This is a genomic window from Streptomyces sp. NPDC057438, from assembly GCF_042802995.1.
Lineage (GTDB): Bacteria > Actinomycetota > Actinomycetes > Streptomycetales > Streptomycetaceae > Streptomyces.
The window spans coordinates 1-40,812 of sequence record NZ_JBHVDD010000088.1; the positions used below are offsets into that span (position 1 = coordinate 1).

Here is a 40,812-nt window from a genome sequence, read left to right on the forward strand (position 1 = left end):
CGCGCGGTCGACGCTCGCGGGCGCCGGTGCGGTGAGGCGCTCGGCGGCCTGCGGGCGCGGGGTGCGGCGCCGGAGGAACCAGGCGGCGGCCGGCTCGGTGTAGCGCGCGGTGAGCGGGCCGAGGACGACCAGGATGAGGACGTAGGCGGTGGCCAGCGGGCCGAGCGAGGGTTCGATGCCGGCGGTGACGGCGAGGCCGGCGATCACGATGGAGAACTCGCCGCGGGCGACCAGTGTGCCGCCCGCCCGCCAGCGGCCCTTCGTCCCCACGCCCGCCCGCTTCGCCGCCCAGTGGCCGGTGGCGATCTTCGTGGCCGCGGTGACGACGGCCAGCGCCAGCGCGGGCAGAAGCACCGGCGGGATGCTGGCGGGGTCGGTGTGCAGGCCGAAGAAGACGAAGAACACGGCCGCGAACAGGTCCCGCAGCGGCGCGAGCAGACCGTGCGCGCCCTCGGCGACCTCACCGGAGAGCGCGATGCCCACGAGGAACGCGCCGACGGCGGCCGACACCTGCAGTTGCTGGGCGACTCCGGCGACCAGCAGCGTCAGACCGAGTACGACGAGCAGCAGCTTCTCGGGGTCGTCACTGGAGACGAAGCGGGAGATGTGCCGCCCGTAGCGGACGGCGACGAGGAGGACGAGCCCGGCGACCGAGAGGGCGATCGCCAGCGTGGCACTGCCGGCGGCGAGGCTCGTGCCGGCGACCAGCGCCGTGAGGATCGGCAGGTAGACGGCCATGGAGAGGTCTTCCAGGACCAGGATGCTGAGGATGACCGGGGTCTCCCGGTTGCCGAGGCGTCCGAGGTCGCCGAGCACCTTGGCGATGACGCCGGAGGAGGAGATCCAGGTGACGCCGGCCAGGACGACGGCGGCCACGGGCCCCCAGCCGAGGAGGAGGGCCATGGCGGCCCCGGGCAGGGCGTTGAGGCAGGCGTCGACGAGCCCGGCGGGGTACTGGGTCTTGAGGTTGGAGACGAGGTCGCTGGCGGTGTACTCCAGGCCGAGCATGAGCAGCAGCAGGATCACGCCGATCTCGGCGCCGATCGCGACGAACTCCTCACTGGTCCCCAGCGGCAGCAGCCCGCCCTCCCCGAAGGCCAGTCCGGCCAGCAGATACAGCGGTATGGGGGAGAACCGCAGACGCCCGGCGAGACGCCCCAGCAGCCCGAGTCCGAGGATGATCGCACCGAACTCGATCAGGAAGACGGCGGAGGAGTGCGCGCCCGACTCCGACTGCGCGGCGAGGTGCACGACCGGCTGGGCGGGAAGGTGTGCGGCGAGGTGCATGGTCGGTTCACTCCCGCCCGAGTATCGCGGCGGCCGACTCCACACCCTCGCGGGTGCCGATCACGATGAGTGTGTCCCCGCCCGCGAGCCGGAAGTCCGGGGTGGGGGAGGGGATCGCCTGCGCCCGCCGCAGCACGGCCACGAGGGAGGCGCCCGTCTCGGTCCGCATCCGGGTGTCGCCGAGGACCCTTCCGTTCCAGTACGACGTCGACGCCAGCTCGATCCGCTCCGCCACCAGTCCCAGATCGGTCGTGGACAGCAGATGGGGACTGTGGTGACCGGGCGCGAGCGCGTCCATCAGCAGGGCGGTCTCCGGTTCGGTGAGATGCAGGGCCTGGGCGCAGGCGTCCGGGTCGTCGGCCCGGTAGACGTTCACCGTCCGGGTGCCGTCGCGGTGCGCGATCACCGACAGGTGCCGGTGCTCCCGGGTGGTCAGGTCGTACTGGACACCGATCCCCGGCAAGGGTGTGGTGCTCATCCGGCCGGCAGGCACAACCCCTCCCCCTTCTCGTAGAACTCTGCGACAGCGGTACCGCGTCCGCCCCGCGTCGAACGGGTCGGCCGGGCGTGACGAGGGCTCATGGTGCCATCCGCGAAGAGGCCGGGCATATGGGTGTCACCACGGATGGACAGGGCCGCCCGGTGGCGGAGAGGGTGGTGCGGGGCCGTCTGTCCGTCGTCGGCCCATCGCGCTCGGGGCGACGGGCCCGTCGTCGGCCCATCGCGCTCGGGGCGACGGGCCCGTCACCGGCCCGAGTACGGCGGGGTGAAGCGCTTGGGGACCCTGAGCGGGGGCGTTCCGGGCGGGTGAGGGACAGTGGGGGGAGCAGGTCACCGCGAAGGGAGCAGAGGATCATGTCGCTGTACTGGCGGATCTTCCTCTCCAACGCGGCCGTGCTGATGGTCGCCGTCCTGCTGCTGCTCGGCCCGGTCACCGTGTCCACCCCCGTTCTGTTCGGAGAGGCCCTGGTACTGCTCGCCGGACTGGCGGTGATGTTGATCACGAACGCCGTTCTGCTGCGCGTCGGTCTGTCCCCCCTCGGCCGGCTGACCCGGGCCATGGCCACCGCCGACCTGCTGCGGCCGGGCAGCCGTACGACCGCCACGGGGCCCGCCGAGATCGCCGAACTCACCCGCACCTTCAACGCCATGCTCGCCCGGCTCGAAGCCGAACGCGCCACCAGTTCGCGGCGTGCCCTCTCCGCGCAGGAGGCCGAGCGCCGGCGTGTGGCCCGCGAACTCCACGACGAGGTCGGGCAGACCCTGACCGCCGTGCTGCTCCAGCTCGGACACACCGCCGACCTCGCCCCGCGGAGCATCGGCACCGACCTGCGCCAGGCCCAGGAGACCACCCGCGCGGGTCTGGAGGAGATCCGCCGCATCGCCCGCCGACTGCGCCCCGGCGTCCTGGAGGAACTCGGCCTGCACAGCGCCCTGCGCGCCCTGACCGCCGAGTTCACCACCCCGGGCCTGCGGGTCACCGTCCACATCACTGCGGGCCAGCCCCGCCTGGACCCGGACACCGAACTGGTCCTCTACCGCATCGCCCAGGAGAGCCTGACCAACACCGCCCGGCACGCCGGCGCCACCCGCGCGGAGGTCCATCTGCGCGCCCTGCCCGGCGCCCGCACGGCCCTGCTGGTACGGGACGACGGCCGGGGCATCGGCCTCGCGCCGGAAGGCGCCGGCATCAGCGGTATGCGTGAACGGGCCCTCCTCATCGGAGCCGACCTGCGCATCGGCCCCGGCCCGGACGGCGGCACGGAGACGGCCCTGTACGTCACGACCGGCGGGCCCAAGAGCGGCCGGCCCACGGCGGGCGGCTCCGCGGCGTTCCGGCCCGCGGCGAGTGGCTCCACGGACCTCGGGACCGAGACCGGTGACTCCGCGGCTGACGGCCGCACGTGCGCGGTCGCCACAGGCGTCGGCAGCACGAGCGATGGCAGCACGCCGGGCGGGAGACGGGCCAAGAGGACGGCACCGCCGTACGACCCACGAGCGGGCGACTCGCCCCCGAGCGCTCCGCCCCCGAGCACGCGGCCCCCGCATGTCATACCTCCGGGTGACTCGCCGTGCCCGGCCGACCGCCTCCGGGAGACCGCACGTTGACCCGGCCGGCCCCGGCGCGCATCCTCCTCGCCGACGACCACGCCCTCGTACGCCAGGGGGTGCGTCTCATCCTCGACGCCCAGCCGGACCTGACCGTCGTGGCCGAGGCGGCCGACGGCATCGAAGCGGTCGCGCGGGCCCGCGAGGGGGACATCGACCTGGCCGTCCTGGACATCGCCATGCCCCACCGGACCGGGCTGCAGGCCGCCCGTGAACTGGCCCGGCTGCGGCCCGAGACGCGCACCCTGATGCTGACGATGTACGACAACGAGCAGTACTTCTTCGAGGCCCTCAGAGCGGGCGCCTCCGGTTACGTCCCCAAGTCCGTCGCCGACCGTGATCTCGTCGAGGCCTGCCGGGCCGCCCTGCGCGACGAGCCCTTCATCTACCCCGGGACCGAGACCACCCTCATCCGCACCTACCTCGACCGCGCCCGCACCGGCGACCGGCTCCCCGAACGCCCCATCACCGAGCGGGAGGAGGAGATCCTCAAGCTCGTCGCCGAGGGCCACAGTTCCCGGGAGATCGCCCGCGTCCTGGTCATCAGCGTCAAGACCGTCGAACGGCACCGGGCCAACCTGCTCCACAAACTGGGCCTGCGCGACCGCCTCGACCTCACGCGCTACGCCATTCGCACGGGTCTGACCGAACCCTGATCCTCGGCGCGGGAAGTGGAAGTCCGGGCCGGGGCGCTTGGGAGCACCCTGGCCCGGACGGGGATCAGCGGGGCCGTCGTGCCGCCGCTACTTCTTCCACGCCCAGTGCAGACGGTCGAGCCCGCTCTGGTTGTTGACCTTCAGGCTGAGGCGGGTGCCCGTGCCCTGGAGGGTGGTCAGGGAGTAGGTGTCACCGTTGCGCAGGCCGGGCCAGTAGACCGAGCCGAGGCGCAGCTCCCGGATGATGTCGGTGGCGGCCTGGATGTAGGCGACCTCGTTGGATCCGTTGACCGGGCCGTTGTAGTCCAGGCCGGTCGTCATGGAGGCGCCGAACTCGTCGAGGATCGTGCGCGAGGCGCAGGTGCCGATGCGCTCCTTGAAGTCCGCCTTCCACTGGTCGACGCTGGTCCAGTCGGTGTGCCAGAAGCCGTAGTTGTGCAGGGCGATCCGGGTGCCGTCGAGCCGCTTGTCGGCACAGACCGGCTTGACGTCCTCGCTGTACTTGTAGCCGCCGATGAGCACCCGGTCGCGGGGGACGGAGCGGTGCTGGGCCAGCCAGCGGGCGGCCACGTCGCGCCACTCCTGGGAGGTGTAGCCGAAGGGCTCGTTCATCGGCTCGAAGTACACCTTGCCGTTGTGGCCGTAGGCGGAGGTGATCCGCCGCCACATCCGGTCCCAGGTGGCCTGGTCGTCGATCTTGCCGTCCTTGGCGTTGTCGGCCTCCCAGTAGCCCAGGATGACCTTGAACCCCTTGGCGGTGGCGGCGTCGATCGCGGCCCGGTACGACTTCCAGAAGGGGCCGTTCACGGAGGTGGGGTTGACCGGGAGGCGGACCGTGTTGGCGCCGAGCTTGGAGAACCCCTTGATGATGGCCCTGGATTTGGCGTAGGTCGTGGCATAGCTGTCCGTGGTGGACAGGCCCGAGGGTACGACCGCGTCGTCGGCGTAGTTGTCACGCGGGTCGGCCCAGTTGACGCCGCGGAAGTCGCTGACGGGCGGCGGCGAGGCGTGGCGGGAGGCGGCGGCTGCGGGAGCGGCGGACGCGGGGGAGGCGACGAGTCCAGCGAACGCCGTGACGCCGGCCAGCGACGCCGCGAGGCAGGCTGTCCCGCGATGGTTCTTGAGTGGCACCGGGTCCCTTTCTGGGCAGTTGCGTCCGCGAAACCTTCAGGTGCAGGTCGGCGGCTCTGTAACTCCCGCAAAGTAGAAGAGATCTCGAACAGAGGTCAACACATCTGCACACCAAATTTCATCAAGAACGCAGAACTAGGAGCCGCCCACGGCCAGTTGCGACCCCGTGAGCCGCACCCGGATGCCGTCCTTCTCCACGCGGACGTCCCGCAGCCGCATGCTCCCGTGCTCCGGCTCCGGCAGTTCGAAGGACAGGGACAGCCGGTCGGCGAGGACCGGCCGGGTGAGCCGGGACAGGGCGTCCAGGAGGTCCGGGTCGAGGCCCAGGTCGCGCAGTACGGCGGGGTTGTCCAGCGCCAGGTCGATGAGGTTGAGGTTGCGGGCCTCGCGCGCGAACCTCGGGGAGCCGGTGAGTGCGGCGAGTTCGCCGTCGTCGCCCAGGACCGCGCGCGCGGCCGCGTCGGACAGCCCCAGCCGCTTCGCGATCGCCGGTACCGACAGCAGTGCCTTCGCCCTGCGGGTCTCCCGGGCGAGGTCGGCCGCCGCCCCGGGCGTCAGGTGCAGGCCGTCCGAGGGGCCCGTGCCGGGGCGGTAGGTCGCCAGGTCCCCGATGTCCAGGCGCATACCGCCGATCCGGGTGGCGATGCCCCGCTCCCCGTCCCGCTGGATCGTGGCCTCGGCGCGCAGCCGCAGATCTCGTCCGGCCACCGGCAGGGTGCCCCGCGCCCGGACCCGGTCGCGGCCCTCGCCGGTGAACGTGACCTGGGACGCGCCGAGTTCACGATTGAGGTCGGCGAACGACAGCAGTACGTCGCCGTCCAGCCGCGGGACGCGGGCTCCGCGCACGGAGGTGAGGCCCTCGGCGTCCAGCCGTACGTCGTGCGCCGTGGCCGACACCTTCGCCAGCGACACCCGGTCGGCCGCCACGTCGGGCACCGTCACGCGGACCGAGTCCAGCCGCTTGTCCACGAGTTGGGTGAGGAAGGGGAACCCGCCGATCTCCACCTCGGGAGCCGCGGCCAGGTCGAGGCGGTCCTCCAGGGCGTCGGCGGCCCGGTGTTCGGCGTACAGCACGGCCCAGCGGTCGGCGAGGACCACGAAGGAAGCGAGGACGGCCACACCCGCCACCGCCTTCACCACGAGGGGCAGCCCGGACAGACGCCCTCGTCCGCGCCGCCGCCGGCCGCCACGACGGTGGACGGGCGGTGTCCACTCCGGCTCCCGCTCGTCCCCCTCCCCGGTGGCCCGCTCGGCCGTGTCCGCGTCGAAGAAGTCCTCCAGCGAGGTCACTTCCAGCGGGCCGTCGTCGAGGGCGGCGAGTTCGTCGTACGGGTTGCGGGGCGCGTCGCCGTGATCGGGGGCCGGTTCGTGCTGATCTGTGCGGTGGGGGGAGCGCATCGCCTCATCCGAACATGTGCACCACCCCTGCCCGCAACTCGAACCCCGTGTATGCGATGTAGTTCACGATCGCGACGCGGCGCCGGCACGGGCCCGCCGCAGGACGCCCACCGCTGCGGGAGGAAGTGGGGCCGGCCGGCTCCCGGGACGAACGTCGAGGACATCGACCCGAGGTCCGGATCAGGGTCCCACCCTGGGCGCATCCGTCACCAGCGGCAGGGCACAGGGGGCGGGGCTCAGGATGCCGGGACGAGCAGGTCGCCGCCCCGGTCGGTCGGCCCCGAGCGGGCGATCGGCCCGCGGCCGGCCGGCCGGCGGGTCGGGCGCGCGGCTGTTCGTGACACCCACCTGGACCCGATGTGCCAACTCGCCCGCGAACCCGCGCCGCGGGTCGGGCCGACGGGCGTAGCCTGCGGCGGCATGAACACCGATCCGCGGGGCCCGGAGCTCCGGCGGGCCGCCCCTTCCCGGCGGCGCGCGCCGGGAAGCGCGCCGGCGCCCCGTGACGCGGACGCGGATTCGCCGGTGCCGCCGACGGGCGCCCACCCGCGGTGCCCCGCCCCCCGACGCTCGACGAGGAGCCGCTCGTGACCACCCCTGAAGCGATGAGACCGCACCCCCACAACTCGGGCCTGCGGGTCGACCTCAATCCGGCCGCGGCGGTCGCGTACAACGCCCGCCACCAGGGCGATTCCGTCGTCGTCCGCTACGCGGGCGGTGACCTCACCTACGCCGAACTCGACGACAGGGCCGCCCGTCTGGCCACCGTCCTGGCCGACGGCGGCGTCGGCGACGGCGACCGGGTCGCCTATCTCGGCCTCAACAGCTCCTCCTTCGTCGTCGTACTGCTGGCCGCCCACCGGCTGGGTGCCGTCTACGTGCCGGTCAACTTCCGCCTGGCGACAGCCGAGTTGGAAGCCGTCCTCGTCCGCAGCGGCGCCACCGCCCTCGTCTGCGAGGAGGGCCACCGGCAGAGCGTCGACGCCGTACGCGACCGCACCCCCCTCACGCGCTTCCTCCTGGTGGACGACGACCCCGAGGTGCCGGCGGGCGCCGCGCCGGGATGGGAGCCCTGGGCGCCCCTGCTCGCCGCCGCCGTACCCGCCTCCTCCGTCGCCGCCAAGTACGCCGACGACCCCGCGATCCTCATGTTCACCTCCGGCACCACGGGAACACCGAAGGGCGTCGTCCTGACCCACGGCAACATCTTCTGGAACGCGGTGAACGTGGACCTCCGCCTCGACACCCGGCGCGGCGACGTCACCTACGCCGCCGCTCCGCTGTTCCACATCGGCACCCTGAACAGCTTCGTGCTCCGCACCCTCGTGCGCGGGGGCACCGTGGTCGTCAGACGCGGCTTCGACCCGGGGACCTGCCGCGACGACCTGGTCACCCACCGGGTCAACTCCATGTTCGCCGTCCCCCAGATGTTTGCGGCCCTGGCCAGGGAGCCCGGTCTGTTCGACCGGGACCTGAGCCGTCTGCGGTCGGTCGTGGTCGCGGGCGCCCCGGTGCCGCCCGCGCTCATCGAGCTGTACGCCGACCACGGAGTCCTGCTCCAGCAGGCGTGGGGCCTGACCGAGACCGCGCCCTTCGCCACCCATCTGCCGGCCGAGCGGACCCGGGACAAGCTCGGCTCCGCCGGTATCCCCATGCCGTACACCGAGGTCAGGGTCGTCGACATCGTGACCAACACACCGCTGAAGCCGGGCGAGCCCGGTGAGATCGTCGTCCGCGGGCCCAACGTCACCCCCGGCTACTGGAACGACCCCGAGGCCAACCGGGCGGCCTTCGACGACGCCGGCTGGTTCCACTCCGGTGACATCGGCCACCTCGACGAGGACGGCTGCCTCTACATCGTCGACCGGCTCAAGGACATGATCATCAGCGGTGGGGAGAACGTCTATCCGGCGGAGGTCGAGCGGGCGCTGGCCCCCATGCCGGGCGTGGTCGACGTCGCGGTCGTCGGCGTCCCCGACGAGGAGTGGGGCGAGAGCGTGCAGGCCGTCATGAGCGTGGACGGCACGGCGGACATCACCCTGGAGGCCGTCCACGCGTACGCGGAGGAGACGCTGGCCCGCTACAAACTGCCCCAGCACCTGACCATCGTGCCGGCCGTCCCGAGGAACGCCTCCGGGAAGCTGGACAGGACCGGCGTCAGGCGACTGCTCGACGAGGAGAACTGACGCCGCTTCAGGAGGTGGTCCCGCCCGTCACAGCATGCGGCGCAGCAGCCGGTCGCGGTCGGACAGCTGGTGCTTGAGCACCAGGGCGACGTGCGCGGCGAAGGCGGTGTAGAGGACGGCCTGGGCGGCGATGTGGAGGGCGAGCAGGTCGTCACCGGGACGAGCAGGGCGATCCCGGTGACCGGGACGGCGAACGTGGCCGCGTACAGGGTGGTCTCGGTGCCGTGCGCGAACCGTCGTTCCCTCGCCGTGAGGGTCGGCGCCCACGGGGGCAGGGGAGTGGCGAGCCGCCAGGCGAGACGGGCGGCGCCGAGCAGGAGCACGGTCACGCCCAGCGTCACGTGCACGGTCAGCAGCGCGTCGTCGCCGAAGGGCTCGTGCCCCTCCTCCCCGCCCCTGCCGCGGCCCGTCCGTCGCCCGAGCCGTCGCCGCGTCCCCGTCCTCGTCCTCGTCTTCGTCCTCGTCCACGCCCCCGTCGTCGACGTCGAGCAGGTAACCCACGGCGAACTGCACGGCGATGGCCGCGAACACGACCCAGTGGAGCGTTCTGGTGACGAGCCCGTAGCCGTGCGGACCGTTGCGCGGACGAGTGGACATTCCACCAAAGTGCCTCACGGGTCCGGCTCCGCCCCTCCCGACACGGTGGGAGCCGGCCCGTGATGTGAGGCCGGCTCCCGTTCCGTCTTCGGCGCGACTCAGAAGTCGTCCGGTGTCCTGACGCGTTCGCGGATCCAGACGCCCGCGGGCTTGAGGGAGGAGGTGCCGGTCCACGGTCCGTTGCCGGCGCAGGTGCCCTGCTTGAAGACGGCGCCGGAGCGTTCGTCGTCGGAGAAGTTCCAGTTGACCCAGCTGATCTTCTTGGCCGCCATCAGATCGAGGTAGCGCTGGGACATGGCGAAGTCGTTCGCGCCCTCACCCGCGTAGTTCTGGGTGCCGAACTCCGTGACGAAGACCGGTATGCGGTCGGCCGCGCGGGAGAGAGTCCGCAGGTACTCGTCGCGGTGCGAGGAGGCGTAGAAGTGGAAGGTGTACATGATGTCGGCCGCGTTCACCGGGTTGGCGACCACCTCGGACTCGTTCGCGCCGTCCGACACGCCGAGCGAGGACCAGCCACGGGTGCCGACCAGGATGGGGGTGTTCGGGTCCTTGGCCCTGATGACGGGGATGAGCTGCTCGGCATAGCTCTTGACGCGGGACCAGCTCACGCCGCTGGGCTCGTTCGCGATCTCGTAGAGCACGTTGTTCTTGTCGCGGTGGCGCTGGGCGATCTCCGAGAAGAAGGTCCTGGCGCGGGCGAGGTTCTGGTGCGGGTCGCCGGGGTCGAGCATGTGCCAGTCGACGATGGCGTACATGCCGCGTGCCGTGGCCTGTTCGATGGTGGCGTGGACCAGGTCGGTGAATCGGCGCGGATCGGTCTCGTAACCGCCCTCCTGGACGTACATGGAGACACGCAGGACGTCCGCGCGCCAGTCGGTGGCGAGGGCGTCGAGCGAGCCGTTGGTGACGCACTGGCTGTACCACTGCAGGCCGTGTGTGCTCATCCCGCGGAGCTGGATCGTTTTTCCGTGCTGGTTGCAGAGCTTGGTGCCGCACACCTTGAGCTGCCCGTTGGCGGCGACGGGGGTGGCTGCCGCCCTCGGGGCGGCGGGGCCGGCCTGTGCGGTGCTCGGGGTCAGGACGAGGCCGAGAAGGAGCAGCACGGCGACGAGCGGAGCATGTCGTGCCGGTCTCATGGGGGACTCCTGCGGTCGGTGGGGGAACCGATCGAAACGGTCGCGATCGGTCGGTCGGGTGGCAGAACTGGTAGGAAAGTTTCCTAACAGAAAGGGAATTACCAGTTGGTCCGGACCTTTGCAAGAGACCCGACAGGACCGCCCTCCGCGGATCGCGTCCGGCAGGAACGTGAATTCGGCTACGGTCGAGCGCATGGATCGCCTGGCCGAGATCACCTTCCTGTTGCCCGACGCACCGGAATCGCACCGTTTCCTGGACGAACTGCGCACCCTGTTCGCCGACGTGGCGTACGCCGACTGCACTCGGTCCGCGCGCACGGCCGACAGGGTGGGTGACCGCCTGTCTCTCACCCCGCCGCGTCCGGCCGGTGCCCGTCCCGTCACGGCCTTCGAGGTGGCCGACGTGCCCGCGCCCGAAGTCGCGCTCGGTGCGGGCCGGTCCATCGGCGTCGGGGCCGCCGACGAGGCGAGCGAGCCCCGGGTGCTGCCGGCCGAGGTCGGGCCGGCGGACCTCGTCCGCCGCGTCGCCGGGCACGTACGAGGTATCGATCACACGGGTGTGAACGTGCCCGCCTGTGCCACCCCGCCCGGGCAGTGGCACGATCTCGTGGGCGCGCTCGCCTCGACGGCCACCATGTACCGGTATCCCACCGGCGAGGACTGGCCGTTCGTCCTTCCGTCGACGGCGGACGAGTTCGTCGACGACATACGGGACGTCGTCGTCGGTCGCGAGCCACGGTTCGAACTGGTCTACGACCAGTGGCTGACACGGCCGCAATGGCAGTTCGCGCTCCGGACCGACCTGACCCGCCCGCAACTGGAGCGGCTGTTTCCCGAGCCCGAGGGGAGGACGTTCCCCGAACTCGCGGACGTCTTCCGCGTCGTACCGGTCCACAGCCCCTGGCCCGGCCTGGACCTCAGATTCGACCTCTCCTACCGCACGGAAGGCGGCCCGTCCGACTGGGAGACCGGCGCTTGGCTGGTCTCGGAGGGCGGCCGAATCCGCTGACACGGGCAGGCGCGGCGAGCCGCCGGGCCCCCGGCGGGCAACACCCCGACAGGGCCTAGCTAGGGCCCTGGTCCGGGCCGGCGTCGAGGCCGTCGACCAGGCCGCGCAGGAGGGGTCCGTACTCCGGATGGGAGAGAGCGAAGGCCATCTGGGCGACCAGGTAGTCGGCGGGGTTGCCGGTGTCGTACCAGCGGCCCTTGATGACCTGCCCGTACACCGCGCGGGTGGCGGCATAGGCGTTGATGGCGTCGGTGAGGTAGACCTCGCCGGTGCGGTGCTCGTACCAGCGGCGGGTCTGCTCGCGCAGTTCGTCGATGATGCCCGGGGTGACGACGTAGCCGCCGATGGCCGCGTACGCGGAGGGCGCGGCGGCGGGCTCGGGCTTCTCGACCAGCCCGGTGATGCGCAGCTGACCGTCGCCCAGGTCCTCCTTGACTATGGGGACGCCGTAACGCTGGGACTCGGTGGGGTCCATCGGCAGGAGGGCCAGCACCGGACAGCCGGTCTGTTCATAGGCGCGGATCAGCTGCTGGGCACGGGGGGTCTCGGCCACGAAGACGTCGTCGGGCCAGAGCACCAGCACCGGCTCGTCGCCGAAGGCCCGGGCGGCGTTGAGGACCGGGGTGCCGTTGCCGTACGGGCCGTACTGGTCGAGGTAGGTGATGTGGCCGCGCCGGGCCAGCTCCGCGACCTCCTCCACCGCGTCCGCGTAGGCGGTCTTGCCGTCCTCGCGCAGTTGCTCGACCAGGGCGGGGTTGGGACGGAAGTGGTCCTGGATGAGGCTCTTGCCGCCGGATACGACGATGGTGATGTCGGTGATGCCGGAGTCGACCAGCTCGCGGACCGTGTGCTCGATGACCGGCTTGTCGCCGACCGGGAGCATCTCCTTGGGCGTCGCCTTCGTCAGCGGCAGCAGGCGGGAGCCGAGGCCGGCGGCCGGGATCACAGCCCTGCGGATCGTCGGGGACATCATGTCTCTCTCGGTCGAGCGGCACACCGTACCGGTTGGCACGAGGACCCGGCCGCACACACGGTGCGCGACCCCGGTGAAAGCCTACCCAGGCACTTCACGGGCGCCACGCGCCCGTACGGCAGGCACGGGTGCCGGCGTCCGCCCGTGCCTGCGGGCGCGCCCGGCCTCGGGAGAGACCGCTGCCTCACCTCGGAGGTCCGACGGCGCCCTCGATGTCGACGGGGACCGGGCCGCGAACCGTACGGGGGCGTCCGTCGCCGGCCGTGTGGTGCAGCAGTGCCCTGGCCACGACCTGCGCCCTGGCGACCGCCCGGTCGGCCACCGGTCCGGCGTGGCGCGCGCGTACGGTGACGGTCCACAACTCCAGCCAGCGGTCGAAGTGCTCGGCCCGCAGCGGACTCCTGGTGTGCAGGTCGCGGTGGGCCCGGAGGGCGTTGCGGCGGTACACACCCGGAGTGAGCAGGACGCTCTCCCAGAAGTCGGCCATCACGGGCAGATGGGTGGCCAGGTCGATGCGGGCCACCTCCGTGAAGCGCCGCCCGATCAGCGGGTCGCCGAGGACCTGGTCGTAGAACGCCCGCACCAGGCGCTCCACGTCCTCACGGTCGCGGATGTCGGGCAGCCGCTCCGGGCCGTCGGGCGGCCGCCGTCGGCCGTCGTCGTGTGTCATGCGGTTCCTCCGAGGGTGGGTACGGCCGCGACCGGCGCCGCCGGCTCCCGTCGCGCGCGAGGGGTCCCCGTGGTGTGGGCGTGCCTATTCGCCGAGCCAGAGGTCGGGGCCGAACACCTCGTAGTGGACGGCCGACGGGTGCAGTCCCTTGGCCAGCAGCTCGCCGCGCACCAGGCGCATGAAGGGCAGCGGTCCGCAGAGGTAGGCGGTGGTGTCGGCGGGCAGCGTGAGGTGGTCGAGCGTGGCGCGGCCGGCCGCGACGTGGGTGCCGGGGGAGAGATGGGCGTCGTTCTCGTACCACAGATGCAGGTCGGCGTCGGCCAGACGGCTGACGAGGTCCGCCTGCTCGTCACGGTGGACGTGGTCGAGGGGGGTGCGGTCGGCGTGGACGACGGTGACCGGGCGCGTGGCGGAGGTGAGCGCGAGATGGTCGAGCATCGACAGCATGGGGGTGATGCCGATGCCTGCGGAGGCGAGGAAGAGAGGCGTGTCGTCCTCGGGCAGAACGAGGTCACCGGCCGGCAGCGACACGTCCAGCAGGTCGCCCACCTCGGCATGGGCGTGCAGCCACGACGAGACCTCGCCGTCGGGCACCGAACCGTCGGCGGACCTCTCGCGCTTGACGGTGATGCGCCAGGTCTTGTGATCGGGCGCGGTGGAGAGGCTGTACTGGCGGATCTGACGGGCGCCGTCGGGCAGTTCCACGCGGACGCTGACGTACTGGCCGGGGCGGAACGGCACAGTGGGGCGGCCGTCGGTCCTGCGCAGGACCAAGGAGACGGCCTCGGGGGACTCCTGCTGCCGCTCGGCGACCTCCATGCGCCGCCACACGTCTCCGTCCGCCACGCCGGCCTCCGCGTACAGCCGTGCCTCGACGGCGATCAGGGCGTTCGCCATCAACCAGTAGACCTCGTCCCAGGCGGCGCCGACCTCGGGCGTGACGGCGTCCCCGAGGACCTCGGCCACCGCGCCGAGCAAGTGGCGCCCGACCAGCGGGTACTGGTCGGCGGTGATGCCGAGCGAGACGTGCTTGTGGGCGATGCGTGCGAGGACGGCGTCCGGGCGTTCGCCGGGCCGCTCGACGAGCAGGGTGGCGAAGGCCGCCACCGAGCCGGCCAGTGCCTCGCGCTGGGCGCCGGTGGCCTGGTTGGTCCGGTTGAACAGATGCCGCAGCAGTTCCGGACGCTCCTCGAACATCCGCCGGTAGAACAACTCCGTGATGGTGGTCAGGGAGGCCCCCACCACGGGAAGTGTCGCCCGGACGACGGGGGTCGACTGCGCGGAAAGCGTCAGACTCACTCCTGGACTGGTCGGAGTTGAATTGAATTGGTACATGGGATGCGCATTTTTGGCCGCACGTGTCGCCCGGTGATCGCGGTCGATCGTGGCCGAGCGAGGTGAACGGGGACTCCGGTCGGTCATCCCGGTGGGGCGCCCAGTGCCAGCAGTACCGGCCCCGTCGGTGAGGCCACCAGATCGCCGACGGTCACCCCGTCGAGCGAGGAGTAGAACGCCTCCTGTGCCTCACGCAGTGCCCGCCGCAGCCGGCAGGCGCCGGACAGGGGGCAGGGGGTGTCGCCCTCGCACACCACGGCTTCCCGGTCTCCCTCCAGTGTCCTGACCAGGCTGCCGACGGGGGTGTCGCGGCCCGCGTCGGTGAGTGTCAGCCCGCCGTTGCGTCCGCGCCGCGCCTCGATCACCCCGAGGTGCTGCAGCTGGGCGATCGCCTTCGCCATGTGGGTGTAGGGGACGTTCATGGAGTCGGCGATCTGCCGGGTGGTCAACAACTCCTCGCCGTCCACGACGGCCAGGCGCATCACTGCCCGCAGTGCGAGATCCGTGTATCGGGTCAGCCTCACGGCGGCAGCCTAGCAATATTGCATCTCAGATACCTATTTGAGAGGAGTGGTGTGCGTCTCGTCGGCCGCGTTCGGTTCCGCCCGGCGTCGCAGACCCCAACGCGCGCCTTGCGGAACGAAGTTGACCGCAAGGCTCCCTACGGTCGTGTCATGACACAGACGCAGAGAATTCTTGTCACCGGCGCCACCGGTACCGTCGGCCGTCAGGTCGTCACCGAACTCCTGGCCCGCGGCCACGCGGTACGCGCCCTCACCCGGGACGCGTCCAGGGCTGCCCTCCCCGCCGAGGTCGAGGTCGTCCAGGGCGACCTGGCCGAACCGGACAGCCTGGTCCCGGCCCTGGACGGCGTCACCGGCCTCCACCTGATCACCTTCGGCGGCGCCTACTTCGCTCCGCTGGAGACCGGCCCGAGGATCCTCCAACTGGCTCGCGCGGCGGGCGTACGCCGGATCACCGTGCTGCACGGCGGCGGACCCACCCCGCTGGAGGACGCGGTGCGTGCCGACGACGGGGTGGACTGGACGGTGCTCATGCCGGTCGAGTTCATGGCGAACGCCCTGGAGTGGGCGGACGGGATCGTGGCCTCGGACGAGGTCCGCGAGCCCTTCGTCTCCCGGCTGAGCGCCATGGTCCACGAAGGCGACATCGGCGCCGTCGCCGCGGTGGCCCTCACCGAGAAGGGCCACGCCGGCCAGGAGTACGTGATCACCGGTCCCGAGCTGCTGACCGTCGGCGACAAGGTGGACGCGATCGCCGCCGCCCGGGGCCGGGAGATCGCCCTGACCGAACTCACCGAGGAACAGGCCGTGGCGCAGTGGCGGGCGGCGGGCCACCCCGACGACGTGATCGGCTTCCTGGTCGAGGCGTACGGAAACACCCCCGAGGTGGGCCGGACGGTCGTCGACACGGTGGAGAAGGTCACCGGCAACCCCGCCCGTACCTTCGCCCAGTGGGCCGCGCGGCACGCGGACGTGTTCCGGGCACCGGCGTCGGCATGACGTGACGGGCGTGCGGCGGGGCGGCACGGCACCCGGCGGTGGGCGCGGGCTCCTTCTGGCAGGGGCCCGCGACCATCGGCCCCGGACGAGGACCGCGCACCCGTCGGCCACGATGCCACGGCTGCGGTGTTCCGCGCCGGGCAGGCTCACCGGCCTGCCCGGCCGGTGCCCCGCGCACCGCATCCCACCTGCCCGGAATGTCGACGGAGCGGTCCGCCGACTGCCGCTCTCACAGGCTCCGTCCCGCCGGAGGCGTCCGCAGGCCCCGTCCTGCCGAAGGCCCGTCCGCGCCAGGGCCCTTCTGACGGATCTCCGCGGCGTCGCGACGCCCGGCACGGCCTCTCGCCGCACCGGGCGAAAGCCCACGTACGTCCAGTACGAGGTCTTCGGCCCGGCACGCCGAGAGCACGCATCGAACAACGCTCGTGATCAATACACCTAGCCGGTGGACCGCCCGGACAGCCGTTTCACCTCCCGGGCGGCCTCGCGGGCTGCCCGCTCGGCCCGGGACACGGCCTCGGCCGCCGCCGTGCACTCCTTCTCCGCCTGCTGCCGCTCGTGGTCCGCGCGCTCGCGTTCCTCTCGCGCCTGACCCAGCCGCCGCTCGGCGTCGGACACGTCGCTCTCCGCCCGGTCGTGCCGTTCACGAGCCCGTTCCAGTACCGCCTCGGCGTCCTTCCGGGCGGCACGCAGGTCACGCACCTGCCGGTCGGCGGCCCGGGCCGCCTCACGGGCCCGGCCGAGCCGTTCCTGCTTCTGGCGACGCCGCTCGGCGACCTCGTCCTTCGCGCGGGAGCGCGGAGAAGCCGTCGCGGCCGTCGAGCGGGCGGGTTCGCGGGACGCGGCGGCCGGCGCGGTCGCTGCGGTACGGCCGGGGAAGTCGGTCGGCGGGGTGAGGGCGCTCTCCAGACGCCCGGTGGCCCACCGCTCGGCTGCCTCCTGGTCGGCGAGCACGGCGCGCAGGGTTGCCTCGACCTCCCGCCGCACCGGCTCCGACAGCCTGTGACCGGCCTCGGCGGCCAGCCCGGCGGCCTGCTGGGACATGGCGGCGACGATGCTCCGGCGCTGCTCGGACAGCTCCTTGATCCCGGCGGAGTCCATACCCTGGTAGGCCTCGCGCAACGCCCGCCCCAGCTCCAGGAACCGCCGGCTCTCCTCGGGCTCCGAGCGCAGCAGCAGATTGGCCGTCCAGGCGGCGAGCGAGGGGCGCCGCGCTGCGCGGATCCGACGCGCCTCCTCCACGCGTCCGTCGGCCCTGGCCTCGGCCGCCAGTTCCTCGCGGCGGGAGACGAACGACGGGGGTGGCGTGGCGTAGAGCTCGTCGAGCGCCTGCTCCACGCCGTGGCCCCCGCCGCCCCGCCCGGCCCTACGCGCCACGGTCACCGGAGGGGGCGGCGGGACGCGCCTCGCGCAGCCGCCGGGCCTCCTGGAAGAGACGGTTCGTACGGTCGGCCAGGACGCCGCCCAGGAGCAGCTCCGGGGTGGAGAAGGACCGCGCGGCAGCGGCCACCTCGGGGGCGGACAGGGCGATCTGGGCGATGCCGGTGCGGCGGATCTCGTCGCTCGAGCCGGCCCGCACGACGCGTCGCACGTTCGCCCGGGACGGCGCGCTCATGCACATCGAGCAGGGTTCCCCGTGGTGGAGAGGGTCGTGGCGGCCCAGCCCCGGTTGCCGTGCCGGCGTACGTAGTCGTTCATGGCGACCACCTCGCCGTGCAGCCGTGGACTGTCCGCACCGGTGTCGACCCCGCTCCCCAGGACCCGGCCGGTACGGGTGCCGACGATCACCGCGCCGAACGGCCATGCGGGGTTCCTTCGGGCCTGCGAGACGGCGAGCCGCATGAACCGCTCGTGGCCGGTACGGTCACCGGCGTGACCCTCGGCGCCGGTGACGCGCTGCGGCCCCGCCGAGGTGTCCGCGTCGGCGCCGCTGCCCGGTCGGGCCCGACTCTCCCGGAGCGGGTGCCGTGACAGGACGAGTGGCGTGGCGACTCCCGCCGCCACCGCCCTCCACCTGCCGGGAAACCGCCGCCTGCCCGCGTCCATACGCGCCTCCTCGCCCGGGCTTCCGTCATGTCGCCGTTTCCGCAGAGTATCTGAATGGTCACGTATGGTCATCGCGCGTGCGGCCCGGCGGGTGGACGCGAAGGTGTGTGCGGAGTGGTTCCGGCGGCCTCTTCAGACGCCCGCGCGGGTGGTGCCGTTGGCGCGGCCGCCCGGGCCGAGCAGGCCGGTCGGGTGGAGGGGCTGCTCCGCTTCGATGCGGGGGAGGGTGCGGCGGGTCGCGCGCAGGACGACGGGCGGGATCGCGGCCCGGGTCAGCTGAATCAGGCGCAGCCACCGGGGGACGTAGACGGCGGTCCGCCGCCGTTCCACCGCGTCGGTGAGGCGGGCGGCCACGGTCGCGGTGGGCTGGACGCGCCGGGCCGGGGGCGGCATGTGGGCGCGCAGCTCGCGCAGGGTCACGTAGTGGTCGGCGTCGCGGATCAGCTCGGTGTCCGTCCAGCCGAGGTAGGCGATGCCCACGGCCACCCCGTGCTGGGCCGTCTCGGCGCGCAGGGTGTGGGCGAAGGCCTCGACGCCGGACTTGGAGGCGCAGTACGCGCTCATCATCGGGGCGGCGCCGATCGAGGCCAGTGAGGCGATCTGCAGGTGGTAGCCGGCGGTCCGCACGAGGTCCGGCAGGAAGGCGCGGGCGGTCTGTGCGCTGCCGATCAGGTTGACGTCGATCACTCGCCGCCAGGTGTCGGGGTCCGACCGGGCGAAGGGGCCGCCCTCGGCGACAGCCGCGTTCGCCACGACGACCGAGGGCGGTCCCAGGCGGGCCCGGACTGCTTCGGCCGCGGCGTCGAGGGCGGTGCCGTCGCAGACGTCGGTGGGGATCGCCAGTGCCGTGCCGGGCAGGGCGGCGGCGGTCGCCCTCAGCGCCGGTTCGTCGTGGTCGAGGAGGGCCAGCCGGGCGCCTCGCCGGGCGAGCGCGTCCGCCAGTGCCGCTCCGATGCCGCGGGCCGCTCCGGTCACCACGACGGTACGGTCCATCAGCGGGCTGTCCTTCACGGCTGCTCCCTTCCCGACCGGGCCTGTGCGCGCCCGGTTCGGTCGCGGTGGGCGAGGACGCGCTGGGCGCGGGTGAGCCCGGGCAGCCGACGCCGGCGCAGTGCCGCGCGGGCGGCATTGGCGCCGGGGGCGCCGTGCACCCCGCCGCCCGGGTGGGCGGAGGCGGAGGCGAGGTAGAGGCCGTCCACGGGGGTCTCGGGGCGGCCGGTGCCGGGGGCGGGGCGGAAGAACAGCTGCTGGTGCAGTGCCGCGGTGCCGCCGTTGATGGCTCCGCCGTGCAGATTGCGGTCGAGCGCCTGGAGGGTGGGCGGGGCCAGCACCCGCCGGGCGCGGATACGCGCGCGGAACCCCGGCGCGAACCGCTCCACCTGACGTTCGACGCGGTCGGCCATCACCTCCTGCTCCGTGCTGTTCCAGCTGCCCGTCAGCCCCTCCTCGCCCGCGTCGGACTTGATGACGTGCGGCACATGGGTATAGGCCCAGGCGGCTTCGGTGCCCCGGGGAGAGCGGGAGGGATCCGCGGTCGTCATCTGGCCGAACAGGGCGAAGGGCCGGTCGGGCACCTGCCCCATGGCGATCTGGGCGGCGCAGCGGGTGAGTTCGTCGACGCCGTCGGCGAGGTGGACCGTTCCCGCCCGCGCCGCCGCCTCGGCGAGCCAGGGCACGGGACCGTCACAGGCCCAGTCGACCTTGAACGTGGCGAAGTCCCACTGGAAGCGCCGTACGTCGGCCATCAGCTGCGGCGGGAGGTGTTCCGCGTCGACGAGTTCGCCGTACAGGGCCGGCGCGGAGACGTCCGCCAGTACCGCGCGGCGCGCGGCCACCTTCTCGCCGTCGGAGGTGAGCACCCCGGCGGCCCGGCCGCCGCGCACCAGGACCCGGCTGACCCGCCGGCCGCAGCGCACGGTCCCGCCACGCGCCCGCAGCCGGCTGACGAGGGCCGCCGTAAGGGCGCCCGAGCCTCCGGCCGGCACGGGGAAGCCGTACGTCTGGCCGAGCATGCACAGCAGCCAGCCGTATCCGCCGCTGCCCGCGGCCTCCGGCGCGAGGTCGGCGTGCAGGGCGTTCCCGGCCAGCAGCAGCTTGCCGCCCTCGCCCCGGAACTCCTCGTCCCCCATGCGGCGGACCGGCGCGACCAGGGTGCGGGCCATCCGCAGGCCGCCGGCCGCCCTCAGCCTGACGGCGAGGCGGGCGGTGGCGCGTACCGGCGGGAAGGGGGTGAACAGCGCGTCGACGATGTCGGGTCCGAGGTCCTCCCAGGTCCTGTGCAGGCGCCTCCAGGCGTCCCCGTCGCCCGGGTGGAAGGCGTCTAGGGAGGCGGCGGTGGTGTCGATGTCCCGGGACAGGACCGCGCACCTGCCGTCGCCGAGCGGATGGGCCAGGACGTGCGGGGCATGGCTCCAGCGCAGGCCGTGCTCGTCCAGGCCGAGCCGTGCCAGTACCGAGGAGGCGGCGGCGAGGGGGTAGAAGGAACTGAAGAGGTCGCTCACGAAGTCGGGGTCCACGCCCCTGTCGTGGCGCACCGCGCCGCCGGGCGCGGGCTGTTCCTCCAGGACCTCCACGCTCCATCCGGCGTCGGCGAGCAGGTTGGCGGCCACCAGCCCGTTGGGGCCGGCTCCGATCACCACCGCGTCAGGCATGGCCGCCGGTGCCGTGGCCCGCGGCCCTGCGCCGCCCGTGGAGCTTCGTGGGCCGCTCGGCCTCGGCGCCGTCCTCGGCCCGCGCCTCGCAGAGACCGGCGAGCCGGGCGAGCATCGCGCGGTGCCGGAGCTGGATCAGCGCCTCCACGCCCACGTTGTGGAGCGCTCCGCCCACGCCCTGCAGCGGGTGTTCGTCCACGATGACCAGGCAGTACGGTCCCCAGGGTCGGAGCCGGAAGGAGATCCGCGCCGTCCCCAGCGCCCCGGCCCGCGCCTCCAGACCCAGCTCGGAGCCTTCGTCGCAGTACCGGACCACGGTCTCGTTGCACAGTCGCAGCGGGCCCACCCGGACCTCGTACTCGATCGCCGAGCCCACCTGTGGCCACAGGCCGCGCACCGGCTCGGAGGACGACGTCCCCACCACCCACTCCGCGTACCGGGTGCCGTCCGCGAGGACGGCCCACACGACCTGCGGACTCACCTTGATCAGACGATGCCGTACCGCCATGACACACCTCCAGCCGGTCCACCCCGGTCGAGGGCCGAGTGCCCGGCCCGATGAGATCCACACCGGCCGGACGGGGGGCGGGAACATCACCCGCCACGATCCCGAGCGATCACTCGCCATCCTGGGCACCATCAACACCCGGACACTCGAGGAATTGAATCAAGCCCTGCCCCGCAGCGACACGCGACGGCCCGCCCTCACGCGATGAGGGACGTTCCGGGCGAACCGCCAGGCCGCTCAACGACCGAACTTCACCGAAGAACCGAGGTCAGTCCTGGAACTGCTTCTTCATTTCGGCGATCCTCTTGGCCTCTTTCACTTTTTCCGTGCCCGCGAATTGCGCCATGTGCTGCCCCATGAATGCCGGATTGGCGAAATTGAGCAGGAACTCGGCCATCTCCTCCTTCTTGACCACCTCGCGGAACTCCGCGTCGGTCAGCGGGACCGCGTCGCCGCCCTTGACGCTGTCCTTCTCTTCGACCGAGACGATGCTGAAGGGCGCGCCCTGCTGGGCGATCCAGCCCTTCTCGGAGCCGCTGGACCCCTTGCGGAGGTATTTCCGCTTGATCTTCACCGTGAGGACGTACCCGAAACGGGCTTCCGAGCCGAAGATGGAGGCTATTCCGGGATTGGAGGAGAATTCGACCAGTTTGGCCGAATCGTCATTGCGGTGCCCGCTCGTGTAGCTGTGGATGTGCTCCCGATCGGGCGCCGTGGCATTCTCGTCGGGCACTTGGAGCATTTTGGAGAAGCTGACGAAGCTGTGCCTCATGAAGTCCCGCTCCATGTGTTTCTTCTGCGTGGGCGTCACGCCTCGCTTCAGGAGAACTTCCTCCTCGCTGTCCTCCGGCAGCCGCGCGATGTAATCCTCCTCGCTCGGCCCCGGAGGCTGGTCCTGGAGAGCGACCCGTCCCCAGCCCGGCCTGTCCTCCTCGTCCTGCGTCATGCGCTGCACCGGCCCGCCCGCCGCACTCACGGCACTGCGGTGGACGATGGCGGAGGGCGCGGTCGTCACGCCCGAGGCGTAGGCGTGCCCGTCGGCCTCGGCCGCCCGTTCCGAGCTCTGCCCCGGATCGGTGACGGTGACTCCCGCGCCGTTGCTGTGGCCCGTCTCCGGCACACCCTTGAGGTTCTTGTCGACGTGACTGAGCTCGTGGCCGATCAGCCGCTCGTCGCCCGCCGCCCTGGCGGAGAGGAAGACGTGGTGGCCGATGGTCATGGCCTCCGCCCCCATCGCCGTCGTGGCCCGTTGCGCCACCTCGCCGCGGTGGACGCGGGTGGCGGACAGCCGGTCGTTCTGGAAGAACGCCCCCGCCTTCGCCACCACCGACGAGGGCAGCGCCTGACTCGGTGACTTCAGCGCGGCGTCCAGCAGGGCGCTCTGCCTTTCCGGGCTGGTGTCCTCCACCTGCTCGTCCTCTGTCACGGCGCGCGCGACGACGGCGTCGTCCGAGGAGCGCCGTACCGGCTCGTGCCCGCATCCGGCGTTGTGCTCGTGCCGGTCCTGCGCCGCCATGTGCCCGGCCTGCCGCAGCATCTGGACGACCGCCGCGTTTCCGGCGCTCCTCTGGAGGGAGAGCAGCGGCGGCACGGCGGGAGCGCGAGTCGCCCGCGCCTGACGCTTCTCCTGCTCCTTCCGTGTCGTGGCGTTCTCGGCCTGAGCCTTCGACATCCGTCATCCTCCGACACTCACAGGCGAACCGATCATGCAGGGTGGCACGGTGGAGATCACGTTCCCAGAGCCGCAGGGGCAGACTTGGCGTGCCCCAAGGGGCAGCGGCGGGTCGGCGCAGCAGCAGGGCGGTGAGGTCTGCCGGACCCGCTCGCCGTCGTTGTCACCGTCGGTCAGGCCGCGACGCATCGGTGCGAAGTAGGGGCTGAGGGACCGTCATGGGCCCGGATTCTCGCGCTGTACAGGTCTCAGAAGGGGGGCCGTCCCGCTTTGAGTGAGAACTGGTTCTGCGAACGATCCGGGATCGGCGGGAGGGCGCAATGCTCAAGACCTGTGGATCAGCCTCGGTGTGATGTCGGTGTCGCCGAGGGAAAGACTGAACGGCTCTTTCCGTCTGGTCTTCCGGCTGTACGTCGAGGAGGTGCAGCCGGTGGCGGGCAATCCGTAGCCGCCGCGGCGACAACGGCAGGGTGACGGATGCCTCACGGATCGCCCGTGCGCGGTGGTGGACCTGTCACCGTGCTGGAGCCGATCGTGGACGGCATGAATGATCATCCCCGTGAGGTGCCCCTGGGCGAGGAGGCCGGAGAGGTCCGCCGCTTCTCGGAGTCGCTCGGCCTGTCCGGTCTGGTCGACGTCCACACGCACTTCATGCCCGAGCGCGTCCTGCGCAAGGTGTGGGCGTACTTCGACGCGCTCGGACCGCTGACCGGCGGTATGGAGTGGCCGATCACGTACCGCCAGGAGGAGGCGGAACGGGCGGACCTGCTCCGGGACTTCGGCGTGCGGGCGTTCACCTCGATGCTCTACCCGCACAAGCCGGGCATGGCCCGCTGGCTGAACGGCTGGGCGGCCGGCTTCGCCCGCCGCACCCCTGGCTGTCTGCACACCGCCACGCTCTACCCCGAGCCGGACGTCGCGGCGTACGTCCGGGAGGCCGTCGAAGAGGGCGCGCGCGTCTTCAAGGCGCACGTACAGGTGGGGGCGTACGACCCGGCCGACGAACTCCTGGACCCGGCATGGGGGTTGCTGGCCGAGGCCGGTGTCCCCGTGGTCGTCCACTGCGGCTCCGGGCCCGCGCCCGGCACGTACACCGGCCCGGAGCCGATCGCGCGGGTGCTGGCACGCCATCCCCGGCTGCGGCTGGTCGTCGCGCACATGGGCATGCCCGAGTACGAGGAGTTCTTCGGCCTCGCCGAGCGGTACGCGGAGGTGCGGTTCGACACGACGATGGCGTTCACCGACTTCAGCGAGGGGTTCATGCCGTTCCCCCGCCGGGCCCTGCCACGGCTGGCCGCCCTCGGCGACCGGGTCCTCCTCGGCTCCGACTTCCCCAACATCCCCTACCCCTACCTCCACCAGCTCCACGCCCTGGAGCGCCTGGGCCTGGGGGAGCGCTGGCTGCGGGCGGTGTGCCACGACAACGCGGCGGAGCTGTTCGGGCTGTGACCCGCGGTGCGGCGGGGGTGTATCGGAACGGGGCGCGCCGGGACTTGATAGGCAAGTGGCTGCTTGCCTATGGTGGGGGTGTGGCCGACGACCTGTTCAAAGCCCTGGCCGACCCCACCCGCCGGACCATCCTCGACGAGCTCGCCGAGCAGTCCGGGCAGACGCTGTTCGAGATCTGTTCGCGGCTGACCATGAAGCACGGGCTCGGCATCTCGCGCCAGGCGGTCTCCCAGCACCTCGCCGTGCTGGAGGCCGCCGGGCTCGTCGGGACCCGGCGGGAGGGCCGCTACAAGTTCCACGACCTGAACACGGGCCCGCTGCGGCAGATCACCGAGCGGTGGCCCGTGCCCGACCCCTCCGGACCGCAGGAGAGCACCTCATGAAAATCCGTCTGACCAGTGTCTTCGTCGACGACCAGGCCAAGGCCGAACACTTCTACACCGAGATCCTCGGCTTCGTGAAGAAGCACGACGTCCCGCTGGGCGAGAAGGACCGCTGGCTGACCGTCGTCTCGCGGGACGAGCCCGACGGCACCGAACTCCTCCTGGAGCCCGCCGGTCATCCTGCCGTCCGGCCCTACCGCGACGCGCTCGTCGGGGACGGCATCCCCCTCGCCCAGTTCGCCGTCGACGACGTACGGGCGGAGTACGAGCGTCTGCGCGGCCTCGGGGTGCGCTTCACCCAGGAGCCCCTGGAGATGGGCCCCGTCACCACCGCCGTCCTCGACGACACCTGCGGCAACCTGATCCAGATCGCGACTCAGCCCCAGTAGAGGCCGGCGGGGTGCGAGCCCGGGCGCCCGTTGCTACCCCGCCCGCTGCCGCCGCACCATCTCGGCGATCCAGGCCGGCGCGTACGGGGACGTGCAGCCGGGGGAGGTCGGGTAGTCCCTGAGCACCCCAGACGCTCACCGATGTCGATCGCACGGGCGCGGTGCTCGGCGTGGTCGATGCCGATCCGGGCCGGACAGCGGTTCATCGCCCATTGCAGGCGGTCCGGTGCGTCCTTCATCCGCGCCTCGATCCAGCATCACGGGGAGGTCGAGACCCTCCGGCCTCTTCGTCCCCCGTTCGGTGGTCAGCGCCCAGCCGGCACTCGCGGCCACGGGGTCCGGATCGGCCGCCCAGGCCACACGGAGCTCCTCGGCGTGCCTACCGGTGCCGGACCGAGCGGCCGGGGCCCGGCCGCTCGGCGTCGGCCCTCAGGCGGGCGTACCGGTCACGTCCCTTGCGAGTCTTCTCGTCATCATGCGCACCTTCGGTTGGGGGTGTGCGACACGTGGAGCCGACCGGTGGCCGACAGAGATACGACTCGGATGGAGAAAGTTTCGCTCTGTGCGGCGGAGAAATTAACATGAGGACGTGTCAGAGGCCACAGGTGCGGCGGTATCGGGATGCCAGAATGGACGCGCACGTTCACGAAACACGAGAAGGGCGGACTGCCTTGGCGGACGACGCGGACGAGGCGACCGGAGCGGCCGACCGGCCGGCGGTCAGCGACGGTGCGGGGGACGACACCTCCCGGCCGGTCACGATCGCGTTCATCGCCGAGTCGGCGGGGGTCTCGGTCCCCACCGTGTCCAAGGTGATCAACGGCAAGTCCGGCGTCTCCGCCGATACCCGCGCCCGCGTCGAGGAGCTGGTCAACCGCTACGGGTACCGCAAGCCATCCGGCGCCGGCCGGAGCAACGTGGTGGAGCTGGTCTTCCGCGAGCTGAAGCACATGTGGGCCGTCGAGATCATCCGGGGCGTCGAGCGAGTGGCCCGCCAACACCGCGTCGGCGTCATGGTGTCCGAGTTCGGACTGCATGACACGGACCCGCTCACCTGGGACGACACCGTCTCCCGGCGGCCGAACTGCGTCCTGTCGGTGGCCCAGCTCTCCGAGGCCGAGCGGGAGCAGCTGAGGGCGAAGGGCATCCCGTTCGTCGTCGTCGACCCGGCGACCGAACTCCCCGACGACGTCCCGTTCGTGGGGGCCACCAACTGGTCCGGCGGCCGGGCAGCGACCCGCCACCTCACCCAGCTCGGACACCGCCGCATCGCCATGATCAGCGGCCCGCCGGACCAGCTGTACTGCAGCGCCCGGCTGGACGGATACCGCTCCGCGCTGGGATCGGCCGGTCTGCCGGTCGAGCCGGAACTCATCGTGTACGCACCGCTCACCAGCGCGGACGGCTACGAGGCGGCACGTTCCCTGCTGGAGCTGCCGCAGCGCCCGACCGCCGTCTTCGCCGCCAACGACCTCCAGGCGCTCGGCGTCTACCAGGCCGCCCGTGAGGCCGGCCTGCGCATCCCCGACGACCTGAGCGTCGTCGGCTTCGACGACCTGCCGGTCGTGGCCTGGGTGGACCCGCCCCTGACCACTGTTCACCAGCCCCTCACCGAGATGGCCGTGGCGGCGACCGAACTGGCGCTCACCCTCGGCCGTGGCGAGCCCGCGCCGCAGGCCGGCCTGGAGATCGCGACGACCCTGACGGTCCGCTCCAGCACGGCTCCGCCCAAGGGCTGACACTCGGGCTCATTGACCGTCAGGACACCCCCTGGCTAGCCTGATCGAGAAAGTATCTGTCCCAGATGGAGAAACTTTCTCGACGGCGAAAGGACCCGATGAGGGTGACGAGCGTGTCCGAGACGGGGCGCACCATCAGCAACCCGGTGATCCCCGGCTTCCACCCCGACCCGTCCATCTGCCGGGCGGGCGACGACTACTACCTCGCGTGCTCCAGCTTCGAGTACTTCCCCGGCATCCCCCTCTTCCACAGCCGCGACCTGGTGCACTGGACCCAGATCGGCAATGCGCTCGACCGCCCGGGCCAACTGCGCCTGCCACCGGACACGGCCTCCTCCGGGGGGCTCTACGCACCCACCCTGCGCCACCACGACGGCCGGTTCTGGCTGATCGTCACCAACGTCAGCGCCGACGGCAATCTGCTGTTCACGGCCACCGACCCGGCCGGCCCCTGGTCGGACCCGATCCCGCTGCCCGGCGTGCACGGCATCGACCCCGACCTCGCCTGGGACGAGGACGGCACCTGCTGGTGCACCACCGCCGGAGTCGGACAGATCCGCCTCGACCCCCACACCGGCGAGACGTTCGGCGAACGCCGCCGGCTGTGGTCCGGCGCGCCCGGCGCCAAGGCCCCCGAAGCGCCGCACCTGTACCACGTCGGCGACCACTGGTACCTGCTCATCGCCGAGGGCGGCACCGAGCGCGGCCATGGCGTCTCGGTCGCCCGCGGCAGCGCACCCACCGGCCCCTTCGAACCCGGCCCGGCGAACCCGATCCTCACCCACCGCGGCACCGACCACCCCATCCAGAACACCGGCCATGCCGACCTCGTGCAGGGACCCGACGGCTCGTGGTGGATGGTGCTGCTCGGCGTACGGCCGGGCGGCGGCACCCCCGGCTGGCACGTGCTCGGCAGGGAGACCTACCTCGCCCCGGTCGAGTGGGTCGACGGCTGGCCCGTCGTGGGCGAACTGTCGACCGACCTGCCCGCACCGCCCTGGCCCCTGGAACCACCCGCCGCCCCGCCGGAGCGCCGGGACGACTTCGACGTCACCGACCTGGCCCCGCAGTGGATCTCCCTGCGCCGGCGCCCTCCGGAGGACTGCACCACGAAGGAACGGTCCGGCTGGCTGACCTTGCGTGCCCGCGGAGCGTCGCTCGACGACGCCGAGGTGACGTTCCTGGGCCGGCGCCAGCAGCACCGGGCGTGCCGGGTGCGCACCCTGGCCGACGTGGGGGAGGGGCAGGCCGGTGGTCTGGCCGTCCGCCTCGACGAGAGCCACCACTACTCCGTCGAGATCGCGTCCGGGCAGGTGCGGGTGCGGGCCCGCATCGGCCCGTTGCACACCGTGGTGGCATCCCGGCCGGTGCCCCCGGGGCCCGTGGTGCTCCGCGTGGAGACCACTCCGGTGCACACCATGACCGACGCGCGCACCGGCCCCGACTTCGTCTCGCTCGGCTTCGAGGAGCAGGACGGCACCTTCGTCGAACTGGCCTCGCTGGACGGCCGCTATCTGTCCACGGAGGTCGCCGGCGGCTTCACGGGCCGGGTGCTCGGCCTGTTCGCCACCGCCGGAGCCGTGCACTTCGACTGGTTCGACCACGAGCCGCTGGAGGGCTGAGGAACCGGGCCCGCACCCGCCCTCACGCGGTCGCCTTCACCTCAAGCCGATGGAGTCGACGACGGTGCGTGGTCCCTGTGGCGTGGCGAAGGCGATGGAGTAGTCGCGGACGGCGAGCAGCGCACCGGTCGGCGGTTCCGCGGTGTCCGGGGCGGTCGGCGCGGGCCGCGGCAGCCGGCCGCCGGTGACCCGCCGCCGGTCCTGTTCGAGGTCGCGCAGACCGCCGCCGACCAGGCCGAACGACAGCGACATCAGGCCGATCACGCCACCGGAGACGAACAGCAGGTAGGGGATCTGCCGCATGATCTGTGCGGCCTCCCCGACCATGCCGCCCCAGCTCGGGGCGGGCGCCGGAGTGGCGAGGCCGAGGAAGCCGAGGCCGGTCTGGATGGCGAGGGCGTAACCGGAGAAGAGGAAGACCGGCACCGGCAGCCGCCCGGTCAGGCGGGGGAGGATATGACGTGCCATGATCCGGACCGGGCCGAGTCCGGACACTCGCGCGGCGTCCACGACCAGCTCCTGGCGCAGTGCCAGACAGGTGCTGCGGATGATCCGGGCGAGGCCCGCGGAGGCGAAGAAGCCGAGATGGCGGCGACATTGCTCTGGTAGAAGATCGCGAGACGGCGAGCGTGATGATGACCGTCGGGACCGAGAGCATGACGTCCAGCACGGCGACGATGACCCGGTCGGTCCAGCCCCGCAGACAGCCGGCGGGCACGCCCAGGGTCATGCCCACGAAGGCGTACACGAGCACGGCCACCGCCACCCCGACCAGGGTCGCCGTCCGCTTCGACGGCCTGGTGCCCCAGGCGGCCCTGTCGGCCTACGCCCGGGAGGCCCGCCTGCGGTGGCTGCGACGGCTGCTGGGGGAATGACGGAAGGGGCCCGCGCGCCACGCCGACCACCCGCCCCGCGCGGTCGCGGGGCGGGTGGGTTCATCGGGAGGAGCGGGGCACGGCCGTTTCGGTCCCGCCGGGCGGGGGAGAGCCTCGGCCGGGTCCGCTCAGGGCGCCGCCGCGTCGCGGACGAGGGCGGTGTCGACGAACTGTTCGAAGCGGACGATGAGGCCGCCGCGTACGACGAAGTGGTGTGCGACCCGGACGTCGATCGGCTTGCCGGTGGCCTTGTTGACGGCGGTGTAGCGGGCCAGGACGACGACGTTCTCGCCGTCGACGACGTAGGTGTCGTCGTGGGCCGTCCAGCCGTCCCAGTCCTTGCCGAGCTGCTCCATCACGTTCGAGGTGACGCCGTCGGGGGTGCGGTAGGTGCCGGCCAGGGGGAAGCCGGCCATCTCCGTCCACTCCACGTCCGGGGCGAGGGTGGCGCGGCCGTAGGCCAGCGGGACGGCGGAGTCGCCTTCGACGGCGAGCAGGGTGGGGAAGCCGGTGACACCCAGTTCCGTCGTGCGGCGGAAGTCGGCCCGGGCGGCGGCCCGCGCGTCGGGCGACTCGAACGCGACCACGACGGCCTCGGCGTCCAGACCGGCGGCCTCCGCGACCGCACGGTAGGTGTCCGGGTCCGACAGGCTGTGGCCGTCGGTGTAGAAGGCGTGCTGTACCTCCGTGGCCAGGGCGGCGGCCCGGTCGGGGGCGACCTGGCGCAGCGCGGCGACGCCGCGGGCCGCGGCCTCGGAGTCCATGACGAACGAACCGTCGGCGATCAGCGCTGGTACCCCTCGCCGAACTCGGCGCCGGTCAGCTCGGTGATCTGCGCGTTCGCGCCCTGGATATAGCCGAACTCACGGATCGGTACCCGGCGCGACCCGGTGAACAGGCCGCCGGAGACCACCTCCACCGGCAGCTCTAGGTGGCGGGAGGCCACCTCGCGGAGGGTGGTGGAGAATCCGTGGGACCAGCCGCAGTAGGCGTCGAAAACGTAGACCGGCTTCACCATGACCTCAACAGGCTTGTGACGGCCCGCCCGGCGTGGGCGATCATCTGACAGAACAGTAACTGACGTGTCAGGTATTTCGCCAGTGTGTGCAGTGGGTCACATGTGCTCATGGCTCGAGGGTGGACGCCGGGGTTGTGACGGTCGGGTCGTGACGTCGGGCCGGAAACGGCGCGCCGGAGGCCGCGCCCGGGTCAAGGCAGCCGGGGCAGGACGTCCCGGGCCGTGTGGCTGAGGATGCGAAGGTCCTCGGTGAACCGCTCGCGGTCCGCCTCCGGGAGGGGGCCGAGGAAGTACTCCTTGATGTTCTCGACGTGGACCCGGGCGGCGCGCACCGTCGTCTCCTCGCCCAGCGCGGTCAGCCGGACCAGCTTTCCACGCCGGTCGGTGGGGGACTCCTGCCGGGTCACGAGCCCGGCCACCTCCATGCGGTCCACCAGCCGGGTGGCCCCGCCGGAGGTGAGGACCTGCTCCTGGGCGATGGCCCGCATGGACAGCCCTGGCTCACCCGCCCGTCCGAGGATCAGCAGCACCTCGAACATCAGATGGCTCACGCCGCACTCCACCTCCAGTGCCCGCCCGAGGATGTACTCCAGCCGGTTGGCTGCCCCCTGCAGCCGCCCGAACGCGAGCACGAGCTCGTGGTCGGCGGCGTCCTTGGCCGTCCTGATGCCTGCCTGCTCGCTCACGGCCGCTGCGCCCCTCTCCTGGTCCTGTCCGCCACCGTACCGATCTTGCCCCCGCCGAGGGAGACGGCGGTCGGCCGGACCGCGCGCGGAGAGGTCGCGCAAGGAGCCGCTGTCGTTGCCGCCGTTCGCCCGGAACAGCGGCCGGCGGCAATGAAGGTCCTTAGCAGGCCGAGCCAGCCGGGTCGGGGCACCCTGGACCTCGCCCCGATCCGAGCGCGGGCGCCGCGGTCACCCCGCGGCTGATCGCCCGTCTGGAGCTCACCAGGGCCGACGGCACGGTCGAGACCGCCGTCAGCGACCGCACCTGGAGGACTGCGCTCGGCCCGACCGTCAACGCGAACTGGTACTCCGGCTCCGACCACGACGCCCGCCGCGAACAGCCGGCCTGGACCGCCCCCGGCGCCGACCTCGGCGGGAGGTCGCGGCGACGGGACGGCACCGCCATGGGGTGGACCGACGCCGGTGTCGGCCCCCGCCGCCCAACCTGACCACCGAGCTGGTGTGGCGCGTGGCCGAGCCGCTGCAGGTGGTCGACCGGCTCCTCCCGGTCTCCCTGGCCCAGCCTCGCCCGGGGGTGTGGGTCTTCGACTTCGGGCAGAACTCCGCCGGCTGGCCCCTGCTGCGGCTCGACGGTCCGCTCCCGGCGGGCCAGAGCCGTCGAGGCGGCGTAGCCGATGTGCGGGGCGAGCGTGGTCACGAGACCGATGGAACGGTGGACGCTGTCGTGCGGGTGGGCGCGGTTTGCGGTGATACCCGGCACACGGCGGGTGGCGAGGGCGTCGCACGCGGCGCGCAGGTGGTTCAGCGAGCTTGGAGGCGTCCGCGGGGACCTCCTCGTCCCCCCCACCAGGTCGTGCTCGATGCACGTGGTCGGTGCCATCCGGTGCTCCTCGTCCGTGCGGGCCCCTTGACAGGCCGCGGCTTCCGGCATCAGTGTTACCCGCCAACACGCAGAACGCAATATATTGCACCCGTCGACAGCTCCGAGAACCGACGCGAGTCCAAACGCGCCGGCCGGACGATCCCCGGCACCCCGGCCGAACCAGAGACCGAGGCCCCGCAGAAGGAACTCGCACCGTGACCACCCGCACCGACGCCCCGAACGTCCCTCGCACCACCGAGGTCATCGGCATCCTGGGCGGCATGGGCCCGGCGGCCACCGCCGACTTCTACACCAAGCTCGTCGCGGAGACCCCGGGCTCCAGCGACCAGGACCATCTCCGTACGGTCATCTGGTCCGACCCCACCATCCCCGACCGCACCGAGGCCCTGCTGGGCCATGGCCCCGACCCCACCCCCTGGCTGCTCGACGGCGGCCGTGTCCTGCGCGAGGCGGGTGCCACCGTCATCGCCATCCCGTGCAACACCGCGCACGCGTTCGTCCCGCGCATCGCCGGCCTTGTCGGACTGCCCATCGTCCACATGATCGGAGAAGTGGCCCGGCACCTGACCAGGCGGAGCCCGCGCGTGCGTACCGTCGGGCTGCTCGCCACCACCGGAACCGTCCGCGCGGGCCTCTACCAGGAGTGGCTGGACCGCTTCGGCATCCGCCTGCTCCTGCCGGACGCCGACAGTCAGGAACGTGAGGTCATGACCGCCGTCCGCGCGGTGAAGGCCGGCGCCCACGACGCCGCGACGGCCGCGCGCCTGGCCCGTGCCGCCCGTGGCCTCACCGGCCGGGGCGCCCAGGCGGTGATCGCCGGCTGCACCGAGGTACCCCTCGGGCTTCCTCCGGATGCCGTGGACGTTCCTCTCGTCGACCCGGCGCTCGTCCTGGCCCGGGCCCTGGTCCGCCGCGCCCTGGTCCGCCGCGCCCTGGTCCACCGGCCCGCGGACGGAGGCGGAGCCGTACCGGAGGAGTGAGCAGCCCTCGGCTCGCCCCGGAGCCGGCGATGTACTGTACGCAATATGTCACTTGACCGCCCCGTGTCCCGTCGCCTCCTGAGTGACGAGGTGTTTCATCGCCTGCGCGACTCGATCGTGCGCGGCGAACTCGTCCCCGGCGAGAAGGTCAGGGACGGTGAGCTCGCCGAGCGCCTCGGCCTCAGCCGTACCCCGGTGCGCGAGGCGCTCGCCCGGCTCGCCGACATCGGCCTGGTCGAGGCGAAGCCGGGCGTCTACACCCGCATCACCACCCTCAACCGCCGCGATGCCGAGAAGACCCTCGCGGTCCTGCGCTCTCTGGACCGACTCGCCATCGAGACCGCCGTTCCGGTCATGACCGAACACGACTTCCGGCGCATGCGTGAGGCCAACCGTGACTTCGAACGGGCTGTGGCCGCCAACGACACGAGTGCGGCACTGGACGCGGACGACCGTTTCCACGCCGTCCCCATCGAGGCCGCCGACAACCCCGTCCTCAGCCGGATCGTCGAGCAGCTCCACCCGCAGATCCACCGCATCCTCTACCGCAAGTTCTCCACCCTGCTCGGCGGTCGCAACACCATCGAGCACCACGACGAACTCATCGACGTGTGTGCTGACGGAGACGCCCGTTCCGCCGCCGAACTCTCCGGACGCCACTGGTCCGAATTGGGCGGCCACATCAACCAGCTTTTCGACACCAACCAGTTCGCCGAGGCGGCCGCCGACCTGAACACCGGCCGCCGTTCCGCCGGCTGACCTCTGTCGAGCGCTCAGCCGTTCGCCTGTGCGGGCTCCGCCGCAGCCTGCGACGGCACGGTGGGCTCCGGTGCGTCGGGAGCGGTGTAGTAGACGGACGACCCCTGCCGGCTGCGCTGGGCGTTGCTCTTGGCGACGAGCCCCTCGAGCGTGGTGCGGACGACATTGGTCTGGATACGGCGGTCGGGGTGCGCCTGGGTGAGCGCGGCGGCGACCTCGGCGGCGGAACGCGGCTCACTCTGCTCGGTGAGGTGCAGGCGGATGAGCTCGACGAGGGTGGGCTGATCCTTCTTCGGGGCCGAGGACTTGGCAGCCGTGGTCTTGGATGCCGTGGTCTTGCCTGCGGGCTTGGGCGCCGTGGTCTTGGCGGTGCCCTTCTTGGTGGTGGCCGGCTTGGATGCCGCGGTCTTGGACGCCGTGGTCTTGGGTTCCGTGGTCTTGGAAGCCGTGGTCTTGGTGGCGGCGGGCTTCTTCGCCTGCTCGGCGCTCCGCGGGGGAGCGGCCGTCTCCGCCTTCTTCGCCCGCGTCCGCTTGGTGGCCCGCGGGGTGGCCGCGGTCTTCTGCCGGGGAACGGGAGCCGTGACGACCTCTTCGGCCGCGGGAGCGGGCTCAGGTGTCACGAAGCCGAGTGCCTGCTGCACGTTCGCCAACACACTGTGGTCCTGTCGCAGATTCTGGAGCTGCTCCTGCAGGGCCTCGATCTCTCCCTGGAGACGCTCCTGTTCCTTGGCGTTCCGTTCGAGGTCGGCGGCGACCTGGGCGGTGTACTGCGCCTTGAGATCCGTCGTCTCCGAAGGCGTTTCGGTCATGGCAGTCCCTCCCGACAAATGAATGTGCTGTGTGCGGATGTTACTCACCCTTTCCTGTCCGTCACCCATGTGTCCGCACTGATTCCTACGAAGAGGGGGTGCTTGATGTCTTTTCTGTCCGTGCCACCCGCAGGCCGCAGCCGCCTCGTGGAGGGGGGTGGGGTGTGCGGACACCCGTCTGGCTGCGTGGTTCGCCGATGAGTGCCAGGCTTGTCATGTGTCTCGGCCGACGGCCGTCACCTGTCGGAAGGCGGTGGACTGTGAGCACAGAGCCCTTCTCGGAGGACGACCCGCGCGTCACGCCGTACATCTGTGTGGACGGGGCGGCGGCGGGCGTCGACTTCTATGTCGCTGTCCTGGGCGCCACGGAACGCATGAGGATGGCTTCACCGGACGGCAAGGTCCACCACGCCGAACTGCAGATCGGCAACTCGGTCGTCATGCTCGCGGACGAGTTCCCGGAGCTGGGCTTCCGCGGGCCCAGGTCGCTCGGCGGCACACCGGTGCACCTGTATGTGTACGTCGAGGATGTGGACGCGGTCTTCGCCGAGGCCCTCGCCAGAGGCGCCACCGAGGTGAACGCGGTCAAGGACGAGTTCTACGGCGACCGGGTCGGGCAGTTCGAGGACCCCTTCGGCCACCGGTGGCATGTCGCGACACATGTGGAGGACATCCCACCGGAGGAGATGGAGAGGCGCGCCAGGGAGGCCATGCCCGACTGAGGGGGCGGCGGCTCCCCTGGCGCCGGGCGCACAGGGACGGGCCGGCGAGACGCCGGTGGGCGGGTGAATCTCCGTTGCCGACGGGACTCACCCGCCGCGATGCTGAGGGCATGAGGTACCACGCATGCGGCTGAGGCTGCGTCAGTTCCGGCTTCGTACCGGGCCCCACGAGCACCGTGTCGTCCAACCCGGACAGCCGCTGCGCCACACCTCGCTGCGCGCCCCCGAACCCATCGGCACGCTGCTCGGGGACCACGACGGACTGAACCGGCTGGCGGGCCTGTTCTCCTTCGCCGCCTACTCCCGGCACACGATCGTCCACGTCCCCCTGCGCGACAGCGTGCCGCCCGACGAGGGCGTGGGCGAGCTGGTCGACCTGGTACTGGCCCACCACACCCTCGGGCTGCGTCCCAGCCGATGGCCCGCACTGCGACGCAATCTGGTCGGCGGCACCCCCCTCACCGTCCGCACCGACGAGGCACGCACCGACCGGGACTCCACCTCTTGGCGCGAACGCCACGAACGGACCGACGGCCGCGGCGACTTGCGGCACGCCACCCATGCCCGGACCTTCTTCCTGTTCGGCAACCGGGACGTGTTCGCCTCGGCCGCCATGTCCCTCGCCCTCGCGGCGGGCTGGGGGCCGCGTCAGAAAGGCGTCGTCAAGGGCCACTCGGCCTTCATGACGGCGCTCCCCACACTGGTCCAGCCACCCGGCGGCGGGCACCCCCTCGAGCTGCTGGTCTGCTTCAAACCGTATCCGCCCTATGCCCACTTCAGACGGCCGGGGCGACGAGGCGAGCGCCGATCGGCGCCGTCGTAGAAGCACCCGGCACTCAGGAACCGCCGCGCTCGAGGGGATCTTCCGCCCTGCCTCGATCGCCACGGGCAGCCGGTTCTCGGCCGGCGGCAGCGGGCAGGTGGCCAGGTCGGTGCAGGCGCACGGCAGATTGGGCGGGGAAACACGGTGAGTGCCAGGTGGCCTCCCTCCAGCTCGCCTCGATCCGGCCAGGGGCGTCGCACACATGCTCAAGTCTTCGACCACCGCGCCCACGGTCGTCGGCCGCGGTGCGTCGAAGGCGGTGCAACGGCCGCTCACCGCGCAGGGGTTGTGCTCGGGCCGCCGGGTCACCGAGTCGCCGGCCCGTGCGTCGGAGCCGCCGTCTCCACGCCGCCTGATCGTCAGGCCCACCGCACGTCACGGCTTCCCGGCTTCCGTCCCCAGACAGTGAGCATGCCGGCCGACAGCGCGGCACACGCGTCGGAGTCCAGGTACCGGACGGCCGCGTCGACAGCCGCGTCGTCGACCAGGCCGGTGGCGAGCATCGCCGCTCTGCTCCGCTCCCAAGTGTCCGCCCAGAAGCGGCTGATGGCACTGCCCGGCACCAGCGGCGGCACATGGATCTCGGCGGCGACGGACGTGAGCCCCGCCGTACGGAGCAGGTGTGGGTACGCAGGCACCCAGGAGACATCGGTGCCGATGGTCGCCCGCAGCCCCTGCCACATCGCTCGCATGACCGTGGTGTACGGCGTCCCGGGCGTCCGGTCGCTCGTCAGGTCGACCGCGTCGCTGAGCACCAGCACACCGCCGGGCGTGACCAGTTCGGCCAGCGCCGCGATCACACGGTCGCGCTCGGGCAGGTGCATCAGCACGAAGCGCGCGTGGACGAGTTGGAACTGGCCGGGGGCGAAGTCCGGGGCGGTGACATCTGCCTCCAGCACGTCCAGCCCGGGTACGGGCCGCGCGCCGAGGAAGCGTACGTCGCGGTCCACCGCGAGCACACTCGTCACTCCGGACTCCTCCAGCAGTCGCCGGGAGACGGTGCCCGTGCCGGCGCCCACGTCGAGGCACCGCCACCCCGGACCGGCCCCGAGGGCCCGCAGCCGCGCCATGGTGACGTCGTCATAGGCGAGCGCGCCGAAGTCGATGCGCTCATCCTCACCCGCCTGTTCCGGACGGAAGACGGCCTCGCCGTAACGGCCACCGTCCTGGGCGTCCCCCGCCGCGGTGCCGGTCACCTGGTGCCTCCCGTGAGGGAACGGATGCGGTCCCTGCCCAGCCCCGGTGCCCGGTCGGCAGAGGACGGGAACAGCGGGGCGTGGAACGCTCTCATGGCCGGACCTCTTCACGCGGTGGGGGAGTGCCGGGCGGCCCTCCTCCGGACCCCGGCCCCACCGATCCTCCCCCTGCCGCGGCCCGCTCGCCCGAGGCGCGCCGTGCCTGAGCCGATCGGCGCGCGAGATCAACGGTCGCGGATCGCGGGTCGCCGGTCCCGTGACGGGAGGAACGCCGTCGGGGCGGCGCGCACCGACCATGTGCCGGAGTGCGCCGCCCCCGGGCGGGACGGACTGCGGGAGAACAGGTGTGTGGGCGTTCCGGTTACCTCGGGTCGCGGTCGAAGACCGACTTCGACCAGACTGGAACCAGCCCGGCATCGCGTCGATCGGCACGAAGGTGCTGGAGATCAGCGGCAGGAAGATCAGCGGCAGTGTGTTGTTGCTGGCCGCCTCGACGTTCGGGCTGGACAGGCCCATCCCGACCGCGATCCAGGTGAGCGCCACGGCGAACAGCGCGAGCAGTCCGAACGCCGCCAGCCACTCCAGGGCCGTCGCGTCCGTGGACCGGAAGCCGATGGCCACGCCGACCACACCCACGAGCACCACGCCGGCGAGGGACTGCAGCACGCTGCCGACAACGTGCCCGATGAGGACGGAGCCGCGGTGGATCGCCAGGGTGCGGAAGCGGGCGATGATGCCCTCCGTCATGTCCATGGACACGGAGACCGCGGTGCCGATCGTGCTGCTGCCGAGGGTCATCAACAGCACGCCCGGCACGAGGTAGGCGATGTAGTCGGAGCGGTCGGCGCCGCCGATGCCGGCGCTCATCACGTCGCCGAAGATGTAGACGAAGAGCAGGAGCAGCATGATCGGCGTGAGCAGGACGTTCAGGGTGAGGGAGGGGTAGCGGCGCACGTGCACTGCTCCTCACTCCGGTTCCGACCGTCGAGGTCCGGCCGTCCGGTCGACGATGCGGTCGCGGTCGCGGTCGGTCCACGGGAAGAATGCGCGGGCCACCCCATCCCCTGGAGGAGTTGTCCGATGATCGGTCCGCAGCACGCCCATGCCGCCCTGGACGGCCTCGTGATGGGCGATGCCTTCGGCGACAGCTGGTTCACGCGCTCCGACGAGAACCCCGAGGAACTGTGGGCCGCGCGGGAATCGCGCCCGAAGCCGTGGCCGTGGACGGACGACTCCGCCATGGCCTTCGTCCTGTTCGCCCATCTGACGACCCACGGCGAGGTCCGGCCGGACGTCCTGGCGGGGGAGTTCGCCGCCGAGTACGCCAGGGACCCCGGCCGCAAGTACGGCCCGTCGATGCACGGTGTGCTCCGGAGCATCCGCGAGGACGGGGACTGGCGAGCCGTCACCACGGCGCAGTTCGCCGGACAGGGCTCCTACGGAAACGGTGCCGCGATGCGGGTCGCCCCGCTCGGGGCGTGGTTCCGGGACGATCTGCCGACCGTCGTCGAGCAGGCCCGGCTGTCCGCGCTGACCACGCACGCCCACCCCGAGGCGGTCGCCGGCGCCGTGGCCGTAGCGGTCGCCGCGGCACTGGCGGCCACCGATGACGGCTCGGACGCCCCGCCGCGCTCCGAGTTCCTGCGGGAGGTCGCCGACCACGTACCGGAGGGCGACGTCCGCTCCCGCCTGCTGGTCGCCGCGAACTTCACCGCCCGTACGTCGGTTCGCCACGCGGCGTCCGTCCTGGGCTCGGGGACGCTGATCTCGGCACCGGACACGGTTCCGTTCGCCCTGTGGTCCGCCGCGGGCCATCTCGACGACCTGGGCGAGGCACTGTGGCAGACCGTCGCGGGGTGGGGCGACCGCGACACCACCTGCGCGATCGCGGGCGGCGTCGTCGCGTCCCGCACCGGCACGGCCGGGCTTCCTCCGGCATGGCACGAGGCCCGCGAGGACATTCCCGGCTGGAGCGGCTGGCAAGCGCCCGAGTGATCCGGGACGGCGCCGCCCGGGCGGGGACGAGTCGGCCGGAGGCGGGCCGTCGCCGATAGCACCACCGGCGACGGCACAACTGCTGGACGGGACGCACAAGGTCCGGTAGCTGTGCGACGGCCCTCCGGCCCTCCGGCCACGGCCGGGGCCCCGGCCGTGGCCGCTGTCGCCCCGTGCCCCGCGAGCTCGCGGCGGGCGCCACACGTCGGCGAGCACTGGGCCGCCAGCCACCGAGCAGTCCACTGAACCCTTCACGGAACCGCCGCCGGGGCGACCATCCCCCGGCGCTACACCGTCAGTGCATGCCGTCGGCCGTCGTCGCCGGCACCGGCTGCCGCAGCAGGTAGGCGCCCGCGACCGACACCAGCAGTGCCATGCACGCGATGAACACCAGCCCGGCGCCCTCCAGACCGAGCGGCTCCGCCAGGAGTCCCACGCCGATGACCGGCACCGAGATACCCGTGTAGGCCACCACGAACAACGCCGATATCACGGCCGCCCGCCGGTCCGCCTCGGACGCCGCCGCCACGGCGGAGAGCGCTCCGCGAAACGCCAGCCCCTGACCCACCCCGCCGACGACGGCACTCAGCACCACCAGGGCCAGCAACTCCCACCGCAGAGCCCCGGCCAGCAGTGCCAGTCCGGCCAGGAGACCGGCGCACCCCAGCGGCAGTGACCGGCGCGTGCCGACCCGGCCGACGGCGAGCTGACCGGCGGTGGAGGCGAAGAAGGCGAGCGCGACGACCAGGCCGCTCACCGCGTGGTCGTGGACGTCCAGGGACTGGGCGAGGAAGGCCGGGCTGACCGAGGTGAAGACCCCGAACAGCGCGAACCCCACGAAGGAGGCGGCGGCCGCGGGCCCGAACACCGCCCGCACCCGAGGGGGCAGGCTGGGGCGTTGCGGTCGTACGGTTCTCAGCGGCCGGCGCTGCCGTACGGTTTCCGGGAGCTTCAGCAGGACGAGGGCCGAGCAGGCGACCAGGGTGAGGTGGACGGCGAAGGGCAGGTACAGCGGCTGGTCGGCGTACTGCGCGAGCACCCCGGCGAGCAGCGGGCCGCAGCCCAGCCCGCCCATGTTCGCGGCGGTGGCCACGAACGTGGCCCGCGAGGCACCGCCGGGCGGCGCCAGTTCCATCACGTAGGCCGTGGCGGCCCCGGTGAACAGACCGGCGGACAGCCCCGACAGCAGGCGTCCCGCGTACAGCCAGCCGAGAGCGGTCGCGCAGAGGAAGCAGACGGCGCTCGCGGCCGCGAAGCCCAGGCCCCACCACAGCACGGGCCGCCTGCCCACCGAGTCCGAGGCGTTGCCCGCGAGCAGCAGCACCCCGATGACACCGAAGGCGTAGACGGCGTAGACCACGGTGACCGTCAGCTCGGAGAAACCGAACTTGTCCTGGTAGAGGCCGTAGAGGGGGGTCGGCAGGGTCGTACCGGCCATGCATACGGCGAACACCGCGCCGCCGAGCAGGCACCGGCGCCAGCGCCCGGGATCACCGTCCATACCGCAGAAGGTAACCTCGCCCGCCGCCCGCCGCCCGCCGCCCGCCGCCCGCCGCCCGCCGCCCGCCGCCCGCCGCGAGCACGAACGCGCGCTGAT

Annotated in this window: 38 protein-coding genes and 6 pseudogenes; 17 read left to right on the forward strand and 27 right to left on the reverse strand. The window is 72.2% G+C overall.

Features of this window, described 5'->3' with window-relative positions; translation table 11 throughout:
- Both ACFU5F_RS34160 and ACFU5F_RS34165 read right to left on the reverse strand, forming a co-directional pair.
- Positions 1 to 1,287: cation:proton antiporter (locus ACFU5F_RS34160; RefSeq protein ID WP_383895899.1), on the reverse strand; the 1,287-nt coding region annotated here is incomplete at its 3' end.
- Positions 1,288 to 1,294: 7 nt separating this feature from the next.
- Positions 1,295 to 1,765 carry a cation:proton antiporter regulatory subunit gene (locus ACFU5F_RS34165; protein WP_383895901.1) on the reverse strand — a complete coding sequence of 157 codons (471 nt, stop codon included), beginning with the start codon at positions 1,763 to 1,765 and terminating at the stop codon, positions 1,295 to 1,297.
- A gap of 377 nt (positions 1,766 to 2,142) precedes the next feature.
- On the opposite strand from ACFU5F_RS34165, the pseudogene ACFU5F_RS34170 reads away from it, so the two are divergent.
- Positions 2,143 to 3,084, forward strand: a pseudogene (locus tag ACFU5F_RS34170) (HAMP domain-containing sensor histidine kinase); the annotation flags it as partial.
- A 308-nt stretch (positions 3,085 to 3,392) separates the two neighbouring features.
- Complete coding sequence (locus ACFU5F_RS34175; RefSeq protein WP_383895904.1) at positions 3,393 to 4,052, forward strand: response regulator; 660 nt, start codon at positions 3,393 to 3,395, stop codon at positions 4,050 to 4,052.
- 87 nt (positions 4,053 to 4,139) lie between these two features.
- Here ACFU5F_RS34175 and ACFU5F_RS34180 read toward each other — a convergent pair whose 3' ends face one another.
- Positions 4,140 to 5,183, reverse strand: a complete 1,044-nt coding sequence (locus tag ACFU5F_RS34180; RefSeq protein WP_383895906.1) for a glycoside hydrolase family 5 protein — start codon at positions 5,181 to 5,183, stop codon at positions 4,140 to 4,142.
- Between the two features lie 135 nt (positions 5,184 to 5,318).
- On the reverse strand, positions 5,319 to 6,581 hold the full coding sequence (locus ACFU5F_RS34185; RefSeq protein ID WP_383895909.1) for a DUF2993 domain-containing protein: 1,263 nt from the start codon (positions 6,579 to 6,581) through the stop codon (positions 5,319 to 5,321).
- 587 nt (positions 6,582 to 7,168) lie between these two features.
- Between ACFU5F_RS34185 and ACFU5F_RS34190 the strand changes: the two genes are divergently transcribed.
- The gene (locus ACFU5F_RS34190) at positions 7,169 to 8,767 is read left to right on the forward strand and encodes an AMP-binding protein (RefSeq protein ID WP_383895911.1); all 1,599 of its coding nucleotides are present in this window, start codon (positions 7,169 to 7,171) and stop codon (positions 8,765 to 8,767) included.
- Here the strand turns inward: ACFU5F_RS34190 and ACFU5F_RS34195 are convergent.
- Together ACFU5F_RS34195 and ACFU5F_RS34200 are read right to left on the reverse strand one after the other, a co-directional pair.
- Positions 8,662 to 9,369 (reverse strand): cytochrome b, encoded by a 708-nt coding sequence (locus ACFU5F_RS34195; RefSeq protein ID WP_383895914.1) that lies wholly within the window; start codon positions 9,367 to 9,369, stop codon positions 8,662 to 8,664. The two genes, ACFU5F_RS34190 and ACFU5F_RS34195, sit on opposite strands and share 106 nt — an antisense overlap.
- A gap of 93 nt (positions 9,370 to 9,462) precedes the next feature.
- The gene (locus tag ACFU5F_RS34200; protein ID WP_383895917.1) at positions 9,463 to 10,500 is read right to left on the reverse strand and encodes a glycoside hydrolase family 5 protein; all 1,038 of its coding nucleotides are present in this window, start codon (positions 10,498 to 10,500) and stop codon (positions 9,463 to 9,465) included.
- A 193-nt stretch (positions 10,501 to 10,693) separates the two neighbouring features.
- Between ACFU5F_RS34200 and ACFU5F_RS34205 the strand changes: the two genes are divergently transcribed.
- Complete coding sequence (locus tag ACFU5F_RS34205; protein ID WP_383895919.1) at positions 10,694 to 11,509, forward strand: hypothetical protein; 816 nt, start codon at positions 10,694 to 10,696, stop codon at positions 11,507 to 11,509.
- A gap of 55 nt (positions 11,510 to 11,564) precedes the next feature.
- On the opposite strand, the gene ACFU5F_RS34210 is transcribed toward ACFU5F_RS34205, so the two are convergent.
- From ACFU5F_RS34210 to ACFU5F_RS34225, 4 genes are all read right to left on the reverse strand, one after another.
- Positions 11,565 to 12,479, reverse strand: coding sequence for a UTP--glucose-1-phosphate uridylyltransferase (locus tag ACFU5F_RS34210; RefSeq protein WP_383895986.1), 915 nt, complete (start codon positions 12,477 to 12,479; stop codon positions 11,565 to 11,567).
- A 187-nt stretch (positions 12,480 to 12,666) separates the two neighbouring features.
- Complete coding sequence (locus ACFU5F_RS34215) at positions 12,667 to 13,152, reverse strand: group III truncated hemoglobin (protein WP_383895922.1); 486 nt, start codon at positions 13,150 to 13,152, stop codon at positions 12,667 to 12,669.
- 84 nt (positions 13,153 to 13,236) lie between these two features.
- The gene (locus ACFU5F_RS34220; RefSeq protein WP_383895924.1) at positions 13,237 to 14,451 is read right to left on the reverse strand and encodes a globin domain-containing protein; all 1,215 of its coding nucleotides are present in this window, start codon (positions 14,449 to 14,451) and stop codon (positions 13,237 to 13,239) included.
- A gap of 119 nt (positions 14,452 to 14,570) precedes the next feature.
- Positions 14,571 to 15,011, reverse strand: a complete 441-nt coding sequence (locus tag ACFU5F_RS34225) for an RrF2 family transcriptional regulator (protein WP_383895927.1) — start codon at positions 15,009 to 15,011, stop codon at positions 14,571 to 14,573.
- A gap of 150 nt (positions 15,012 to 15,161) precedes the next feature.
- On the opposite strand from ACFU5F_RS34225, the gene ACFU5F_RS34230 reads away from it, so the two are divergent.
- On the forward strand, positions 15,162 to 16,010 hold the full coding sequence (locus ACFU5F_RS34230) for an SDR family oxidoreductase (protein ID WP_383895930.1): 849 nt from the start codon (positions 15,162 to 15,164) through the stop codon (positions 16,008 to 16,010).
- Positions 16,011 to 16,448: 438 nt separating this feature from the next.
- Here the strand turns inward: ACFU5F_RS34230 and ACFU5F_RS34235 are convergent, their stop codons facing one another.
- The 7 genes from ACFU5F_RS34235 to ACFU5F_RS34265 form a co-directional block, all read right to left on the reverse strand.
- On the reverse strand, positions 16,449 to 17,348 hold the full coding sequence (locus ACFU5F_RS34235) for a hypothetical protein (RefSeq protein ID WP_383895932.1): 900 nt from the start codon (positions 17,346 to 17,348) through the stop codon (positions 16,449 to 16,451).
- Between the two features lie 28 nt (positions 17,349 to 17,376).
- A complete protein-coding gene (locus ACFU5F_RS34240; protein WP_383895934.1) occupies positions 17,377 to 17,625 on the reverse strand; it encodes a hypothetical protein in 249 nt (82 codons plus the stop codon).
- Positions 17,622 to 18,056, reverse strand: coding sequence for a hypothetical protein (locus tag ACFU5F_RS34245; protein ID WP_383895937.1), 435 nt, complete (start codon positions 18,054 to 18,056; stop codon positions 17,622 to 17,624). Before ACFU5F_RS34245 ends, ACFU5F_RS34240 begins: the two co-directional genes overlap by 4 nt.
- A 132-nt stretch (positions 18,057 to 18,188) precedes the next feature.
- Positions 18,189 to 19,067, reverse strand: coding sequence for an SDR family oxidoreductase (locus ACFU5F_RS34250; RefSeq protein WP_383895940.1), 879 nt, complete (start codon positions 19,065 to 19,067; stop codon positions 18,189 to 18,191).
- On the reverse strand, positions 19,064 to 20,707 hold the full coding sequence (locus ACFU5F_RS34255) for a phytoene desaturase family protein (protein WP_383895943.1): 1,644 nt from the start codon (positions 20,705 to 20,707) through the stop codon (positions 19,064 to 19,066). Before ACFU5F_RS34255 ends, ACFU5F_RS34250 begins: the two co-directional genes overlap by 4 nt.
- A complete protein-coding gene (locus tag ACFU5F_RS34260; RefSeq protein ID WP_383895945.1) occupies positions 20,700 to 21,215 on the reverse strand; it encodes an SRPBCC family protein in 516 nt (171 codons plus the stop codon). The genes ACFU5F_RS34255 and ACFU5F_RS34260 overlap by 8 nt, the downstream gene beginning before the upstream one ends.
- Positions 21,216 to 21,483: 268 nt before the next feature.
- Entirely contained in the window at positions 21,484 to 22,731 is a 1,248-nt protein-coding gene (locus ACFU5F_RS34265; RefSeq protein ID WP_383895948.1) for a DUF4157 domain-containing protein, read from the reverse strand.
- 699 nt (positions 22,732 to 23,430) lie between these two features.
- On the opposite strand from ACFU5F_RS34265, the gene ACFU5F_RS34270 reads away from it, so the two are divergent.
- The 3 genes from ACFU5F_RS34270 to ACFU5F_RS34280 all read left to right on the forward strand — a co-directional run bounded on the left by ACFU5F_RS34270 (position 23,431) and on the right by ACFU5F_RS34280 (position 25,108).
- Complete coding sequence (locus tag ACFU5F_RS34270; RefSeq protein WP_383895950.1) at positions 23,431 to 24,336, forward strand: amidohydrolase family protein; 906 nt, start codon at positions 23,431 to 23,433, stop codon at positions 24,334 to 24,336.
- An 80-nt stretch (positions 24,337 to 24,416) separates the two neighbouring features.
- On the forward strand, positions 24,417 to 24,719 hold the full coding sequence (locus ACFU5F_RS34275; protein ID WP_383895952.1) for an ArsR/SmtB family transcription factor: 303 nt from the start codon (positions 24,417 to 24,419) through the stop codon (positions 24,717 to 24,719).
- Positions 24,716 to 25,108 carry a VOC family protein gene (locus ACFU5F_RS34280; protein ID WP_383895954.1) on the forward strand — a complete coding sequence of 131 codons (393 nt, stop codon included), beginning with the start codon at positions 24,716 to 24,718 and terminating at the stop codon, positions 25,106 to 25,108. Before ACFU5F_RS34275 ends, ACFU5F_RS34280 begins: the two co-directional genes overlap by 4 nt.
- 33 nt (positions 25,109 to 25,141) lie before the next feature.
- Here ACFU5F_RS34280 and ACFU5F_RS34285 read toward each other — a convergent pair.
- Positions 25,142 to 25,486: pseudogene (locus tag ACFU5F_RS34285) on the reverse strand (DNA alkylation repair protein); the annotation flags it as partial.
- Positions 25,487 to 25,737: 251 nt separating this feature from the next.
- On the opposite strand from ACFU5F_RS34285, the gene ACFU5F_RS34290 reads away from it, so the two are divergent.
- Positions 25,738 to 26,847, forward strand: a complete 1,110-nt coding sequence (locus ACFU5F_RS34290; RefSeq protein WP_383895957.1) for a LacI family DNA-binding transcriptional regulator — start codon at positions 25,738 to 25,740, stop codon at positions 26,845 to 26,847.
- 98 nt (positions 26,848 to 26,945) lie between these two features.
- A complete protein-coding gene (locus tag ACFU5F_RS34295) occupies positions 26,946 to 28,469 on the forward strand; it encodes a glycoside hydrolase family 43 protein (RefSeq protein ID WP_383895960.1) in 1,524 nt (507 codons plus the stop codon).
- Between the two features lie 36 nt (positions 28,470 to 28,505).
- On the opposite strand, the gene ACFU5F_RS34300 is transcribed toward ACFU5F_RS34295, so the two are convergent.
- A complete protein-coding gene (locus tag ACFU5F_RS34300) occupies positions 28,506 to 29,021 on the reverse strand; it encodes a hypothetical protein (RefSeq protein WP_383895988.1) in 516 nt (171 codons plus the stop codon).
- Between the two features lie 104 nt (positions 29,022 to 29,125).
- Between ACFU5F_RS34300 and ACFU5F_RS34305 the strand changes: the two genes are divergently transcribed.
- Positions 29,126 to 29,344 carry a hypothetical protein gene (locus ACFU5F_RS34305; protein ID WP_383895963.1) on the forward strand — a complete coding sequence of 73 codons (219 nt, stop codon included), beginning with the start codon at positions 29,126 to 29,128 and terminating at the stop codon, positions 29,342 to 29,344.
- Between the two features lie 128 nt (positions 29,345 to 29,472).
- Here the strand turns inward: ACFU5F_RS34305 and ACFU5F_RS34310 are convergent.
- From ACFU5F_RS34310 to ACFU5F_RS34320, 3 genes and pseudogenes are all read right to left on the reverse strand, one after another.
- Positions 29,473 to 29,796, reverse strand: a pseudogene (locus ACFU5F_RS34310) (nuclear transport factor 2 family protein); the annotation flags it as partial.
- Positions 29,788 to 30,359, reverse strand: a pseudogene (locus ACFU5F_RS34315) (DsbA family protein); the annotation flags it as partial. The pseudogenes ACFU5F_RS34315 and ACFU5F_RS34310, both read right to left, overlap by 9 nt.
- Before the next feature lie 194 nt (positions 30,360 to 30,553).
- Entirely contained in the window at positions 30,554 to 31,048 is a 495-nt protein-coding gene (locus ACFU5F_RS34320; RefSeq protein WP_383895965.1) for a MarR family winged helix-turn-helix transcriptional regulator, read from the reverse strand.
- Between the two features lie 251 nt (positions 31,049 to 31,299).
- Between ACFU5F_RS34320 and ACFU5F_RS34325 the strand changes: the two genes are divergently transcribed.
- The 3 genes from ACFU5F_RS34325 to ACFU5F_RS34335 all read left to right on the forward strand — a co-directional run bounded on the left by ACFU5F_RS34325 (position 31,300) and on the right by ACFU5F_RS34335 (position 33,670).
- The gene (locus tag ACFU5F_RS34325) at positions 31,300 to 31,536 is read left to right on the forward strand and encodes an alpha-L-rhamnosidase N-terminal domain-containing protein (RefSeq protein ID WP_383895991.1); all 237 of its coding nucleotides are present in this window, start codon (positions 31,300 to 31,302) and stop codon (positions 31,534 to 31,536) included.
- A gap of 589 nt (positions 31,537 to 32,125) precedes the next feature.
- Positions 32,126 to 32,911, forward strand: coding sequence for an aspartate/glutamate racemase family protein (locus ACFU5F_RS34330; protein WP_383895968.1), 786 nt, complete (start codon positions 32,126 to 32,128; stop codon positions 32,909 to 32,911).
- 45 nt (positions 32,912 to 32,956) lie between these two features.
- Positions 32,957 to 33,670: a GntR family transcriptional regulator gene (locus ACFU5F_RS34335; protein ID WP_383895971.1), complete on the forward strand. Its 714-nt coding sequence runs from the start codon at positions 32,957 to 32,959 to the stop codon at positions 33,668 to 33,670.
- A 14-nt stretch (positions 33,671 to 33,684) separates the two neighbouring features.
- Here ACFU5F_RS34335 and ACFU5F_RS34340 read toward each other — a convergent pair whose 3' ends face one another.
- Complete coding sequence (locus ACFU5F_RS34340) at positions 33,685 to 34,479, reverse strand: hypothetical protein (RefSeq protein ID WP_383895974.1); 795 nt, start codon at positions 34,477 to 34,479, stop codon at positions 33,685 to 33,687.
- A gap of 260 nt (positions 34,480 to 34,739) precedes the next feature.
- On the opposite strand from ACFU5F_RS34340, the gene ACFU5F_RS34345 reads away from it, so the two are divergent.
- Together ACFU5F_RS34345 and ACFU5F_RS34350 are read left to right on the forward strand one after the other, a co-directional pair.
- Positions 34,740 to 35,201: a VOC family protein gene (locus ACFU5F_RS34345; RefSeq protein WP_383895977.1), complete on the forward strand. Its 462-nt coding sequence runs from the start codon at positions 34,740 to 34,742 to the stop codon at positions 35,199 to 35,201.
- 124 nt (positions 35,202 to 35,325) lie between these two features.
- Positions 35,326 to 36,024: a hypothetical protein gene (locus ACFU5F_RS34350; protein ID WP_383895980.1), complete on the forward strand. Its 699-nt coding sequence runs from the start codon at positions 35,326 to 35,328 to the stop codon at positions 36,022 to 36,024.
- A 13-nt stretch (positions 36,025 to 36,037) separates the two neighbouring features.
- On the opposite strand, the pseudogene ACFU5F_RS34355 reads toward ACFU5F_RS34350, so the two are convergent.
- From ACFU5F_RS34355 to ACFU5F_RS34365, 3 genes and pseudogenes are all read right to left on the reverse strand, one after another.
- Positions 36,038 to 36,354, reverse strand: a pseudogene (locus ACFU5F_RS34355) (DUF1684 domain-containing protein); the annotation flags it as partial.
- Positions 36,355 to 36,383: 29 nt separating this feature from the next.
- On the reverse strand, positions 36,384 to 37,220 hold the full coding sequence (locus ACFU5F_RS34360; protein ID WP_383895993.1) for a class I SAM-dependent methyltransferase: 837 nt from the start codon (positions 37,218 to 37,220) through the stop codon (positions 36,384 to 36,386).
- A gap of 399 nt (positions 37,221 to 37,619) precedes the next feature.
- A pseudogene (locus tag ACFU5F_RS34365) lies at positions 37,620 to 38,180 on the reverse strand (ABC transporter permease); the annotation flags it as partial.
- Positions 38,181 to 38,300: 120 nt separating this feature from the next.
- Here ACFU5F_RS34365 and ACFU5F_RS34370 point away from each other — a divergent pair.
- Positions 38,301 to 39,215, forward strand: a complete 915-nt coding sequence (locus ACFU5F_RS34370) for an ADP-ribosylglycohydrolase family protein (RefSeq protein WP_383895983.1) — start codon at positions 38,301 to 38,303, stop codon at positions 39,213 to 39,215.
- Positions 39,216 to 39,510: 295 nt separating this feature from the next.
- Here ACFU5F_RS34370 and ACFU5F_RS34375 read toward each other — a convergent pair whose 3' ends face one another.
- Entirely contained in the window at positions 39,511 to 40,716 is a 1,206-nt protein-coding gene (locus ACFU5F_RS34375; RefSeq protein WP_383895995.1) for an MFS transporter, read from the reverse strand.
- Between the last annotated feature and the right edge of the window lie 96 nt (positions 40,717 to 40,812).

Bases quoted from the DNA above. Each gene is read 5' to 3' on its own strand.
- ACFU5F_RS34205 (WP_383895919.1), top strand. From the start codon at position 10,694: ATGGATCGCCTGGCCGAGATCACCTTCCTGTTGCCCGACGCACCGGAA.
- ACFU5F_RS34265 (WP_383895948.1), bottom strand. From the start codon at position 22,731: ATGGCGGCGCAGGACCGGCACGAGCACAACGCCGGATGCGGGCACGAG.
- ACFU5F_RS34165 (WP_383895901.1), bottom strand. From the start codon at position 1,765: ATGAGCACCACACCCTTGCCGGGGATCGGTGTCCAGTACGACCTGACC.
- ACFU5F_RS34335 (WP_383895971.1), top strand. From the start codon at position 32,957: ATGTCACTTGACCGCCCCGTGTCCCGTCGCCTCCTGAGTGACGAGGTG.
- ACFU5F_RS34245 (WP_383895937.1), bottom strand. From the start codon at position 18,056: ATGGACGCGGGCAGGCGGCGGTTTCCCGGCAGGTGGAGGGCGGTGGCG.
- ACFU5F_RS34305 (WP_383895963.1), top strand. From the start codon at position 29,126: ATGACGTCCAGCACGGCGACGATGACCCGGTCGGTCCAGCCCCGCAGA.
- ACFU5F_RS34200 (WP_383895917.1), bottom strand. From the start codon at position 10,500: ATGAGACCGGCACGACATGCTCCGCTCGTCGCCGTGCTGCTCCTTCTC.
- ACFU5F_RS34240 (WP_383895934.1), bottom strand. From the start codon at position 17,625: ATGAGCGCGCCGTCCCGGGCGAACGTGCGACGCGTCGTGCGGGCCGGC.
- ACFU5F_RS34255 (WP_383895943.1), bottom strand. From the start codon at position 20,707: ATGCCTGACGCGGTGGTGATCGGAGCCGGCCCCAACGGGCTGGTGGCC.
- ACFU5F_RS34340 (WP_383895974.1), bottom strand. From the start codon at position 34,479: ATGACCGAAACGCCTTCGGAGACGACGGATCTCAAGGCGCAGTACACC.
- ACFU5F_RS34210 (WP_383895986.1), bottom strand. From the start codon at position 12,479: ATGTCCCCGACGATCCGCAGGGCTGTGATCCCGGCCGCCGGCCTCGGC.
- ACFU5F_RS34350 (WP_383895980.1), top strand. From the start codon at position 35,326: ATGCGGCTGAGGCTGCGTCAGTTCCGGCTTCGTACCGGGCCCCACGAG.
- ACFU5F_RS34370 (WP_383895983.1), top strand. From the start codon at position 38,301: ATGATCGGTCCGCAGCACGCCCATGCCGCCCTGGACGGCCTCGTGATG.
- ACFU5F_RS34260 (WP_383895945.1), bottom strand. From the start codon at position 21,215: ATGGCGGTACGGCATCGTCTGATCAAGGTGAGTCCGCAGGTCGTGTGG.
- ACFU5F_RS34185 (WP_383895909.1), bottom strand. From the start codon at position 6,581: ATGCGCTCCCCCCACCGCACAGATCAGCACGAACCGGCCCCCGATCAC.
- ACFU5F_RS34290 (WP_383895957.1), top strand. From the start codon at position 25,738: ATGGACGCGCACGTTCACGAAACACGAGAAGGGCGGACTGCCTTGGCG.
- ACFU5F_RS34230 (WP_383895930.1), top strand. From the start codon at position 15,162: ATGACACAGACGCAGAGAATTCTTGTCACCGGCGCCACCGGTACCGTC.
- ACFU5F_RS34295 (WP_383895960.1), top strand. From the start codon at position 26,946: ATGAGGGTGACGAGCGTGTCCGAGACGGGGCGCACCATCAGCAACCCG.
- ACFU5F_RS34375 (WP_383895995.1), bottom strand. From the start codon at position 40,716: ATGGACGGTGATCCCGGGCGCTGGCGCCGGTGCCTGCTCGGCGGCGCG.
- ACFU5F_RS34215 (WP_383895922.1), bottom strand. From the start codon at position 13,152: ATGACACACGACGACGGCCGACGGCGGCCGCCCGACGGCCCGGAGCGG.
- ACFU5F_RS34270 (WP_383895950.1), top strand. From the start codon at position 23,431: ATGAATGATCATCCCCGTGAGGTGCCCCTGGGCGAGGAGGCCGGAGAG.
- ACFU5F_RS34280 (WP_383895954.1), top strand. From the start codon at position 24,716: ATGAAAATCCGTCTGACCAGTGTCTTCGTCGACGACCAGGCCAAGGCC.